General features: G+C 67.1%; 57 protein-coding genes. 32 read left to right on the forward strand and 25 right to left on the reverse strand.

All coding sequences use genetic code 11. From position 1 onward, the window contains the following. The 3 genes from EP28_RS14525 to EP28_RS14710 all read left to right on the forward strand — a co-directional run. The coding region (locus EP28_RS14525) for a hypothetical protein (protein WP_230455259.1) at positions 1-353 on the forward strand (353 nt) is incomplete at its 5' end. Positions 354-833: 480 nt separating this feature from the next. After that, a complete protein-coding gene (locus tag EP28_RS04490; protein ID WP_049982831.1) occupies positions 834-1,658 on the forward strand; it encodes a DUF7117 family protein in 825 nt (274 codons plus the stop codon). A gap of 81 nt (positions 1,659-1,739) precedes the next feature. Then, a complete protein-coding gene (locus EP28_RS14710) occupies positions 1,740-1,967 on the forward strand; it encodes a DUF7385 family protein (RefSeq protein WP_049982832.1) in 228 nt (75 codons plus the stop codon). 108 nt (positions 1,968-2,075) lie between these two features. On the opposite strand, the gene EP28_RS04500 is transcribed toward EP28_RS14710, so the two are convergent. Together EP28_RS04500 and EP28_RS04505 are read right to left on the reverse strand one after the other, a co-directional pair. Beyond that, a complete protein-coding gene (locus tag EP28_RS04500) occupies positions 2,076-3,761 on the reverse strand; it encodes an MATE family efflux transporter (RefSeq protein ID WP_080506093.1) in 1,686 nt (561 codons plus the stop codon). Positions 3,762-4,062: 301 nt separating this feature from the next. Further along, positions 4,063-5,202 carry a mechanosensitive ion channel family protein gene (locus tag EP28_RS04505; protein WP_080506061.1) on the reverse strand — a complete coding sequence of 380 codons (1,140 nt, stop codon included), beginning with the start codon at positions 5,200-5,202 and terminating at the stop codon, positions 4,063-4,065. Positions 5,203-5,500: 298 nt separating this feature from the next. On the opposite strand from EP28_RS04505, the gene trmB reads away from it, so the two are divergent. Then, positions 5,501-6,607 (forward strand): HTH-type sugar sensing transcriptional regulator TrmB, encoded by a 1,107-nt coding sequence (gene trmB, locus EP28_RS04510; protein WP_049982834.1) that lies wholly within the window; start codon positions 5,501-5,503, stop codon positions 6,605-6,607. A gap of 30 nt (positions 6,608-6,637) precedes the next feature. On the opposite strand, the gene ddh is transcribed toward trmB, so the two are convergent. Beyond that, positions 6,638-7,597, reverse strand: coding sequence for a D-2-hydroxyacid dehydrogenase (gene ddh, locus EP28_RS04515; RefSeq protein ID WP_049982835.1), 960 nt, complete (start codon positions 7,595-7,597; stop codon positions 6,638-6,640). Positions 7,598-7,818: 221 nt separating this feature from the next. Between ddh and EP28_RS04520 the strand changes: the two genes are divergently transcribed. Further along, the gene (locus tag EP28_RS04520) at positions 7,819-9,909 is read left to right on the forward strand and encodes a helicase HerA domain-containing protein (RefSeq protein WP_049982836.1); all 2,091 of its coding nucleotides are present in this window, start codon (positions 7,819-7,821) and stop codon (positions 9,907-9,909) included. 8 nt (positions 9,910-9,917) lie between these two features. Beyond that, entirely contained in the window at positions 9,918-11,084 is a 1,167-nt protein-coding gene (locus tag EP28_RS04525; RefSeq protein WP_049983596.1) for a phosphotransferase family protein, read from the forward strand. Positions 11,085-11,265: 181 nt separating this feature from the next. On the opposite strand, the gene lwrS is transcribed toward EP28_RS04525, so the two are convergent. Continuing rightward, the gene (gene lwrS, locus EP28_RS04530) at positions 11,266-11,652 is read right to left on the reverse strand and encodes an LWR-salt protein (protein ID WP_049982837.1); all 387 of its coding nucleotides are present in this window, start codon (positions 11,650-11,652) and stop codon (positions 11,266-11,268) included. Between the two features lie 64 nt (positions 11,653-11,716). Here lwrS and uppS point away from each other — a divergent pair, with 64 nt between their 5' ends. Next, positions 11,717-12,775: a polyprenyl diphosphate synthase gene (uppS, locus tag EP28_RS04535; RefSeq protein ID WP_080506062.1), complete on the forward strand. Its 1,059-nt coding sequence runs from the start codon at positions 11,717-11,719 to the stop codon at positions 12,773-12,775. 60 nt (positions 12,776-12,835) lie between these two features. On the opposite strand, the gene EP28_RS04540 is transcribed toward uppS, so the two are convergent. Together EP28_RS04540 and EP28_RS04545 are read right to left on the reverse strand one after the other, a co-directional pair. Further along, positions 12,836-13,294 (reverse strand): NOB1 family endonuclease, encoded by a 459-nt coding sequence (locus EP28_RS04540; protein WP_049982838.1) that lies wholly within the window; start codon positions 13,292-13,294, stop codon positions 12,836-12,838. Then, positions 13,294-13,539, reverse strand: coding sequence for a PRC-barrel domain-containing protein (locus EP28_RS04545; RefSeq protein ID WP_049982839.1), 246 nt, complete (start codon positions 13,537-13,539; stop codon positions 13,294-13,296). The genes EP28_RS04540 and EP28_RS04545 overlap by 1 nt, the downstream gene beginning before the upstream one ends. Before the next feature lie 129 nt (positions 13,540-13,668). On the opposite strand from EP28_RS04545, the gene infB reads away from it, so the two are divergent. Beyond that, a complete protein-coding gene (infB, locus tag EP28_RS04550) occupies positions 13,669-15,462 on the forward strand; it encodes a translation initiation factor IF-2 (RefSeq protein ID WP_049982840.1) in 1,794 nt (597 codons plus the stop codon). Positions 15,463-15,591: 129 nt separating this feature from the next. Then, positions 15,592-16,590 carry a phosphomevalonate decarboxylase MvaD gene (gene mvaD, locus EP28_RS04555; RefSeq protein ID WP_049982841.1) on the forward strand — a complete coding sequence of 333 codons (999 nt, stop codon included), beginning with the start codon at positions 15,592-15,594 and terminating at the stop codon, positions 16,588-16,590. A 345-nt stretch (positions 16,591-16,935) separates the two neighbouring features. On the opposite strand, the gene EP28_RS04560 is transcribed toward mvaD, so the two are convergent. The 4 genes from EP28_RS04560 to EP28_RS04575 form a co-directional block, all read right to left on the reverse strand. Beyond that, a complete protein-coding gene (locus tag EP28_RS04560) occupies positions 16,936-18,564 on the reverse strand; it encodes a cryptochrome/photolyase family protein (protein WP_049982842.1) in 1,629 nt (542 codons plus the stop codon). A 148-nt stretch (positions 18,565-18,712) separates the two neighbouring features. Beyond that, positions 18,713-19,159 (reverse strand): phosphate-starvation-inducible PsiE family protein, encoded by a 447-nt coding sequence (locus EP28_RS04565; protein WP_049982843.1) that lies wholly within the window; start codon positions 19,157-19,159, stop codon positions 18,713-18,715. 81 nt (positions 19,160-19,240) lie between these two features. Continuing rightward, positions 19,241-21,694 carry a DEAD/DEAH box helicase gene (locus EP28_RS04570; protein WP_049982844.1) on the reverse strand — a complete coding sequence of 818 codons (2,454 nt, stop codon included), beginning with the start codon at positions 21,692-21,694 and terminating at the stop codon, positions 19,241-19,243. Between the two features lie 72 nt (positions 21,695-21,766). After that, positions 21,767-22,384 (reverse strand): GNAT family N-acetyltransferase, encoded by a 618-nt coding sequence (locus EP28_RS04575; RefSeq protein ID WP_049982845.1) that lies wholly within the window; start codon positions 22,382-22,384, stop codon positions 21,767-21,769. A 175-nt stretch (positions 22,385-22,559) separates the two neighbouring features. Here EP28_RS04575 and EP28_RS04580 point away from each other — a divergent pair, with 175 nt between their 5' ends. Continuing rightward, the gene (locus EP28_RS04580; RefSeq protein WP_049982846.1) at positions 22,560-23,429 is read left to right on the forward strand and encodes a 5-formyltetrahydrofolate cyclo-ligase; all 870 of its coding nucleotides are present in this window, start codon (positions 22,560-22,562) and stop codon (positions 23,427-23,429) included. Positions 23,430-23,456: 27 nt separating this feature from the next. Here the strand turns inward: EP28_RS04580 and EP28_RS04585 are convergent, their stop codons facing one another. Together EP28_RS04585 and EP28_RS04590 are read right to left on the reverse strand one after the other, a co-directional pair. Further along, positions 23,457-23,660 carry a DUF8106 domain-containing protein gene (locus EP28_RS04585; RefSeq protein WP_049982847.1) on the reverse strand — a complete coding sequence of 68 codons (204 nt, stop codon included), beginning with the start codon at positions 23,658-23,660 and terminating at the stop codon, positions 23,457-23,459. 177 nt (positions 23,661-23,837) lie between these two features. After that, positions 23,838-24,932: an archaeosine biosynthesis radical SAM protein RaSEA gene (locus EP28_RS04590; RefSeq protein ID WP_049982848.1), complete on the reverse strand. Its 1,095-nt coding sequence runs from the start codon at positions 24,930-24,932 to the stop codon at positions 23,838-23,840. A 218-nt stretch (positions 24,933-25,150) separates the two neighbouring features. On the opposite strand from EP28_RS04590, the gene EP28_RS04595 reads away from it, so the two are divergent. Next, positions 25,151-26,644 (forward strand): methyl-accepting chemotaxis protein, encoded by a 1,494-nt coding sequence (locus tag EP28_RS04595; RefSeq protein ID WP_049982849.1) that lies wholly within the window; start codon positions 25,151-25,153, stop codon positions 26,642-26,644. Here the strand turns inward: EP28_RS04595 and EP28_RS14530 are convergent. After that, a complete protein-coding gene (locus tag EP28_RS14530) occupies positions 26,605-27,213 on the reverse strand; it encodes a VanZ family protein (RefSeq protein ID WP_049982850.1) in 609 nt (202 codons plus the stop codon). The two genes, EP28_RS04595 and EP28_RS14530, sit on opposite strands and share 40 nt — an antisense overlap. A 159-nt stretch (positions 27,214-27,372) precedes the next feature. Between EP28_RS14530 and EP28_RS04605 the strand changes: the two genes are divergently transcribed. From EP28_RS04605 to EP28_RS04615, 3 genes are all read left to right on the forward strand, one after another. Continuing rightward, positions 27,373-29,304 carry an aldehyde ferredoxin oxidoreductase family protein gene (locus EP28_RS04605; protein ID WP_049982851.1) on the forward strand — a complete coding sequence of 644 codons (1,932 nt, stop codon included), beginning with the start codon at positions 27,373-27,375 and terminating at the stop codon, positions 29,302-29,304. A 65-nt stretch (positions 29,305-29,369) separates the two neighbouring features. Beyond that, entirely contained in the window at positions 29,370-29,702 is a 333-nt protein-coding gene (locus EP28_RS04610; RefSeq protein WP_049982852.1) for a DUF8066 domain-containing protein, read from the forward strand. An 85-nt stretch (positions 29,703-29,787) separates the two neighbouring features. Continuing rightward, positions 29,788-30,156 carry a DUF8147 domain-containing protein gene (locus EP28_RS04615; RefSeq protein ID WP_049982853.1) on the forward strand — a complete coding sequence of 123 codons (369 nt, stop codon included), beginning with the start codon at positions 29,788-29,790 and terminating at the stop codon, positions 30,154-30,156. 28 nt (positions 30,157-30,184) lie between these two features. Here EP28_RS04615 and EP28_RS04620 read toward each other — a convergent pair whose 3' ends face one another. The 4 genes from EP28_RS04620 to EP28_RS04635 all read right to left on the reverse strand — a co-directional run bounded on the left by EP28_RS04620 (position 30,185) and on the right by EP28_RS04635 (position 32,731). Then, complete coding sequence (locus EP28_RS04620; RefSeq protein WP_049983597.1) at positions 30,185-30,523, reverse strand: AzlD domain-containing protein; 339 nt, start codon at positions 30,521-30,523, stop codon at positions 30,185-30,187. Between the two features lie 65 nt (positions 30,524-30,588). Continuing rightward, positions 30,589-31,272, reverse strand: coding sequence for an AzlC family ABC transporter permease (locus tag EP28_RS04625; protein WP_049982854.1), 684 nt, complete (start codon positions 31,270-31,272; stop codon positions 30,589-30,591). A 5-nt stretch (positions 31,273-31,277) separates the two neighbouring features. Further along, positions 31,278-32,147: an RNA methyltransferase gene (locus EP28_RS04630; RefSeq protein ID WP_394297592.1), complete on the reverse strand. Its 870-nt coding sequence runs from the start codon at positions 32,145-32,147 to the stop codon at positions 31,278-31,280. Further along, positions 32,144-32,731, reverse strand: coding sequence for a DUF8114 family protein (locus EP28_RS04635; protein ID WP_049982855.1), 588 nt, complete (start codon positions 32,729-32,731; stop codon positions 32,144-32,146). The genes EP28_RS04630 and EP28_RS04635 overlap by 4 nt, the downstream gene beginning before the upstream one ends. 137 nt (positions 32,732-32,868) lie before the next feature. Between EP28_RS04635 and EP28_RS04640 the strand changes: the two genes are divergently transcribed. From EP28_RS04640 to EP28_RS04650, 3 genes are all read left to right on the forward strand, one after another. Further along, positions 32,869-33,393 carry a DUF192 domain-containing protein gene (locus EP28_RS04640; protein WP_049982856.1) on the forward strand — a complete coding sequence of 175 codons (525 nt, stop codon included), beginning with the start codon at positions 32,869-32,871 and terminating at the stop codon, positions 33,391-33,393. 326 nt (positions 33,394-33,719) lie between these two features. Then, the gene (folP, locus tag EP28_RS04645; protein ID WP_049982857.1) at positions 33,720-35,102 is read left to right on the forward strand and encodes a dihydropteroate synthase; all 1,383 of its coding nucleotides are present in this window, start codon (positions 33,720-33,722) and stop codon (positions 35,100-35,102) included. 159 nt (positions 35,103-35,261) lie between these two features. Further along, complete coding sequence (locus EP28_RS04650) at positions 35,262-35,966, forward strand: 6-hydroxymethylpterin diphosphokinase MptE-like protein (RefSeq protein WP_049982858.1); 705 nt, start codon at positions 35,262-35,264, stop codon at positions 35,964-35,966. A 14-nt stretch (positions 35,967-35,980) separates the two neighbouring features. On the opposite strand, the gene EP28_RS04655 is transcribed toward EP28_RS04650, so the two are convergent. Then, entirely contained in the window at positions 35,981-36,754 is a 774-nt protein-coding gene (locus EP28_RS04655; RefSeq protein ID WP_049982859.1) for a creatininase family protein, read from the reverse strand. Positions 36,755-36,929: 175 nt separating this feature from the next. Between EP28_RS04655 and EP28_RS04660 the strand changes: the two genes are divergently transcribed. From EP28_RS04660 to EP28_RS04680, 5 genes are all read left to right on the forward strand, one after another. Beyond that, on the forward strand, positions 36,930-37,349 hold the full coding sequence (locus tag EP28_RS04660; RefSeq protein ID WP_049982860.1) for a nascent polypeptide-associated complex protein: 420 nt from the start codon (positions 36,930-36,932) through the stop codon (positions 37,347-37,349). Positions 37,350-37,359: 10 nt separating this feature from the next. Continuing rightward, complete coding sequence (locus tag EP28_RS04665) at positions 37,360-38,100, forward strand: tRNA (adenine-N1)-methyltransferase (protein ID WP_049982861.1); 741 nt, start codon at positions 37,360-37,362, stop codon at positions 38,098-38,100. A gap of 181 nt (positions 38,101-38,281) precedes the next feature. Next, entirely contained in the window at positions 38,282-39,403 is a 1,122-nt protein-coding gene (locus EP28_RS04670; protein WP_049982862.1) for a pyridoxal phosphate-dependent aminotransferase, read from the forward strand. Positions 39,404-39,493: 90 nt separating this feature from the next. Next, positions 39,494-40,696 (forward strand): methionine adenosyltransferase, encoded by a 1,203-nt coding sequence (locus tag EP28_RS04675; RefSeq protein WP_049982863.1) that lies wholly within the window; start codon positions 39,494-39,496, stop codon positions 40,694-40,696. Positions 40,697-40,824: 128 nt separating this feature from the next. Next, the gene (locus tag EP28_RS04680; protein WP_049982864.1) at positions 40,825-41,277 is read left to right on the forward strand and encodes a DUF5804 family protein; all 453 of its coding nucleotides are present in this window, start codon (positions 40,825-40,827) and stop codon (positions 41,275-41,277) included. Between the two features lie 61 nt (positions 41,278-41,338). Here the strand turns inward: EP28_RS04680 and EP28_RS04685 are convergent, their stop codons facing one another. Continuing rightward, positions 41,339-41,821: an Lrp/AsnC family transcriptional regulator gene (locus EP28_RS04685; RefSeq protein WP_049982865.1), complete on the reverse strand. Its 483-nt coding sequence runs from the start codon at positions 41,819-41,821 to the stop codon at positions 41,339-41,341. 182 nt (positions 41,822-42,003) lie between these two features. Between EP28_RS04685 and EP28_RS04690 the strand changes: the two genes are divergently transcribed. Continuing rightward, positions 42,004-42,951 (forward strand): DMT family transporter, encoded by a 948-nt coding sequence (locus EP28_RS04690; protein ID WP_049982866.1) that lies wholly within the window; start codon positions 42,004-42,006, stop codon positions 42,949-42,951. Between the two features lie 28 nt (positions 42,952-42,979). Here the strand turns inward: EP28_RS04690 and EP28_RS04695 are convergent, their stop codons facing one another. Both EP28_RS04695 and EP28_RS04700 read right to left on the reverse strand, forming a co-directional pair. After that, a complete protein-coding gene (locus tag EP28_RS04695) occupies positions 42,980-43,555 on the reverse strand; it encodes a hypothetical protein (protein WP_049982867.1) in 576 nt (191 codons plus the stop codon). Positions 43,556-43,722: 167 nt separating this feature from the next. After that, complete coding sequence (locus EP28_RS04700; RefSeq protein WP_080506063.1) at positions 43,723-44,145, reverse strand: 2Fe-2S iron-sulfur cluster-binding protein; 423 nt, start codon at positions 44,143-44,145, stop codon at positions 43,723-43,725. A 92-nt stretch (positions 44,146-44,237) separates the two neighbouring features. On the opposite strand from EP28_RS04700, the gene EP28_RS04705 reads away from it, so the two are divergent. Next, complete coding sequence (locus EP28_RS04705; protein ID WP_049982868.1) at positions 44,238-45,218, forward strand: biotin--[acetyl-CoA-carboxylase] ligase; 981 nt, start codon at positions 44,238-44,240, stop codon at positions 45,216-45,218. Here the strand turns inward: EP28_RS04705 and EP28_RS04710 are convergent. After that, a complete protein-coding gene (locus EP28_RS04710) occupies positions 45,215-45,763 on the reverse strand; it encodes a universal stress protein (protein WP_049982869.1) in 549 nt (182 codons plus the stop codon). The genes EP28_RS04705 and EP28_RS04710 overlap by 4 nt on opposite strands. Positions 45,764-45,902: 139 nt before the next feature. On the opposite strand from EP28_RS04710, the gene EP28_RS04715 reads away from it, so the two are divergent. Beyond that, positions 45,903-46,160, forward strand: a complete 258-nt coding sequence (locus EP28_RS04715) for a DUF5789 family protein (protein WP_049982870.1) — start codon at positions 45,903-45,905, stop codon at positions 46,158-46,160. A gap of 101 nt (positions 46,161-46,261) precedes the next feature. Then, the gene (locus tag EP28_RS04720; protein ID WP_049982871.1) at positions 46,262-47,464 is read left to right on the forward strand and encodes a redox-regulated ATPase YchF; all 1,203 of its coding nucleotides are present in this window, start codon (positions 46,262-46,264) and stop codon (positions 47,462-47,464) included. A gap of 84 nt (positions 47,465-47,548) precedes the next feature. Here EP28_RS04720 and EP28_RS04725 read toward each other — a convergent pair whose 3' ends face one another. Next, positions 47,549-48,094: an MGMT family protein gene (locus EP28_RS04725; RefSeq protein WP_049982872.1), complete on the reverse strand. Its 546-nt coding sequence runs from the start codon at positions 48,092-48,094 to the stop codon at positions 47,549-47,551. A gap of 138 nt (positions 48,095-48,232) precedes the next feature. Here EP28_RS04725 and trpC point away from each other — a divergent pair, with 138 nt between their 5' ends. The 4 genes from trpC to EP28_RS04745 all read left to right on the forward strand — a co-directional run bounded on the left by trpC (position 48,233) and on the right by EP28_RS04745 (position 52,228). Continuing rightward, positions 48,233-49,069, forward strand: coding sequence for an indole-3-glycerol phosphate synthase (trpC, locus tag EP28_RS04730; RefSeq protein WP_049982873.1), 837 nt, complete (start codon positions 48,233-48,235; stop codon positions 49,067-49,069). Then, a complete protein-coding gene (trpB, locus tag EP28_RS04735) occupies positions 49,066-50,379 on the forward strand; it encodes a tryptophan synthase subunit beta (RefSeq protein ID WP_049982874.1) in 1,314 nt (437 codons plus the stop codon). Before trpC ends, trpB begins: the two co-directional genes overlap by 4 nt. After that, a complete protein-coding gene (gene trpA / locus EP28_RS04740; protein ID WP_049982875.1) occupies positions 50,380-51,312 on the forward strand; it encodes a tryptophan synthase subunit alpha in 933 nt (310 codons plus the stop codon). It begins immediately after the preceding gene. A gap of 124 nt (positions 51,313-51,436) precedes the next feature. Continuing rightward, positions 51,437-52,228 carry a 2-amino-3,7-dideoxy-D-threo-hept-6-ulosonate synthase gene (locus EP28_RS04745; RefSeq protein WP_049982876.1) on the forward strand — a complete coding sequence of 264 codons (792 nt, stop codon included), beginning with the start codon at positions 51,437-51,439 and terminating at the stop codon, positions 52,226-52,228. Between the two features lie 12 nt (positions 52,229-52,240). Here the strand turns inward: EP28_RS04745 and EP28_RS04750 are convergent, their stop codons facing one another. Beyond that, entirely contained in the window at positions 52,241-53,059 is an 819-nt protein-coding gene (locus tag EP28_RS04750) for a hypothetical protein (protein ID WP_049982877.1), read from the reverse strand. 145 nt (positions 53,060-53,204) lie between these two features. Here EP28_RS04750 and EP28_RS04755 point away from each other — a divergent pair, with 145 nt between their 5' ends. Both EP28_RS04755 and EP28_RS04760 read left to right on the forward strand, forming a co-directional pair. Beyond that, positions 53,205-54,377 carry a 3-dehydroquinate synthase II gene (locus tag EP28_RS04755; protein WP_049982878.1) on the forward strand — a complete coding sequence of 391 codons (1,173 nt, stop codon included), beginning with the start codon at positions 53,205-53,207 and terminating at the stop codon, positions 54,375-54,377. Between the two features lie 156 nt (positions 54,378-54,533). Then, entirely contained in the window at positions 54,534-55,148 is a 615-nt protein-coding gene (locus tag EP28_RS04760; protein ID WP_049982879.1) for a hypothetical protein, read from the forward strand. Positions 55,149-55,191: 43 nt separating this feature from the next. On the opposite strand, the gene EP28_RS04765 is transcribed toward EP28_RS04760, so the two are convergent. Beyond that, positions 55,192-55,737: a hypothetical protein gene (locus EP28_RS04765; RefSeq protein WP_049982880.1), complete on the reverse strand. Its 546-nt coding sequence runs from the start codon at positions 55,735-55,737 to the stop codon at positions 55,192-55,194. Between the last annotated feature and the right edge of the window lie 61 nt (positions 55,738-55,798).

The raw sequence follows: 55,798 nt of genomic DNA on the forward strand, positions 1-55,798 counted from the left end.
ACAGGAGGAGAGAAGAGAGTGACAGGAGGAGAGAAGAGAGTGACAGGAGGAGAGAAGAGAGTGACAGGAGGAGAGAAGAGAGTGACAGGAGGAGACGTGTTTTATCGGATGCAGAGCCGAATTCATCGGACGCAGAGCCGAATTCATCGGAAACGAGGTGTCATTTCAAAGCCGTTGGATACGGATTCGGACATTCGATACGGATTCAGACCGGATCACACCTGTGTTCCGTTCACTACCTCGTTATCGGATATCAAGTGTGGAGTCAACGTAGACGATCGATGTCAACACAATACAAGATCGGTAGGGTGACATCGTTTCCGGTGAAAACTCACGTCGCTACTCACGACTAGTCACGTCGCGTGAGCTAATGGACTTTACGTGAAAACAGTATATAATAGATTTGATCGCGGAATAAAACGATCACAGTTCAGTGTGAGATAAACGGAGTAGATCCACAGCCGGCCCCAATATCCGACCCACACCCTCCCCCAACACCCACCGATTTCACCGGAAACACGGTGTGTCACTCCACTCAACCCACGACGATCTGACGATAGTACCGATACGGCGGAGATCACTGACACTGAACAGGAATCAGCGATCCTCAATGAGGAGATCTCGGTCAATGAGAAGATCGCCCAACTGAGAAGATCGCCCAACTGAGAAAATCACGCAACCGAGACAGCTCAACCGAGACAGCTCAACCGAGACAGCTCAACCGAGGATTATTCTGAGCGAATATTTGAGGTAGTTCACGACGAGATGACCGTACACGCGACCGTACTGCACCAACACACAGGCGTTTACTCCATTGAGAGCGATGTCGACGTATGAAAGTCCGAGGTGAACGAGAGTGTCGCGAGTGCGGTACATCCTGGTCGTACTACGAGACGGGATCGATCGAGTGTCCCGCGTGCGGGAGCGTACGCAGCGTCGGCTTGGACGAACGAACGGCACACACCGACACGCCCGTCGAGCTCGACTTGAGTGACCACCGTTCTCGCTTCGGTGAGGCACGGGAGACGCTACCAGACGATAGGGTGGAGAAACTAAAAAACGACCTCCGCGAGTACACGCGCAAGCGGGGATTCATTCGAGCCGGCGAGTTGCTCCCGCTTGATCCCGTATATCTCGCCGCGCGCGAACTGCTTGAAGCAGTGGACGTTTACGATCGGTTGCGCGATCCAACTGACATCGAGCATGAATATTTTCTCCGTCTCTTAGGCGGTGTAACAGACGGTGTTCGTCCGCCGGCAGCCGACGTGCCCGAGTCCGTCCGCGAAGCGCGTGGGATGGCGGCGGTACACTCAGTTGAGGCGTATCGGGGCGATCTCATGGTGTTTCTCGACGAACGGGAGGCCGACGAGATGTCCAGCGACAGCCCACATGCCAGTAGCGAGACGGAAAACGACGAACTCAAACAGGTCACGGAGGGTGACAGCGGTACCGACGCGCCCCGACCGGAACTCGCCAGGAACGCGATCGAGCAGCTCCGGGACCGTACAAAGCTCGTCGAAGCACTCGGAGGCGACGTGTCTCCGGCAGAGGCCGATGCCCTCGTCGAAGCGGCAGACGCCATCGGTGAATTCGCCAGAGACGGCGAGCACGCGGCCCTCACTCGGGCACGCGATGAACTCACAAAAGTGTCTAACTGAGCGACATAGAATCCAACACACAGAATTCAATATTGATACCTGTAGCGATATATTGAGTGTCTGCCGAACGGACACTGATCTATGACACAGTTCGACGTTCACGATCACCGCCACGCGCTCAAACAACTGAAGGACACTGGCTCAACGAGTCTGTGGGAAAACCGAAACCAGATACCTTGCCCAGTGTGTGACGCGCCATTCAACCGTTTGTTTTCCACGAGCGAGGCCGAGACGAGATTTCCCGAGAACGACGGAGCGCGGTTTTGTCTGCTCCGTGATGACGACGCTATCCACCTCTTTCGACACTAATCTCGCACTCTGTCTCGTCCTTGGACCCTGTCCCGCTTTTGCACTCTGTCTCGCTCCCGCATCCTGTCTCGCTCTCGTACCCTGTCCCGCTCCCGCATCCTGTCCCGCTCAGCCGTCGCCGAACGGAGCGTCGCGGGTGGGTTCATCAATATACCGTTCGGTCCACGTCCCACGCGCGAACCACGCGACACCGACAACAGCACCGAGAACATTTCCGATCGCCATACCGACCCAGACACCGGTTTCGCCCCATCCAGCGACGAAGACGAGATAGGCGACACTCGCGACTCGACCGACCCAGAGCGTGAGAATCGAGATGACCATCGCGATCTTAGTGTTTCCGGCACCGCGAAACGCACCGAGAATGACCTGTGAGACACCGATAAACGCGAACTCGACCGATCGAATTCGAACGTATTCGACGGCGTACGCGATCGTCGCCGCCGCGTCGGGAACCTCGCCGAGGAACGCGCCGACGATCGGTTCGGTGAACACGACCGCGACGACCGCGACGAGAAACATTACGCCCGCCCCGGTTCCGGCAGCGAGCGTGACGGCCCGTCCTGCCCGGTCGGCTCGCCCGGCACCGAGGTTCTGGCCGACCATCGTATCGATCGCCCGCCCCAGTCCCATCGCGGGAAGGAACACGAGGGAGATGAGCCGGTTTCCGAGCCCGTATGCGGCGACCACCGGCGGCGAGAACGTCACGATCATCGCAGTGAGAGTGATCATCGCCAGCGCGCTCGTCGTCTGTTCGACGCTCGAAGGGAGGCCGAGACGGAAGATGTCTCCGATGAAGCTTAGATTTGGCCGAAGGTGTGTGAGATCGACCGCCGGTCCAACGTCGGTCGCGAACAGCAGCCAAATGCCGATTGCGGTGGCGACGCCACGGGAGAAGATCGTCGCTATCGCGGCACCCTCGATACCGTACCCGGTGAATCCGGTCGCGGCGAGCCCCGACGATTGCACCACCATCGGATCGAGAACTGACACGACCGGGACGTCGGCGAGCCACTGAAACAGGGGATTACCGGCGAATCCGAATATCAAAAACGGATCGAGAAGCACGTTCAGGAAGACGGAGAGGACCATCACGGCCATCGGTGTCCGGGCGTCACCGTAGCCGCGCATCAGTGCAGAGAAGACGAAGAACCCGAACATCAGTGGGATTCCCGCGAAGATGACTTCCATGTAGTCTGCCGCGAGTGGAATGACCGCTGCCGCGGTTTCGGGATCGCTCGGAAGGATCTCCAGTGCTGGGCGGGTGTAGAGGAACCCGCCGATCCCGATGAACACCGACAGAACTGCCACGGTAACGATCGTCTGTCCGGCGACGAGTCCTGCGGACCGGTCACCGTCTGCACCGGTATACTGCGCAACAAGAATCGCTCCCGCGGTCGTGAATCCGCCGGCGACTGCGATAAGCAAGAATATCAGCGGGAATGCGAGACTGACGGCACCAACCGCGTCGGCCGATAACCGGCCCAAGTACAGGGTGTCGGCGACGTTGTACATCACCTGTAACAGCTGGATCATCACGATCGGCCATGCGAGGTGGAACAGCGGCCCGACGAGACCCCCTTCCGTGATCGACTCCGTCGGAATTCGCTGGTCTCTCGTCCCGTCATCTGCCGTGTCGCTACGTGCCGACTCGTCACCGGTTTGTGCCGTCTCGTCATCGGTTCGTGCCGACTCGTCACCGGTTTGTGCCGACTCGTCACCGGTTTGTGCCGTCTCGTCATCGGTTCGTGCCGACTCGTCATCGGTTCGTACCGATTCGTCACCGGCTGTCATCGTATCGCTGTCCGCGCTCTCTGTACCGGGAGGCGTCTCGGATGGATGCGAGTCTGACGACTCCGTGGAGGGCTCGTCGCTCACTGATACGCACTCGGGTATCTCGGTCCATCACCCTTCCGATCCACGCGCCTCATGGTGTCGAGCTACCGGCGGGCAGTGTGGCCTCGACGCGACAGTGACACGCGAATCTCTCCAGGTGGCGTCGATCCGGTGACACCGAATCCCCCGGGCAATGTAGAGCCAGTCACACTCGAATTCTCCCCGAGTGATGTCGGGTCGGGTGCTCCTGTTCTCGGAGTCAACTGCCGTCGCCAGTCGTGCTGTCGTTCCGATCGCGGTCACCTCGATCGCGGTCGCCTCGATCGCGGTCGCTCCGACCATCGTCGGTCGTCGCAGATCTGTCAGCGGTGCCTCCGTCGGCAGTATCAACCGCCGTCTCGGACTCGACGGACGCGTCGCCGCTGACCGATTCAGGCGGACCGCCGACGCGGGCCACGCCGGACGTGTCGTCGAAGATCAGATGGCGGTGTGGGTACGCCATCTCCACATCGGCGTCCGCGAGTCGCTCGCGGATCAGCGTGTTCACATCCGATTGCACTTTCGCGAGCTTGTACGGCTTTTTCACCCAGTAGCGAAGTCGAAGCAGCACGCCGTCGTCGCCGAATTCGTGCAGACGGCAGTCGGGACTGGCAGTGTATCGAGCGACGCCGACTCGAATGTCCGGCCCGCCGTCGATCACCGCGTCGCAGTCGCGCGCGCCCAGTTCGATGAGCCGACGCGCTTCGGCGATGTCGCTCTCGTAGGTGACGAGCACGTCGATCGTCCGGCGTGTCCGTTCGTCCTCGGCCGAGTAGTTCGTCACGTCACGTTCGCGCATTGTCCCGTTCGGGACGACGATGAACGTGTTATCGAGGGTGAATATTTTCGTGTATCGGATGGTGATGTCCTCGACGAATCCGGTAGTCCCGTTTTCCAGTTGGATCATGTCGCCGATCTCGAACGGCTGGTCCGCAAGGACGAAGATCCCGTTGATGAAGTTTCCGACGATTGGCGCGAGGATGATCCCGATCACGGCGGAGAAGACCGCGGTTCCGAGGAGCAGGTCGGCGAACTGAAACCCGGCAGTCCCCAATCCGATAAGCGTCGCAAGCAGTACCGTCCCAACCCTGACGCCCCGAACGATGGTCTGTGCGACGCTCTGCCGAGACACGCGGCGCGCGACGGGTCGTCCAATGAGTCGAACGAGGAACTTCGATGCGAGTACGCCGATCGCGACAGATACGAGAACGATTACCAGCCCTGATCCCGGGATCGACGTCAGCGCTGCTCTCGGGATTGACGGCAGCCCCGCGGCCCAGTCCGCGAGCGGAAGCGAACCGACGTTCGCGACGAGACCGACCGGGTCGGGGCGTGCCATGGCAAACCCGCCGTCGGCCATCGGAAAAAGCGTTTCTGCCTCGTGATACGCCGGACGGCGTTTTCGTGAGTGACGTACCGGCTTGATAATAAGATGTCAGTCTGGATGCGAGGTGTCACTCCAAGACGCAAATGCCCTCCGGAAAACGAACGCTCCGCTCGGGAAACGAGTGACATCTCGACCGTCGAATTTCGGGCACGTCGCACCCACCGCTCTCCGCTCGATCACGCACTTTGAGGTGTGAAGAATCGCGCTCTGAAAACGCGTGCAACTCGACTCATAGTAAAAACCTATACCAGAGGGGAACGTCCGTGCGCCTATGACAGACGATCTCCGCGGCACGCTCGATCACGTTGGAGACCGATTCAACCTCGGCGAGTACGAGATCGACGCGTACCTCGCAGTGTTAGAACACGGGGAACTGACCGCCAGTGACATCGCGGACAGGACCGACATTCCGCAGCCGCGAGTGTACGATACCGTCAGGAGCCTCTCCGACCGCGGGCTCGTCGAACTTCGTGAGTCACGCCCGATGAAGATCGTCGCCGTCGATCCTGAAGACGCCTTCGGCGACCTGCGGTCGTCGTTCACGGAGATGGTCGACGAGCTCGAGGCGCGGTACACCGCACCGACGCGCGAGACCGAGGCGGTATCGCTCGTGAAGTCTCGATCGACGATCCTTCGATACGTCGAAGAGGTGATCGAGAGCGCCGAATTTGAGCTAGCCGTGTCGCTCACGCCCGGGCTCCTCCGCCGGTTCCGCGACGATCTTGCGGCCAAGGTGGCCGACGGGGTCAGCGTCGAACTGCTCGTCACCCCGGCGTCGAGAGCACCCGATCCGGACGAGTTCGACTACCTTGAGGTCGCAACGATCGCCCGCGCGAGACGCGGGATCACCACGCCGATCCTCGCCGTCGCCGACGGTGAGTACTCCGTATACGCGACACAGGACGCCCTCCGTGACGACCGCGAGCGATACGGGGTCATCTTCAACCGCTCCGCGCTCGGGTTCCTCGTCTCCGGCTTCTTCGGTACCGTCCTCTGGACGACCGCCGAGACGCTCGCTGCGGACGGCATGGAGCGTCCGTTCCCGCGGCGGTACGCCTCGATTCGGCGGGCGGTCAAAGACATCCGCGAGTTCAGCGATGCGGCCGCCGACGATGGCGATTCAGTGACTGCGGACGATGGCGATTCAGCGGCCGCCGAGTTTTACGCGAGCGTCGAGGGGCGCGACATCGAGACGGGCGAGTCCGTAACGGTCAGCGGTCGGGTCGTCGACCTCGCGTTCGAAGACACGGAAGAGGTGGCCTCTCTCGTCGTCGAAACCGAGGCGGGTCGCGTCGAGATCGGCGGACGCGTGGCCGCGCTCGAAGACGTCGAAGGGCAGGAGATCGTGATCGGTCGCCACGGACCGCCGGCGCTGTAGTCCGAGCCGAGCGGAGGTTGTATCCAGCCCTCACAAAACGCGGTTCGTCAGCGTCTCGCCGTCGTGAGCCCGTCGGACGTTCTCCCGGACGATCGCGCCCACATTCTCCCCGTATCGATGCGTGAACGCCGCACAGTGGGGCGTCACGATGACTTCGTCCATCTCCCACAGCGGCGACGACTCCGGAAGCGGCTCGTCCTCGAAGACGTCCAGCGCCGCGCCGGCGATTGCGTCCCGTTCCAGCGCGTCGACGAGCGCGGACTGGTCGACGACGCCGCCGCGGGCCACATTTATCAGATAGGCGTCGTCTCGCATCGCGTCCAACACGCCTCGATCGATCATGCCCTCGGTCTCTTCGGTCAGCGGGACGGTCAACACGACGAACCGCGCGTCGGACACGGCGCTCTCTAGTTCGGCGGGCGTGTGGACGCAGTCGACGCCCGGCTCTGGAACCGGTGTCCGCCGGACGCCGTCGACGGCGAGGCCGAGCGCAGAAAGTCGGTCGACGACACCCCTGCCGAGACTGCCGAGACCGACCACGCACGCGCTCTCACCGGCTATCGTCCACGCCTCGTCCCACTCCGGCTGACCCCACTCGCGCCGCTCCTGATTTCCGATGTGCGTGTGGAGCCGTCGCGAGAACGCGAGAAGGTAGCCGGCGACGGTCTCGCCGATCGCGTCGCCGTGGATTCCGGTGCTGTTGGTCAGTGCGACGCCGGCGTCTTTGAGCGTGTCTTCGGGGAACCGGTCGATGCCCGCTTGAATCGAGTGGATCCAGTCGAGATCGAGGAACGCTTCCCGGTGTTCGAAGGTGACGATCGCGTCGCACGCCGTGAGCGCTTCCTGCGGGCTGTCGGCGTCGGCAGCGATGCCCTCAGGTTCGTCGACGATCACGATGTCGACCGGGCTGGCTGACAGTTGCTCCGCGAGGAATTCCGGCGGAAACAACACCGATACCGAGGCGTCGATCCCGAGTGTGTCGAGTCGCATACCCGAACCTCGACGAGGACGCTCTTAGTCGTTTGTCCGTTCGTGCTGAGTCGGTCGGTGCCGGCCGGTGGATGTGGTTCGTGAGTGTTTCGGTCGACCAGTGCCGGCCGGCGAACGCTGGCGGCGAGTGTTGCGACCGACCGCGGGCGGCTCAGAGACCCAATCTGAGAACGGAACTACAGCCGGCGGGGTTTATTTGGCGGGCGGTCTCTGTAACGGATATGACTGAGCAGGAGACGATCCACGTCGCGGACGTCAGCGAGGGGATCGGTGGCGACGCGACAACCGAGCCGGGATCGCCGGTAGCGCTTCCGGTCGTCGACGTGCTCACCGGCCGCTCGTTTATCACCGGCAAGTCCGGCTCCGGCAAGAGCAACACGGCCTCTGTCGTGATCGAGAATCTCCTCGACAACGGGTTCCCCGTCATGATCGTCGACACGGACGGCGAATACTATGGCTTAAAAGAGGAGTACGAGATTCTCCACGCCGGCGCGGACGACGAGTGCGACATCGTCGTCTCGCCGGAACACGCCGAAAAGCTCGCCAACCTCGCCTTAGAGGAGAACGTCCCGATCATCTTAGATGTCTCCGGCTATCTCGAAGAGGACACCGCGAACGAACTGCTCTTGGAGGTCGTCAAACAGCTGTTCGCGAAGGAGAAACGGCTGAAAAAACCGTTCCTGCTCGTCGTCGAGGAGTGCCACGAGTACATCCCTGAGGGCGGCGGGATGGACGAGACGGGGAAGATGCTGATCAAAGTCGGTAAGCGCGGCCGGAAACACGGCCTCGGAATCGTGGGGATCAGCCAGCGTCCCGCCGACGTCAAAAAGGACTTTATCACCCAGTGTGACTGGCTTTGCTGGCACCGCCTCACCTGGGACAACGACACGAAGGTCGTCGGCCGAATCTTGGGCTCGAAGTACGCGAGCGCCGTGGAAGATCTGGGCGACGGCGAGGCCTTCTTGATGACCGACTGGGACGAGTCGATCCGGCGGATCCAGTTCCACCGCAAGCAGACGTTCGACGCCGGCGCGACCCCGGGGCTCGACGATTTCGAGCGCCCGGAACTCAAGTCCGTCTCCAGCGATCTGGTCGGCGAACTCCAGTCTATCTCGGACGAGCAGGCGCGCCGCGAGTCCGAGCTTGCGGACCTCCGGCAGGAGCTCGACAAGAAGCGCCAGCGGATCCACGAACTCGAACGCGAGTTGGAGGAGGCTCGCGACCTGAGCAACATGGCCGACCAGTTCGCGCAGGCGCTGCTCGGCAAGGCACAAGCCCCGTACCGCGGCGGCGACGGACGCTCTGTCGCCTCCGCGGCAGCCGCCGACCGCTCGCAGACCGATCTCGACGGCTACGACGCGGCGGACACGGAATCGGACTCCGCCACCGGCGACGAGCAGGAAGCGGAAGACGCCCCCACCGCCCCAGACGTTCCCACCGCCCCAGACGCCCCCACCGTCCCAGACGTCCCCACCGCCCCAGACGCCCCCACCGTCCCAGACGTTCCCACCGCCCCAGACGTTCCCGATACCACTGACGGCGACGCGTCTCCCACTCCCGAGGACGTCAGTGGGGATCCGCAGTCGGCAGAGGCGTCTTCGTCTCCCTCGTCCGCGGACGGCGGTGAGGGGAATAGTCGCGCTGACGTCGATCCGGTCACCCGCGGCGACGTGGCCGAGAGCGCGCTCCGGTTCGACGACGCCGTCGAACTCGGCACGCGCGAGGCGGTCATCGAGGAGCTTCGCGGCCGCATCGACGATCTCACGGACATCTCTCGGGGGATGCTCCGACACTACCGGCGGGAAGGCGTAAGCGACCCCGTCGCGGCGCATATCGACGCCGGCGGCGACGGCGATACCGAACACGCCTACAGCCGACACCGACCCATTCGCCGAGCGGGTCTGATCCGCCACGCCGGCCAGGGACACTACGCGTACGCCGTTCCCGACCTGATCCGGGAGGCGTACGCGAACCGGCTCGACGACGAGAGCGTCAACGAGATCGTGCGGGCCGTCGAGACCGCGTTCGTTCCGCCCGCCGAGCGAAGCTATCCACCGGACGCCGAGCCGACCGACATCACCGGGGATGACGCACGATCCGACGACACTCGAACCGACGACACTCGAACCTGCGACACTCGAACCGGCGACCGCGCTCACGTCTCGAACGGAGGAGAAGCGGGGCGAGCCGACGAGACGGAACCCGAGACAGCAGGAACGGCAGAGGCGGCCGACGATCAGTCGCCGTCGAAGTCGGGGCTCAGTGCCGCCGCGCGCGAGTTCATCGATCGCGACCGGTCGACCGACGAGTGACTCCGGTCGTGAACGAGGTCGTCTCGGCCGCTCTCAGCGACGCCTTCCCCGACCGGACCGTCGCCGAGGTGTCCGAAGCCGGTCCGTCGTGGAACGGGGCAAACGAGACGTTCGGTGTCGAGTTCAGAGACGGTGGCCGAGCGTTCTGTAAGGTGGCCACCGATGGGAACGGGACCCGAATAGCCCGGGAACAGGCGGTGTTGCGGTACGTCTCGGCCGAGCGGCAGATTCGGGTTCCGACGGTGCTCGCGGCCGACCGGAACGGATCGCCGCCGTACCTCGTGACTGAACCCGTTTCCGGCCGCGAACTCTCGGTCGTGTGGAACGACACGGAGAGCCGATCGGGGCGAACGGGTGCGGACGGCGACGTCGGGATCGGGAACGCCGGAGACGGGAACGCCGGAGACGGGAACGCCGGAGACGGGAACGCCGGAGACGGGAACGCCGGTGGCGACGCCGCCCCCGCCGATGTCCGGGCCTCGTGCGTGAGGGAAGATCCGGTCCGCGAATCGCTCCTCCGCCGCGTCGGACGGATGCTCGCGGCTCTCCACGCGGAGCGGTTCGACGGTCACGGCGAGATCGTGGGAGCCGCCGGCGGCGGCGGAGCGGAGAGCCCCGACGACTCGACGCTCCCACCCGACACCGCGGGCCACGCCCTCGCGATCGAGCCGGCTCCATGGCCCGACGTGCTCCGGTCGACGGTCGAGCGCACCCGCGGGATCGGGACGACGGAGCGGCTCGCCGGCCACTACGAGGCCGTCATCGACTGCGTCGAGTCGAACCGTGACCGCTTGACCGACGCACCGGCGGCGTTACTCCACGGAGACGTCGCGATGCAGAACCTGTTCGTCGTCGACGGGATCGCCGCGATCGATTGGGAGCTTGCTCATGTGGGCGATCCGGCGCGCGACCTCGTGCGAGCAGAAGACCAACTGCTCAACGGGTTCGACAGCACCGGTCCAGAGCGGTACGCAGCCGCTCTCCACGGCGGATATCGCGAGCGCGCCGGCGGGCTCCCCGAGGGATTCGCGGAGCGTCGCCCGATATACGAGGTCGTTCGGATGCTCGGACGCTCCGGATTCCTCGACCAGTGGGCCACCCATCTCAACGAGCCGATAGACGCGCTCGCAGATCGAGCGGAGGCGGAACTACGAACCCGACTGGCGGTCGTGTGAGTGGCTACCGGAACGCACTGCCTGAACGAGACAAAATGCCGCGGCGGGAGAGTCCGAAGGTGTCGAGTCCCAGCGGAAGACGGAGTGGCGGCATACGCGCGTATTCCCGCCGAGCCGCAAACGGCTGTGCGACCGATCGGGCTGCAGATCACAGAACGGCGCGACCGGTTCCGACTGCGGACTACGGATCACGGACGTGTATCGACGATCCGAGGTACTTGTGAACGACTTCGTCGACGTCGGCGGCGTTGAATCGGCTGAGGTCGGCCAGGATCGCGGCTCGCAGTGCCTCCCGATACGCCTCGTCGACGCGTAGCTCTCGGAACTCAACGGCGACGACTTCGATCCTCTCGCTGTCTGCGATCCCGAGCCGGTCGGCCGCGACTTCTCGGAACGACGACTCGTCGCCGACCTCGCCGCGCCAGAGCCGGTCGCGGAAGAACAGCCAGCCGTCGTCGCCCGGTGCGTGTGCTGGGAACTCCATCGTCGTCTCGAACCGATCGGGATCGATCGCGGCGTCGCACGGCTCGATCCGAAACGCGACGCGGAACACGTAGGCGGCGTCCATCGAGCGGTACGTCTCCCCGCAAAGCAAAAAAGTACATACCGTTCCGTCGTGTCGGTCGAGACGTATGTTGGATCGGCTTCGCGGCGTCGTCAAGCGCGCGTATCGGCGACACCTCCGTCGCGAGATCGAAGACGTGCCGGCGCACGTCGCGATCATTCAAGACGGAAACCGTCGGTACGCACGCGAGCGCGGCGCTGACGCGCCCGACGGTCACCGAGCCGGGGCCGACACCACAGAGCGGGTGCTCGACTGGTGTGCTGATCTGGGCGTCGCGGAGCTGACCCTGTACGCCTTTTCGACCGAGAACTTCGAGCGCCCGGACGAGGAGCTGGAACCGCTCTTCGATCTGCTCGAAGCCAAACTGCGCGAGTTCGCCGACGCCGACCGCGTCCACGACCAAGGCGTTCGCGTCCGCGCGATCGGCGACGTGGCCCGGCTCCCCGAGCGCGTGCGCGAGGCGGTCGAGTACGCCGAGCGACGCACCGCGGGCAACGACCGCTTCACGCTGAACGTGGCGCTCGCGTACGGCGGCCGGACGGAACTGCTCGACGCCGCCCGTGCCATCTCGAAAGACGTCGCCGACGGCGATCTCGACCCCGAAGACGTCGACGCGCAGGTCGTCGAAGACCGCCTCTACGACCGGCCGGTCCGCGACGTGGACCTCATCGTGCGCACCGGCGGGGACGAGCGCACCTCGAACTTCCTGCCGTGGCACGCCAACGGAAACGAGGCCGCGGTCTACTTCTGTGCGCCGTACTGGCCGGAATTCTCACAGGTCGAGTTCCTGCGAGCCATCCGAACGTATCAATCGAGAGAAGAGTCGTGGCAGCGCGCCCGCGCCGAACGGGCGGCCGCGCTCGTCACGGCGGTCGCCGAGGCCGAACTCGCGGAGGTACACGCCGTCTCGCAGCGTCTCAGAGACCGAATCCCGCGACTCGACGCGGACACGCTCACCGGATCGCTCGCAGGCGGCGACGACGGCGGTGGTGCGGGGACCGACTCCACAGCCGAGACGGCCGAATCCGAGGATGAGACGATCGGTCCCGACGAGACGACGGATCACTCTCGCGGCGAGGCCGTGACCGCCGACGCTATCGAGACAGACCCGGAAGTAGCAGACTGACGGCCTGAGTTTCTCTCCGGGGTGGATTTCTCTTCGGGCCGGGTTCTCCTCTGCGGAGTATCAGGCCGGATTTTTTCGCGTCAGGTCGCTGCCGCAGATCGGACACCGCTCTCTGTTCTCGTCGAACGTGCGGTTACAGCCGACACACTGGAACCGCCACTCGCGCTCCTCCGTGATCCCGTCGCGGGCGATCGCCTCGATCGAGATGTCGAGCCGCTCCGCGACGTTCTGCATCGCGTAGTCGTCGGTGACGAGCGTCGCGCTCAGTTCGAGCGCGGTCGCGATCAGTCGTGTGTCGGTCTCCGAGAGTTCGGCGGCGTCACCGGAGCCCTTCGCCGCGCGGCGCACGTTGTCCATCACTTCCGGTGCCGGGACGTGGATCGTCATCCCGGAGCCCTCCATCGCGTCGAAGCGGAGCGCGCCCTCGCCGGTGAGCTCGTCATGGACTTCGGGCACCGAGACGACGTCGTCGTCGGTGGTGTACTCGTGGATGAACGCCGAGGTGTCGAGGACTTCCATCAGCGGGCGACGACGATGTAGTCTTTCACCGCCTGCACGTTCGCAACCGGTACTCTGAGACGCCCCATCTCGTCGACGTCGAAGCTCAGGCGATCCGTGCTGAGCTGTTCGTGCGGGCTCACCAGCAGGTCGTTGAGTTCGCCCGACTTGAGGTCCATCGTGATGTTGTACAGGTCGCCGAGTTCCGTTCCGTCCGAACTCATCACCGCCTTCCCGGAGAGGTTCTCCGCGAGGATGTCTACCATGTGCGCTACGTCCCGGCCGACGGTCTTAAACGCCACGGGGGCGTCCGACGAGCGACGGACGCGTTTTGAAAGGCTTAACTGACGCCCGGGCGGAACGACTGGTAACCGACCTTTTCGGGGCGATCACTGATGACCGACCACACAAACGCGGACACCCTTCGGACGCCGATCGTCGCCGTGCTGGGCCACGTCGATCACGGCAAGACGAGCTTGCTCGACACGATCCGCGGCTCCGCCGTCAGCGAGGGCGAAGCCGGCGCGATCACCCAACACATCGGGGCGACGGATATCCCGCTCGACACCATCTCGGGGATGGCGGGCGAACTCATCGACCCGTCCGACTTCGACCTCCCGGGCCTGCTTTTCATCGACACACCCGGCCACCACTCCTTCTCGACGCTGCGCGCCCGCGGCGGCGCGCTCGCCGACATCGCGGTGCTCGTCGTCGACGTCAACGACGGCTTCCAGCCGCAGACCGAGGAGGCGATAGACATCCTCCGCCGCACCGGGACTCCCTTCGTCGTCGCCGCCAACAAGGCCGACACGACGCCGGGGTGGAATCCGCAGGACGGAGAGCCGATCCAACGGAGTTTGGAGGCGCAGTCAGAGCGTGCCGAGTCGATGCTCAACGAGAACCTCTATGAGATCATCGGGCAGCTCTCAGACGCCGGCTTCTCCGCCGATCTCTACTGGCGCGTGCAGGACTTCCAGAAGAACATCGGCGTCGTCCCGCTGTCGGCGCTCACAGGGGAGGGCGTCCCGGATCTGCTCACCGTCCTCATGGGCCTTTCACAGCGGTTCATGAAAGAGGAGATGGCGATAGACGTGCAGGGGCCCGGCGAGGGGACCGTCCTGGAAGTCAAAGACGAGCGAGGGTTCGGCGCTACCATCGACACGGTCGTGTACGACGGGGTGATACGCAACGGCGACACGATCGTCGTCGGCGGGCAAAACGAGCCGATCGTCACCGAGATCCGAGCGCTGTTGCGTCCGCGTCCCCTCGAAGAGATCCGGACGGAGAAGAAATTCGAGAAAGTCGCGGAGGTCGGGGCCGCGGCCGGCGTGAAGATCGCCGCGCCCGACCTCGATCAGGCGATGGCTGGCGCGCCAGTCCGCGTCGTCCGCGACCGTCCGCTCGAAGACGTGGTCGAGGAGGTGAAAGCCGAACTCGCCGAGATCGAAGTCGAGACCGCGGAAGACGGCGTCGTCGTCAAGGCGGACACCCTCGGATCGCTCGAGGCGATGGCGAACGCCCTCCGCGAGGCGGAAGTCCCGATCTTGCGCGCCGAGGTCGGCGACATCGCGCCGCGCGACATCGCCGTCGCCGAAACGGCGAATCAGGAGGAGCATAAGGCGATCTTGGGCTTTAACGTCGACCTGCTCGCGAACGCGGAGACGGAGCTCGAAAACGCCGACATGAAGCTGTTCACCGACGAGGTCATCTACCAGCTCATCGAGGACTACGAGACGTACGTCGAAGAGCGCGAGCGCGCCCAACAGGAAACCGTGCTCGACAAGGTCGTTCGCCCCTCGCGATTCCGTATCCTCCCGGACCACACCTTCCGACAGAACGACCCCGCGGTCGTCGGCGTCGAGATCATTTCCGGCACCCTCCAGAACAACCGCAACGTCGGGCTGTTCGAGGGTAACGAGTTCGAGCGCGTCGGACAGCTTTCGGGGATTCAAAAACAGGGCGACGACGTGGACGAGGCACGCGCCGGCGAGCGCGTCAGCATCGCCATCGACGGACCCACGGTGGGCCGCGGTATCGAGGAGGGCGACACGCTCTGGACCGAGGTCCCGGAGAAACACGCGAAGATCTTAGAACAGGAGCTGAAAGAGGAGATCACGGCCGACGAGCGCGAGGCGCTGGCGGCGTACCTCGAAACCAAGCGGAAACGGGACCCCTTCTGGGGGAAGTAGCAGGCCGCGTCCGGATCCAGTTTCGCCAGTCTCGTCCGATCCGCGCGAACCGGTGTGGGAGTCACACCAGCAGCGTTCACCCTCTCGCCCATCGCAACGACTAATCCCCCGCCGGACGCTTCCCGAGGTATGACAGAGAAGGCCACCGCGCGAGCCCACCCGATCCAGGGGCTCGTCAAGTACCACGGGATGCGCGACGCCGAGCTTCGACTTCCGTACCACGACAGCATCAGCCTCTGTACCGCGCCGACCGCGACCACGACGACCGTCGAGTGGCAGCCCGACGCGGGCGAGGACGTCTACGTCATCGGCGGCGAGGAAGTGACGGGACGGGCCGCGGAACGCATCGACATGGTCGTCGAGCACGTCCGCGAGCTGGCCGGCGTCGACGCCGCGGTCAGACTGGAAAGTGAGAACTCCTTCCCGTCGAACATCGGCTTCGGCTCCTCGTCGTCGGGCTTCGCGGCTGCGGCGCTCGCGCTCGTCGAAGCCGCCGGGCTCGACCTCACGTTACCGGAGGTCTCCACCGTCGCGCGCCGGGGGTCCTCCTCTGCGGCGCGCGCGGTCACGGGCGCGTACTCGCGGCTCGACGCCGGACTCAACGACGCCGACTGCCGGTCACACCGGCTCGACGTTGGCGTGAGCGAGGACGGTTTCGACCCCGAAGAAGACCTCCGGATCGTCGCCGCGCACGTTCCGGCGTACAAAGAGACGGAGGAGGCGCACCGCGAGGCGGCCGAGAGCCACATGATGCAGGCCCGGACCGCGCATGTGCAAGACCAGCTCGTCGAGATGACGGACGCGCTCCGCGCGGGCGAGTTCGACCGGATCTTCAAGACGGCCGAACACGACTCGCTCTCTCTCACGGCCACCACGATGACCGGTCCCGCGGGGTGGGTGTACTGGCAGCCCGAGACGATCGCCGTGTTCAACGCGGTCCGCGAGCTTCGCGAGGAGGGCGTTCCCGTCTACTTCTCGACGGACACCGGAGCCTCGGTGTACGTGAACACGCTGGCCGATCACGTCGACGAGGTCGAAAGCCGGATCGCGGAGATCGGGATCGACACCGACGTCTGGGAGGTCGGCGGTCCGGCTCACCTACTCGACGAGAGCGAGGCGCTGTTTTAAATAGAAACCGCGGTGCGGTCGGCGCGTGCCGGTGAGCGGCCGCTAGGCCGCGAACCGCACGCGCGAGGTTGCCGACGCTACGCGCCGGCTGCCAGAGAATCTTTGATTCTCGCTGGACGCGGCGACCGAAGAGAGCCGCGAGGTTGGGGAGGCGTGAGGTGCGGTGCTGTGCGGGGCGGGGCGGGACTCAAAGGGGCAGTCGCGAGGGCGAAGCACGCCGCAGCACGCACCGTAGCGAAGGAGCGACAGGACTGAGCGAGGCGCGCAGCAAGGCGCGAGAGCCGTCGCGGCTGGGGCTTTGGAGGTAGTCACAGTCGAAGAGATGAGTTCACCAACACCGTCCAATTATTCTTCCGGGTCTTCGCCCCGCGCCCGCTTGTACATCGCCAGCGCCTTCTCTCGGCGTTCGGAGTGGTCGATGATCGGCTTCGGGTACTCGGGCGCGGCGTTCGCGCGCTGGGTGGGCGACAGCTCGTGCCACCCGTGGATCAGGTCGGCGTCGAGTCCCCGCAACTCGGGCACGTACTTTTTGACATACTCCGCGTCGGGATCGTAGCGCTCGCCCTGCGTCATCGGATTGAAGATGCGGAAGTACGGCTGCGCATCAGTGCCCGTAGAGGCCGCCCACTGCCAGCCGCCGTTGTCGTTTGCGGTGTCGTGGTCGGCGAGCCGCTCGCGGAAGTGGTCGTAACCGTGCCGCCAGTCCGCGAGCAGGTCCTTCGTGAGGAAGGAGGCGACGATCATCCGCACGCGGTTGTGCATGAACGCCTCCGCGCGCAGTTGGCGCATCCCGGCGTCGACGATGGGATACCCCGTCTCGCCGCGCTTCCACGCCGCAATCTCCTCGGGGTCGTCGCGCCAGTCGATCCCCTCTTCGTACGTCTTGTAGTTTGTCGTCACCACCTCGGGATTGTGAAAGAGCACCTGCGTATAGAACTCCCGCCACGCGAGCTGCTGCTGGTACTCTTCGACCGCGGTGACCGGACCCTCGCCGCCGTCGGCGTCTCCCCCACTCGCTGTACCGTCTCCATCACCCTCGTCCCCCGCGCCGTCTCTGACCCGCTCTTCGGCCCTGCCCATCGCCGCCTCCGTCGCCGCGTACACCTCTCGTACTCCGATCTCGCCGTACTTGAGGAACGTCGACAGCCGCGAGGTCGCCTCCCGAGCGGGATAGTCGCGCTCCGCGTCGTAGGCGAACACCGCCTCATCAAGGAAGTCGTCGAGACGGTCGCGCGCGGCCGCGGTCCCGGCAGGACCGATGTCGGCGTCGGGCGCAGAGAAACCGAGGGCCGTGAGAGACGGCAGGTCGCCGACGGCGACGTGGTCGGCCCCGACGCCTCCGTCCGTTACCGCCTCCTCCTCCTCGACCCGCTCGACGGCCGCCCGCAACGGCTCCGGATCGGTGAGAGCCGCCCCGCCCGGGGTCGACGCCGGGTCGTCGACCTCGCGGTCGGTCCACTTCTTCCAGTAGTAGGTGTACACGGAGTACGGGTCGCCGGCGTTGGTCCGGATCGAGTCCGGCGTGTGCAACACCGCGTCGTGGTGCGCTTCGCGGTCGATATCGGCGTCGGCGAGGGACCTGCGGACCGCAGTGTCTCGCCTCCGCGCGAGTCCGGAGTAGTCGCGGTTCCAGACGACGCGCTCGGCGTCGAGGGCGTCGGCGACCGCCGGTAAGACGGCGGTCGGGTCGCCGTGAGCGACGAGGAGGTCGCTGCCGCGGTCGCGGTAGTCTGCCCGCAACGCCGCGAGTCCGTCTAGGAGCCGCCGCACGCGGACGTCGCTCGCGTGGGCGAGCACGTCGTCGTCGAAGACGAACATCCCCGCGACCGCGTCGGTCTCGGTGACATCGCCGTCCGTGCCGGTCTCGATCACATCATCGTTCGCGTCTCCCCCGGCTCCACACCGGTCGGCCGCGGCCGCGAGTCCGACGTTGTCGGCGAGCCGCAGATCCCGTCGGTGCCAAAACAGCTCCATGCGATCTACAGCGGCGCGTCCACCGTGAAACCACCGGGACCGCAGCGCGGAGCCGACGGGCCGGCGGCGCGGTCGCCGACGACGATCGCGACCCGACCGACAGAGAGCCGGCCGACTGCGATCCGACTGTTCGTGTCCGTCCCGGGGATCAGAGTTCGACCCGGCCAGGAACGTTCACCCGATCGAGCAGGAAGTAACCGATCGAGAGAGCGAGGACGAGCACCGCGATGGCTGCCGCCGCGAGAAGCGCGTCTTGGCCGGTGCCGTAGTCCTCCAGCCGGAAGCTGATCACGCGCCGCGAGATGGCGATGATCGCCGCGCTGACGACGATCCGGAGGACGGGCTGCCCGCGGGCATACGCCACGAGCGTCCGGTGGACCTCAACGATGATGAGAAGCAGAAGGACGCTGTCGAGAAGCGCCACGACCTCCGCCGGGTCCGTGAACGTCCCCGCGACGAGCAGTCGGTAGAGCGAGACGAACAGGTCGAACACGCCGATGAGAAACAGGGTGAGCAGGAAGTACGCCGCGCCGAGTACCAGCCACTCCATCGCTCGGGCGGCCGGGTCCGCGGCGTCGTCGAGTTCGAGTCCCATCACCGGGTGCTACACGGCGGAGACTGGTGGCTCTTGGGTGTCACTACCCGCGAACTGACTGCGCCGCCGGCGACGTCGGAACTACGCCGGGCCATCGGTCCCCGTCAGCGACTCCAGCAGGCGCACGGCGGGCCTCTTCGATAGTGGTTCGTTGGCGTTTCCGCAGTGCGGTGACTGCACGCAGGCGGGACAGCCGCCCTCGCAGTCACAGCCGGCGATGAGTCGTGCGGTCCGTTCCATCAGTTCCTCGATCCGCTCGTGTCCCCGGCGCGTGAGCCCGACGCCGCCGGGATACCCGTCGTAGACGAACACCGCTGGTCCGTCAGTGTGGGTGTGGTACGGCGTCGAGATCCCGCCCACGTCGGCGCGGTCACACAGCAGGTGGAACGGAAAAAGCGAGATGAGCCCGTGTTCGGCGGCGTGGATCCCCCCGTTGAAGGCGTGTTCACCGCCCGACGCGGCGTCGCGATCCGTCGAGGAGGCGTCGCGATCCGTCGAGGAGGCGTCGCAGTCCGTCGAGGCGTCCACCTCGTTCCCGCCGCCGGCCGCCGCGGTTCGCCCGCCCATCGCACGCATTCCGGCCTCGACGTCTTCGGGAATCGGGAAGTAGAGGGCCTTCGTCCGGAGCGTCGTCTCCGGGAGGTCGAGCACCGATTCGCCGAGCGAGTCACCGGTCGCGGCGTCTTTCCGAACGAACCCCGTGATCTGCTCCGTGACGGTGACGTCCGCGAACCGGACTGGAACGTCGGGGCGGGCAGAGAGGTCTCTTTCCGTGAGATCCGCGTTCACGACGACGTCCTTCTCCGAGAGCACTCGCGTGTAGTAGTCCGCCCACGACTGCTGTAGCTCGGCGACGTCGCGGTTCAGATCGAGGTCGACCACCTCGTAGGTGCGCCCCTGCTGATGATATATCGCGCCGGGGTGTGCGTCCCGCAGGGCGTCGGCGAACCCGAGCGTCGCGATCGTCTCGCCGCTCGACTTGTCGAGAAGCGATATCTCTCGCTCCGTTGCGGTCCGCAGACTGACCGACTGCTGCGGGCTCGACGAGCCGGCGTGGACCCAGCGGAGCCCCTGTGCCGTCTCCCGTCGATCGAGCGTCCCGTCGTCGGTCAGCGCGCCGACCACGCCGGGGAACGACCCGCCGAACAGGCGTTCGTCGGCCGGCGAGAGCCAGTGTTCGTCGGCCGCACAGGCGACGTGTCTCGGGAGCAGTTGGTCGTTCTCCGGGTCGCAGATCGCGTCTTCCGGCGGGGCCTCAAAGAAGTCGGCCGGGTGGGTCATGAGGTACTGGTCGAGCTGGTCTTCGCCGCCAATCATCACAACGAGGGCGGGATCGTCACCGCGACCTGCCCGCCCCGCGCGCTGGTGTGCCGACATCCGCGTCCCGGGGTAGCCGTCCATGAGCACGGCGTCGAGCCCGCCCACGTCGACGCCGAGCTCCAGCGCGCTCGTCGACCAGACGCCACGGAGGTCGCCAGCGTGGAGGTCCGATTCGATCTCGCGGCGGCGGTCGTCCGGCAGGGCGGCCTGATACGCCCCCACGCGATCGGCGAGGTCGCGTTCGCCTCGCTCGCGGAGGTCGCTCGCGCTGTCGGTCGCGTACTGCTCCGCCGTCTGTCGCGCCCGGGTGAACGCCAGCGTCTGTGCGCCCGCGGTCACGAGGTCACAGAAGAGGCGCTTGGTCTCGGTGTGACTCGACTTCCGCCGACCGCTCCCCCGCTCCGTCCAGTCGTCGTCGTACTCCGGCGGGTTCCACAAGACCCAGTCGCGCGGTCCCCGCCCCGAGGCGTCCTCGTCGATGAGCGTGATCCCGTCGGGGTCACGGCCCGTCACTGTCGCGACGTGTTCGACGGGGTTGTTGATCGTCGCCGAACAGCAGACGAACTGCGGGGCGGATCCGAACCGATCGCAGGTCCGCGCCAGTCGGCGCAGCGTCAGTGCTACCTGCGACCCGAACACACCCCGGTAGCCGTGGACCTCGTCGATCACGACGTACTCAAGCGAGCGGAAAAACCACTCCCAGAGCCGCCCCGCGTGCGGCAACAGCGCGTAGTGGAGCATGTCGGGATTCGACAGCAGCACGGTCGGCTCGCGGTCGCGCACCCCGCGCTTCTCCGCCCGCGAGAGCCGTCCGGTGTAGGAGTCGACCGACACCCGGCTGCCGAAGCCGAGCCCCCGAGCCAGTTCAGAGAGCGACTCCGCTTGGTCCGCGATAAGCGCGTTCTGCGGGCCGAGGTAGAGGGTGCGACCGCCGTGATCCATCGCGGCCTCGAAGGCGGGGACGGTGTACGCGAGCGACTTCCCGCTCGCCGTCTCGGTCGCGAGTACCACGTCGTCGCCGTCGCGGACGGCCTCGATCGCGTCGGCCTGATGGCGGTAGAGTCGGTCGATCCCGTCTTTCGCGAGCGCGTCGGCCATCCGCGGCGCGAGGTCGACGTCGCGGTAAGCGGGCTCGCGCGCTGGCAGCCTGCGGTGCTCGGCGATCTGTCCCTCGTAGAACGGGCGGTCGCGCAGCCACTCGACGGCGTCGTCCACGGTTACGTGAGCCACGCGGCGGTCGCGCCTAACGGTTGCGGTCAGCGAGGGGGTCGTGCCCAGCGGTTGCGGTCAGCGAGACGGCTCGGAAGGTCCCTGGCGCGCGAGCGGCGGCAGTCGGACCCGCGTCGCCACCGGGTCACAGAGCGAGAGTTCCATCCGCAGATCGCCGCGCCGCTCGGCGATCTGAAACCCGACGGACCGGTAGACGCTGCGGGCGATCCGGTTTCCGGCCTCGACGTGGAGTTCGAGTGCCTCGCGGTCGGCCGCCGCGGCGTTCGCGATCACATGCCGACACAGCTCCGTTCCGATCCCGCGGTCTTGGGTGGTGGGGTGGACGAAGACGGCGAGTTCGGGCACATCCGCGTCGGTCGGCGTGTACATCGCGTGGCCGAGCACTTCGCCGCCGCGCTCGGCGACGACGTTGTTCCCCTCCGCGAGCATCGACTCGATCCACTCCGCGCGACGGCGGCGGACGACCGGCGGCAGCCCCTGCGCGCGGTCCTCGCGGCCGAACCCCTCGTACATTTCGGCGAGCGGTGCGAGGTCATCGGGCACGGCCGGGCGGATCGTCCAGCGCGCGCCGCGTTTGTCCACGAACCGCGGACAGCGCGGCGGACAGTGGACCGTCCCCTCGCACTCGCTCCCGTCCCAGCCCGCACAGACGGCATCGGTGGATTCGGCGGTCATGGCTGTGTGTTCACGCCGCAGGGGGGTATAGGGCCGAACCGACTTTCACGTCGTGAGAATACACGCGGGCAGGGGTGAGATGCGGTGCGGGCGGTGCGACGGGACGCGAATCGGCAGCCGCAAGAGCGAAGCTCGACAGCGCCGCGTATATGTCGCTCCCGGCACACCTCCAGACATGGGCAAACAGGCCGTCCGCGAGGCCGTCTGGGACGCGTTCGACGAGGGCGATCAGGCCCGATTTCCGTTTCCGCCCCACGATCGGATTCCGAACTTCGCGGGCGCGGATGCGGCGTGCGAGCGGCTGACTGCGACGCCGGAGTGGGCGGCCGCTCGCACGTTGAAGTGCAACCCCGACGCGCCGCAACTCCCGGTTCGGCGGGCCGCGCTCCGGGCCGGAAAGACGCTCTACGTCGCACAGCCGCGGCTGCGTGACCCGGATCCGTTCCTCCGGATCGACCCCGACGACCTCGCCGTCGCGGACGCCGCCAGCGACGGGGGCGGCGGCGAGTCGGCCGCCGAGAGCGACGACGCCGTCGACGCCCCCACCGTCGACGACGCCACGACCGTCTCCGGGATCTCGACGCACGGGACGCCGGTCGCCCCCAAGGCGGTCCCCCACGTCGACCTCGTGGTCTCGGGGTCGGTCGGGGTCACGACTGCGGGCGCACGGATCGGAAAGGGCGAGGGGTACAGCGACCTCGAGTGGGGCCTCCTCCGCGAACTGGATGCGGTCGACGACGACACGACGGTCGCGACGACGGTTCACGAGCTGTCGGTTCTCGACGGACCCGAGTCGGCGGTCGCTGCGGGTGGCGGTGCAGGAGACGGCGGTACGAGGATTGTCGACGACACGGGCCCAGACGCCGAGGCGCTCCCGGAGCCGGACGCACACGACGTACCGCTCGACTTGATCGCGACGCCGAAGCGAACGATCCGGACGGAGACGCCGTACGCGCGACCGCTCGGGATCGACTGGGAGGCACTGGACGACGAGCGGCTCGACGCGATACCGGCGCTCGCGGCGCGTTCACCGGCGAACGATTGAAAACCGATTGCGGGCGTGGCGTCCGGTTCAGTCCGCGCACTGCGACGCCGGCGCGGACGGCTCGGGCCGGTGGTCGGCGACGTGACCGCACTCCGGACAGACGACCGTCCGCTCGTCGCCGTCGCTGACGACGAGCCACCCCTCGCTCAGGGCGCTCTCGAAGCTGCACTCCGCACAGAAGAGGACCGACTTCCGGCGGGCCGACCGGTGACCGCTAGCGACTGCATTCATGGTTAAACCAAGTATCCCGACGTATAAGGGTCTTGTCCGACCCGATCGATCCGTATATATCGGTATATATAGATCACATACGATTCGAACGCGAATATCGTTGATCATCTATGAAACGACACGGCGGCCTGACGGCGTGGACGGGTCCGCCCGGTTCGGGGGCGTCCTGTGGGCGTCTCAGCGCGCAAGTGGCATGTTGTATGCGGTCTCCTCGTCCATCACCAGCTCCCACGTCGTCTCGCACTCACAGGAGACCTGTCCGAAGACGCTCGGGTCCTGCCGGCGGTCGAAGTCCTTGATCGCGGTCTGGACGCGGTCGTCGCACTCACCGCAGTTGTGTGCCCCGCGGTCGGAGCCGTGGCCGACGGGGTCTGAGACGACGATAGCGTCGACGTCGGCGGTCGCTTTGAGGATGTGCGCGACCGACCAGAGCCACGGCGGGCGGTAGCCCCCCTCGAAGAACAGCTCGTCGACCATCGTGTACCGCTGGACGTTGGTCGGGTTCATCGAGACGGTGTGACACCCCTCGACGGCCGCACACCGGCGGATCGAGTCGATCATGTCCGCGGCGGCCTCGGGCTCCGCGAGGAACGGCGGCTTCAACAGGAGGTACGCCTTGACCCCCACGTCGGCGGAAAAGTCCGCGTCGGCCGCGGCCGCCTCGCCGCAGGCGTCCTCGAAATCGGCGAAGTCGAAGTACTTGTTCACGCAGTCGCGGCGCACGCGGTCGGTCGCGGTCTCCAGTCCGATCGCCACGTCGGTGGCGATGCCGCGGTCGGCGAAGTCACCGATCTTCTCCCGGCTCACGAAGTCCGGCAGCGACTCGACGACGATACGGTCGCGGTCGGCGAACGTCTCCGCGATCGCTCGCCGGGTCTCCGCCGGCACCTCCCGCTCGTCGAGGAAGGAGCCGGAGGTGTAGATCTTGATCAGATCAGCGGGATCGTCCGCCTCGGCGGCCTCGTGATCGAGACAGGTCTCGATCTGGCTCATGAGGTCCTCGTGGGCGACGCTGCCTCCCTCGACCGACTCCGCGACGTAGCCGCACATCGTGCAGCCGCCGGCGCGGGCCCACCGGCAGCCGCCGGTGTTCAAGATGATCGTCAGGGAGTTCACGACCCCGTCGGGCGTGTTGTCCTCGTCGATCCACACGCGGGTGGGATCCGTCGGGTCGTACGTCTCCGAGCGCTCGGCGCGGATGTCGCGCATCACGGCGTTGTGCGCGTCCATCCCGCGCCCCTGCTCGTACGCGTCGGGGCTCGGCTTGCTCATTATCGGGGAAAGCGGCCGAGCGCGTAAAGCCGTGTCGTCATCGAGGTTCGACAGCCGCTGCCAGGTCTCGACCAGTCGTCCCAAGCGCAGGCAGACATACATAAGTGGTATTTACTCGCAGGATCCGCTACGAAAACGGTAGTTTCTCCGATAGTATATTATGATTGTTTATATTACCCAACTCTTTTGTTGGTTGTCGGCATTTGTCACGGCAGACGATGGCGACAGAGCAGTCGAACGCGACAGGGCGTACTGATGAGGAGCTCGACGACGGACTCGTCGCGAACGCACAGGGTGCAGTCGGGGTCGTACACGCCACCTCGGAGTCGGTCGACCACCGGCTGTCAGCGATCGGCGAAGCCGCGGGGGCGCAGGTCGACGACATGGAGACGGTCGCCTCGGACGTCACGGATCTGAGCGCCACGATCCAAGAGGTCGCCGCGAGCGCTGACGAGGTGAGTCGAACGACCGACCGGGCGGCGAAAGCGGCCGCAGACGGTCGGGAGGCGACCGAGGAGGCGGCAACCGCGATGACCGACGCCTCCGCGGCGACGGCAGACGTCGCAGAACAGGTCGAGACGCTCGAATCGCACGTCTCACGGATCGACGAGATAGTCGATGTCATCGATCAAATCGCCGACGAGACAAACCTCCTTGCGCTCAACGCGAGCATCGAGGCCGCCCGTGCCGGCGACGACGGAGCCGGATTTGGCGTCGTCGCCGACGAGATCAAGGGGCTCGCAGCCGAGTCGCGGTCGCGGACGGAAGAGATCGAGACGGCGGTGGACGAGATCCGGTCCGTCACCGACGCCGTGTCCGACTCGCTCGATACCGCGGTCGACGCGGTCGACACCGGTGCGACGGAGGTGCGGACGGCTGAAGCGGAGCTAGACACCGTCGACGAGGCGGTGCAGTCGGCCGCGAGCGGCGTGGGAGAGGTTTCGGACGCCGTCTCGGAGGGAGCGTCGGCGAGCGCGCGGGTCGCAGATCTCACGCGGAACACGGCGGACGCCGCCCGAGACATCGAGCGATCGGTCGAGGAGATAGGCTCCGAGCGCGCACAGACGACCGATCTGCTCGAAGAGATAGACGACGCGCTCGCGGCGGCGCGGCGCGGACGGGACCGGCGGCTCGCCGGAGCCGCGAACGTGCCGACCGGGATCGATGCGTTCGACGCCGACGGCGGACTGCCAGCGGGATCGAGAAGCGTTCTTACGGTCGATCCCGACGCAGCGGCGGAGACCGTCGACGACGCCGTGTCCGGGCTGTGTGCGGCGGCGATCGACGCCGGGCGTGCCGTGTCGCTCTCGCCGACACCAACACTCGACAAAACGGCGCTGGATCGGGCGCTGCGACGCGACGCCGGCGTCGCGCTGTCGGACGCGTTGGCGACCGACCGGCTGTTCGTTCTCGATCTGTTCGGCACCTGGGCGGACGACGAGAACGTCATCGACGTGACGACCACGGGGCTCGGCCGCGCGAACGACCGGGTCGATGCATCACGCGACCGGCCGTGCGTCGTGATCGGTAACATCGCGGGCGAACTGGATCTGATGGGCGAACAGGCGGTCCGCGAGAACACCTACGCGAACGACGGCGAGACGCTCGACGGCTCGGACCTCGTCGTCAACGTCGTCGACGCGGCGGCCGTCCCGGAGCAGTTGCAGTCGTTCTACCGTGGCGCGGCAGACACGGTCCACCGGATCGCGTAGCCGCCCGCACCGGTGACCGCACCGACGACGTTGACGCCGACGTCGATCCACGCAAAGGACCGCCACGGTATTGTCGTCTGAGCGAGTTCCACGCCGAACCCGACCGCAGCGGCGAAGAAAACGCCGGCCACGGCGGCGACGGTGATCGATGTCGCCTCCGCGGTCGTTCTCTCTGCGGTGCCATCGACTAGTTCGGTCGCGTCGTCGACTGGCTCGGTCGCTCCACGGCCCATCTCGTCGTCGTTACGGTATTCCCAACGTTGCTTCTGATCGACCAACGACGCGCATGCCGCTCGCGTCGCGAGCGCTCCGATGACCACGTACCCCGCGACGTGGAACGGCGTGGTGAGACTCACCCACGGCGGAAGCGAACCGATCGCGGTGACTTCGCCCGGCACACCGACACCGCCGGCCGCGAGGTCCGGAACCGGGACAAGGGACGCGACGAGGACGCCGGCCGCGGCCGCGGCGGCGCAGGTCCACGGAGCGCGACGGTGATGTCGGCGACTGAGGCCGTGTCTCGACACGGTCTCCTGTTCGGTCCGGATCGGGTTAACTTCCGGTGTCACCCGGGAGGCGGATGTCTCCGCGTCGAAATCGCTGGACGCAGTTGCCCAGCGGGCAGGATTCCCGGCTCGCCGGTCGACCGGGTCGCGTAATAGGTTCCGGTTACTTTTGCGAATCAACACCTAACACGCTACGGCCCCAATATAATGGTAGAACATTACATGACCGAAATGGGCGGCTACCGAGACCGGGTGGCACAGGTCGACCTCAGTGCGGACGAGGTCAATTACCAAGAGATAGACGACGAAGACGCGCAAAAGTACATCGGCGCGCGCGGGCTCGGCGTGAAGTACGTCTTCGACGCGGGCCCGGACGTCGACCCGCTGGGTCCCGACAACCGTCTCGCGTTCATGACGGGTCCGCTGACGGGGACCCAGACCGTGATGAGCGGCCGCATCGCCTTGGTGACGAAGTCACCGCTGACGGGGACCGTCACCGACTCCCATCACGGCGGCTGGTCGGGGGCGCGGCTCAAGTGGGCCGGCCTCGACGGGATCCTGCTGGACGGCGCGAGCGACGATCCCGTCTACCTTCTCGTCGAGGACGGTGAGGTCGAGGTACGCGACGCCTCCCACATCTGGGGACAGGGCGTCCACGACACGATCGACGCGCTCGGTGAGGAAGTCGACGGCTCCGTCGGCAAGAACCTCTCCGTGATGGCGATCGGACAGGGCGGCGAGAACGGCGTTCGGTACGCCTGCGTGCTCAACGAGGACGACCGTGCCTCGGGCCGGGGCGGCACGGGTGCGGTCATGGGTTCGAAGAACGTGAAGGCGGTCGTCGTGAAAGGCGGTACCGACATGCCGAAGCCCGCCGATCCGGAGACGTTCCAAGAGGGCTACCAGCAGGCGATGGAGGTCATCCGCGAGTCGGACGTGACCGCGCCCAATGAGGGCGGCCTCTCGATGTACGGGACGAACGTCCTGATGAACGCGACCGACGAGATGGACGGTCTCCCGACGAAGAACGCGCGGTACACCTCGACCGGCGAGTACCACGACGCCGAGGGGGCCGACATCGACGCCGAGCGCGTCTCCGGCGAGAACGTCCGCGAGAACATCCTCGTCGACGAGCCGACGTGTCACTCCTGTCCGGTCGCGTGTAAGAAGGAAGTCGAAGTCGACGTCACGCACAAAGGCGAGGACATGAACGTCCGCACGGAGTCGTACGAGTACGAGTCCGCGTGGGCGCTCGGTCCGAACTCCGGACACTCCGACCGCGACGAGATCGCACTGATGCTCCAGCGCTGTAACGACCTGGGTATCGACACGATCGAGTCGGGTAACATGATGGCGATGGCGATGGAGATGAGCGAGGAGGGCAAACTCGACGGCGTCGGTCACATCGACTGGGGCGACTCCGAGGCGATGATCGACCTACTCGACGAGATCGGTAACCGCTCGTCGGATCTGGGCGACCTCCTCGCGGAGGGCCCAGAGCGCGTCGCCGACGCGAAAGACGCACACGGGAACAAGCTCTCGGTCAAGGGACAGACGATCGCCGCCTACGACCCGCGCTGCATGAAAGGAATGGGGATCGCGTACGCAACCTCCAACCGCGGCGCGTGTCACCTGCGCGGCTACACGCCGGCGGCCGAGATCCTCGGCATTCCGGAGAAGGTCGATCCGTACGAGTGGGAGGGCAAAGGCGAACTCACCGCCACCTTCCAGAATCTGCACGCCGTCTCCGACTCCTTCGACATCTGCAAGTTCAGCGCGTTCGCGGAGGGGATCGAAGAGTACGTGCTCCAGTACAACGGCATGACCGGCCGTGACATCAGCGAGGACGAACTGTTCGAGGCCGGAGAACGCGTCTACAACCTCGAACGGTACTTCAACAACCTCGCCGGCTTCGACGGCGACGACGACACGCTGCCGAACCGCTTCATCGAGGGACACCCGGACGCCATCCCCGGCACGGGTGCGAGCGAAGGCGAACTCGTCGAACTCGACCAGATGAAGGCGGAATACTACGAGACCCGCGGCTGGGTCGACGGCGTCGTCCCCGACGAGAAGCTTGCGGACCTCGACATCGACGTCGGGCCGGGTACGGGCGTCTCCGCCGGCGACTCCGCGGCCCCCGCCGACGACTGATCCGTCCCGTCGCGCCGGACCATCCGTCCACCATTTTTAGGTACGTTCCGTCGATAGCGCCGCGTATGCCACACGACCCGCTGTCTCCCTCCGAAGCCCTCTCCACGCCTGTCGGCGCGACGCTTGGCGCGGTGAGCCTGCTTGCGCTCGCGTACTCGGTCGTGATCGCCGCACAGATCCTGCTCGGACTCATCGCGGTGACACTGCTGTCGGTCGGCCCGTACCTCGGCTATCGGCTCCTCGCTGCGCTCGACTCGGTCGCCGACGCCGCCCAACGGATCGCCGCAGCTCGGGAGCGCGAGGCCGACGAAGCGTCCCGGTTCGACCGCCACGCTGATCCGCAGGCTCCCCGATCATCGGAGCGGTCGTCGAACCGCACGACCGAATCGGACCAGTAGCGGGTACGGCCGTCAACCGACACAGGCCCCGCGTCGTCGCCGATCCGGTTCGGTTGTTAAGTCGCTGCTCGACGACGGGTCGCACATGAACGCTCGCCCCGTCGCCGCGATCGGAACCGGACTGACGACGACTCTCCTCGTGAGCGCCGTCCTCACGAGCGCGCTCGCGTCACGAATCGAGTTCTCCGTACTCGTCGGCCTCCCCGCCGGCGTCGCCGTCGGCGTCGCTGCCGGCGTCATCGCGTGGGTCGTTCTCTGGAACACGCCGTCAGTTCGACCTGCGCTGCTCGGATACTCGACCGTCGGCTACGCGGTCCTCGGTGTGGCCGCGGTGTCGTACGCGGTGCCACCGGCCCGGGGATTCGTCTCGGTCGAGCGTGGACTCGCTCTCGCCGGAGTCTGTGGCCTCGTCGTGTTCGTCATCGCCTCGCGGAACGTGGATCGGATCGACTGAGCGACCTCCGATCCGTCCGCGGCCGCGCCTACGCGAACACCACGAAGCGGAACAGCCACAACGCGATCATCCCGACCGTGATCGTCGCGAACACGTTCTCGGTGCGCCACGCGACCGCGCCGGCGACCGCGCCGGCGATCAGCCGCTCGTCGGCGAGCGTCGCGACCATCGACGACTCAAGCGTCACGAAGTCAGGAAACACGAGCGCGGCGAGCACCGCTGGCGGGACGTAGCGGAGCGTGCGCGTCACCGACTGAGGAACCTCGTCGATCCGACCGAACAGGTGGATAAAGGAGAGTCGGAAGCCGTACGTCGCGACGCCGATGACGACGATCGCTGCCCACACGCTCGGAGACCCCTCGAACATCCCCTGCCACTGTCCGGGGACGCCTCGTATGAGAGCGCCGTCAACGAGCGCGAAGTCGCCTCCAGTCATCGCGCTCGCGCCTCCGTCAGCAGTCCGACGACGATGCCGGTGACGGCCCCGGCGAGCAGTCCGAGGTTAAGCGGGAGGCCCGCCGCGGCGACGGCGACCGCGCCGCCGCTCACGCCCGCGGCGGTGGTCGGTCTGTCCTTCATCGCCGGGACGAGCAGCGCGAGGAACACCAGCGGGACCGCGAAGGTGAGTCCCCACGCGTCAGGGACGCCCGCACCGACCACGACGCCGACGACCGTGCCGATCTGCCAGACGATCCACAGCGAGACCGCCGCGCCGAGGTAGTACAGCGCGCGGCTCCGGTCCTCGTTCGCGTCGAACTCCGCGACCGACAGCGCGTACGCCTGATCGGTGAGGAAGTACGCGAGGGCGGCTCGAACTCCCTGCGCGTATCGGGCGAAGTGCGGGGCGATGGACGCCGAGTACATCACCATCCGGAGGTTGATCACGACCGCAGTCCCGACGACGACCGCCAGCGGCGCGCCCGATCCGATGAGATCGAGGGCGGCGAGCTGCGACGCGCCGGCGAACACGATCACCGACAGCCCCACGGCCTCCCCGAGCCCGAGGCCCGCGTCGACGGTGGCGATCCCGGCCACGAGCGCGAACGGAACGATCCCGAGCATGAGCGGCGAGACGTCGCGCACGCCGGCAAGGAGGTCGTCGTGAAGCGGGTCCATCCGTCTCACTCCCTCGGATACACTGGTTCGTCGTACTTCGCGGCGAGGTGGTCCGCGTGCTCCAATTTGGTGTTCGCCTTGCGGAACGTGCCCAGAAGCGAGTGGATCTCTCGTTCCGTGGGATGCGCCCGACCGAGCAGTCGGCGCATCAAGAGCGCGTTCTTCTCGCGTACGTGCTCGCGCTGGCCGGTCGACGCGAGAAACTCCTCGAAGAAGCCGTGAAAGCGCTCTACGTCCGCCTCCGGTGCGCGCGTCACTGCCGTGTCCGGCAACTGCGTCTCCCCGACGGTCAGGTCGCGAAGTTCGTACAACAGCACCGTCGCGGCCTGTCCGAGGTTGAGGACGGGATAGTCGTCGTCCGCCGGGATCGAACACACCTCGTCGAGTTGCGACAGTTCCTCGTTGTTGAGTCCGCGACCCTCCCGGCCGAATACGATCGCGGTGGGCGCGTCGACGGTCGCGAGCGACTCCTTGAGTTCGACGGGCGTCTTGAACGGGAACCGCTCGTGGCTCTGGTCGTCTTCGCCGGTGATCGCCGTGGTGCCGACGGTGTGGTAGTTCGCGACGACCTCATCGAAGGTCACCTCGTCCGCGTTCGGGAGCACGTCCTCGCGGGCGTGGCCAGCGAATCCGTATGCCTCGCCGTCTTCCGGCAGTTCGGGCGGGTTCACGAGCTTGAGGTCGTCGAGTCCGAAGTTCTTCATCGCCCGAGCGATCGTCCCGACGTTGCCCGGCGTCTCGGGTTCGACGACGACCACGACGGGCTTTCGGCGTGCGGGCGCCCCCTCACGACTGCTGTCCACCGCGTCGTCGCGACCCGGCGAACCCTCGCCGTCCGTCGGGGTCATCGTCTCGTCTGCGTCCGCCTCGCTCATCGGTTCGACGGGTAGTCGGTCGAGAGGTCGACGTCCGAGTCGGCGAGGTCGTCTTCGCTCAGTTCCGCCTCGTCGTCGCTCTCGCCGGCCAGTTCGAGGATGTCGATCCGCTCGCCCTCGAACCCCTGCTCGACGCGCTCTTGGATATCCTGTTGGTCGGGGAGATCCGGGAGGCCCTCGGGGTCTTCCTCGACGTGCTCGACGGAGCCGTACCCCTCCGGTGCCTCGTTGCCCGCTGCGATCCACTCGTGGAACCGGTCGCCGAACTCCAGCTCGCCGGCGTAGTCGCTGCCGCCCTCCTCGCGGAACCAGTAAATGAAGTCCGGCTCGTGTTCGGGACAGAGCAGCACCTCGCCGTTCGGCTCGCCGTATACGATCTCGGCCTGAGTACACCGGTGGACCTCCGCTTCGCCGTGTTCGAGGTAGCAGACGTCACACGGCTCCTCCACGAGCCCGACGAGTCTGAGGAGCCGCTCGCGCGGCTCTTCCGGGATCTCGTCGAGGGGCTTCAGCTCCTCGTCGTCGGAGAGTATCTCATCTTCATCGAACCGCCATCCGCGGAGGCCGATGCTCACTTTCGCCATGCGCGAGCGTACGCGAGGCGGCGATAAAAGCGCGTCCTTCCCGGGACGCCCGGCCAGATTCGCGGTGCGAGCGGCAACCGGAGCGCGTTTGAGACCCCTCGTGAGACATTTACGCACGCGTCGCGTCAGTCACGCCAATGCGACGCCGGGGATACCTGACTGCGACCGGTGCCGCCGCGCTCTGCGGACTCGCAGGCTGTGTCGGCGGCGGCTCGGAGGGGTCCGCCGAAAGCGACGAGACGCCCGACTGGCCCGTCGGTCCGTACGCCGACTACGAGACGACGCGCGTGGCGGTGGAGGGGCCGGACGGCGAGGCCCGAGGGTCTGTGACCGCCGCGGTCGCGAACACGAGCGAGGAGCGGTACCTCGGTCTCAGCGACGCCGAAGCTCTGCCCGAGAACGCGGGGATGCTGTTCGTCTACGACGCGCCCCGCGAGAGCCTGACGTACGTGATGCGCGAGATGGACTTCGGGATCGACATCGTCTACGCCGACGGCGATCGGGAGATCACCCGGATGCACAACGCGCCCGCTCCGGGACCGAACGAGGACGGGAACGACCAGCGGTACCCCGGGTCGGGCCAGTACGTGCTGGAGGTGCCTTACGAGTGGACCGATCGCAACGGGGTGGGAGTCGGCGACTCGGTGGCGTTTGAGTTATAAGCAGCGGCGTGTCGAGAGCGGGCTGAACGCTCGGGCTGTTTATACGCGGTTGTCAGCGTAGCGAGTTCCTCCAAAGCCCCACCGCTCCGCACAGCACCTCACGCCTCCCCAGCCTCGTCGGCCGCCCGCCGCGTCGCTCCGGGCGGCCGACTCCCTCGCGCGGTGCTGGCTGGCGACCGCCACCGGCGGCCGCTCGCAGGCACGCGCCGACCGCAGACATGCGCCGATCGCACCGCCGGCTGGGTATAAATAATCGCTGTCGCCGATCCCCGGCGAGCGCGTCGGGTACTCACCCCGTTTATGTCACTCGCGCCCGTGGCTGTGGTATGCGAAACGTGGACGCCGCGGGGCTGGGGATCGGCGACGACCACCCGCCGCGGATCATGGGCGTGCTCAACGTCTCCGAGGAGTCGCCGTACGACCCGAGCGTGTACGACGACCCGGGCGAGGCGGCCGCGTACGTCGACGAGGAGCTGATCGGCGAGGGGGCGGACATCGTCGACGTGGGGCTCGAATCGGCGAACAAGGACCTTGAGGTGCTCTCCGCCGAACAGGAGTTAGAGCGGCTCGACACCGCCGTCGAGACTCTGGAGTCGACGTCGGGCGACGCCGTCTGGTCGATCGAGACGCGCTATCACGAGGTCGCGGACGAGGCGCTCTCGCGCGGCTTCGACATGGTCAACGACATCTGCGGGTTCGCCGACCCGGAGATGCCACGGGTGTGTCGCGAGCACGACGCCGCAGTCTCGAAGATGGCCTCGCCGCCCGATCTGGAGCGACCGGGCGCGATCGAGGATGTCGACTGGGCGGCGCGAAGCGCCGCCAGCCCAGAGCGTAGCCGTAGCTACCCGGACGATATCTACGAGGCGCTCTCGCAGAACGGGTTCACCGACAAGACGATCCTCGACCCCGCGTTCGGCGGCTGGTCCGAGGCGAAGACGCACGCAGACGACCGCGAGACGCTCCACCGGCTGCGGGAGTTCCGCGGCTACGGCCGTCCCCTGCTCGTCTCTATCAACCGCAAGAGCTTCCTCAAGACGATAGCCGGGCGGACGACCGAGGAGGCCCTGCCCGTCTCGCTCGCGGCTACCTCGATGGCGGTGGAGCGCGGCGCACACGTGATCCGCACCCACGACGTGGCCGAGACGCGCGACGCGGCGCTCGTCGGCGCGGAGTTCACCCGGGACCGCGCGCGGACCGGCCGAGCCGGGACGGGAGGAGACGACGCGGTCACCGTCGAGGAACTCGACGTGACGACCGTCCGCGAGGCCGAACGCCACCTCGACCGACTCGCCGCCGATCGGTCCGTCGCCGGCGACGCCGTCGTCCACACCTACGAACTCGGCGGGCTGACGGACGAGGCGGTTGGGGCGCTCAGGGCCGCGACGACCGCCCCCGGCCCGGGGTCTGAGACGGGCTATCGCTCCGACGCCGACACCCGGTCTGGTTCGGACGTCGGCGCGACCCGCGCCGCGTTCGCGCTCGCTGGAGCCGAGCGTGAGGCCGCCGTGCCCCCGTCCGCAGCCGACGGCGGAAGCCCGAGCGACCGCCGTTCGATCGGCCGATCAGCCGGCGGTGACGGGGGTAGCTCGAGGGCCGGCGTTCTCGTCGGAACTCCGACGGCGATCGGTGCGGTTCAAACGGTCGTATCCGGCGTCTCTGCCTCGCTCGACACCGCACTCGAATCGATAGACGCGGGCTCAAGGTAAGAGAAAGTTTATGCCGTCGTGCAGACAACCCATCCACTGGACGCCGGAGGGGCACGCGGGTAGGGGTACTCTGTGCTACTCCGGTCCATACCATATTCGATCCCGCGAGCGGCCGCGCTGTGCGCCGCCGCAGACTCGCGCGTGTGGAGGGGACAACCGATGAATTTCGAGACGTTCGAACCGGCCTACGAGGCGATCCTCGCAGACTTCGGCTTCGGGCGCGAGGCCGACGAGCGCGCACGCGACGTCGCCGCCGCGCGCTCGACGCCGTTCCCGCTCGATCGGCTCGGCGACTGGCGAGGCGAGACCGTTGCCGTCGCCGGCGCGGCCCCGTGTCTCACCGACGAGGTCGAGGCGGCACGCGACGCCGACGTCGTCGTCGCCGCCTCGACCGCCGCCGACACCCTCCTCGCTCGCGGCGTCGACGTCGACTGTATGGTGACCGACCTCGATAAGAATCCGGAGACTGCGGCGAGGCTGACCCGCGAGGGGGTCCCCGTCGTGGCACACGCGCACGGCGACAACGTCCCCGCGGTTCGCGAGTGGCTTCCGCGGTTCGAGTCGGCGTGGACGCTGTCGACGACGCAGGCCGCCCCGGTCGGTCCCGTCCGGAATCTCGGCGGGTTCACCGACGGCGACCGCGCGGCGTTCCTCGCGGACCACGTCGGGGCCGGCCGGCTCGTCTTCCCCGGCTGGGACTTTGACGACCCGAGCGTCGGCCCGATCAAGGCGAAAAAGCTCGTGTGGGCCGCGCGCCTGTTACGGTGGCTCGAACGACGCCGGGAAGCGCGGTTCGCGGTCCTCGACGACCGGGACCGCGACGAACTGGACGCGGCGCTCGACGCGGTTCTGAGCGGTGTCTGAGAGAGGCGGTGCGCCTACGCGACCCGGTCTTTCGGAAGCAGTTCGTCGCGGTCGCGAGCCCGGAGCCACTCGGTAAGCTGAACGAGTTGGTCGGTCGCGGCCTCGAACAGTCGCTCCGCCTTCTGGGGTGTCACGTCGGTCGGGTCGCCGAAGGCTCCGTTCGCCGAGTTGTCGATTGAGTCGTAGAACGTCCGTGCGCCGTGGACTCGCGCGTCCGATCCCTCGAGGTCGACGAGCCCGTCGTCGCGGGCGTTCTCGAACTGGTCGTCGCGGACGAGATCCGGCGCGATGTGCGTGATCATCGCCGTCTCCTTCGGGCCGGCGTGGGGACCGTTGTGTTCGAACAGGTCGTCGACGAGCTCCGGGATCGACTCGTCCCACATCCACTCGATCGCGTAGGCCTCGCCGTCCTCGTGGAGCCGGCGACCGACTTCACGGAGGTGCTGGACGTTCCCGCCGTGGGCGTTCACGTACACCACGCGGTCGATCCCGTGATAGGTGAGATGGCGGGTGAAGCTCTCGACGTAGTCGCGGAACTCCGGCGCGTCGACCCACATCGTCCCGGGAAACTGGCGATGGTGGGGGCTGACGCCGACGGTGATCGTCGGCGTGCGGACTGCCCCGGTCTCCTCCGCGGCGGCGCTGGCGAGCGCCTCGGCTATCAGGTGGTCGGTCGCGAGCGGCAGGTGCGGGCCGTGCTGTTCTGTCGACCCGAGCGGGACGAGGGCGACGGACTCCTCGGAGAGCGACTCGCGCAGCTCAGGCCACGTCTGGTCGGCGATGTACATACCGACGCGTCGCGGTCGGGACGTATCAACCCGCCGCCTTCGGCGGAAGGAGCCGGAACTGACGGCCACCGTCCTCGCGGCGGCATGACGGACGCGCCCGGATCGGGGCATACGAGCCTGCGGTCCTCGTCCCGTGTCGTCACCCTTTTTGTGTCGTCCAACCGAATCCGTGTCCATGTTCGGAGGAGGCGGTATGAATCCGCGGAAGATGAAACAGATGATGAAACAGATGGGGATCGACGTCGAGGAGCTCGACGCCGAGCGCGTCGTCATCGAGACGGCCGACGGTGACCTCGTCTTCGACGGTGCCCAAGTCACCAAGATGGACGCGCAGGGTCAAGAGACCTACCAGATCGTGGGATCGCCCAAGGAGGTCGCGGACGCCGGCGCGGGCGGAAGCGCAGGCGGGGAGACGCCCGCGGTCGAGGGCGACGATCCGGACGCGACGGCGGACGGCGCGGACGTGGTCGACGCCATTCCGGAGGAGGACGTGGCGCTCGTCGCCGAGCGCGCCGGCGTTCCGAAGTCGACGGCCAGAGAGGCCCTAGAGAACGCCGACGGCGACCTCGCGACCGCCATCGCGGAGCTGGAGTGACCGGTTTGGCGTGACCGACGCCGCGTACCTGCTGGTCCACGACGACCGGGAGTATCTCTTGGAGCCGGGCGAGGAGTTCGGCACCGACCTCGGCGTGATCGAGGTCCCCGAAGACGTCGCCGGCGGTGACACCGTCGAGACGCATCTCGGGACCGTCTTCAACGTCCGCGAACTCCGCGGTCCGGATCTCTTCAACCACCTCGAACGGACGGGCGCGCCGATGATGCCCCGCGACGTTGGGCTGGTGATGGGACACACGGGGATATCGGACGGCGACCGCGTGCTCGACGCCGGCACGGGAACCGGGATCCTCGCCGCTTACCTCGGCCGCACCGGCGCGGACGTGACCACCTACGAGGTCGACCCCGACTTCGCCGAGGTCGCCCGCGCGAACATGGAGACCGCGGGCGTCTCCGACCGCGTCGAGGTGCGTACCGGCGACCTCACCGAAGCGCTCGGCGACCTCGCAGACGGGGAGCCGTTCGACGCGCTCACGCTCGACACCGGCGACGCGCCGGCGGTCGTGGAACGGGCGACCGACCTGCTCGTCTCGGGCGGCCACCTCGCCGTCTACTCGCCGTTCGTCGAGGGAACCCGCGAGGCCGCGCTCGCCGCCCGCGAGGCCGGATTCGAGAGCGTCGAGACGCTGGAGACGATCCAGCGGGAGATGGACTTCTCCGACCGCGGCTCCCGCCCGTCGACCGCGGGCGTGGGCCACACCGGCTACCTGGTGTTCGGCCGCGCGCCCTGATCGCCGCGTCCCGATCGTCGCGTCCCGATCGCCGCGTCCCGATCGCCGCGTCCCGATCGTCGCGTCCCTGACCGGATACGCGGCGAGCCGCGGACCAGTCGCCGATCGTCGATCGCTCGTGGAACGGGCAGTCGACGTCGACGTGACAAGACCTAACTGCCGGCGGCGCTCCCGAACGCGTATGACGACGTTCTCCGATCGAGTCGAGCGGATCTCCATCAGCGGGATCCGCGAGGTGTTCGAGGCGGCCGGCGACGACGCGATAAACCTCGGGCTCGGACAGCCCGACTTCCCGACGCCGGAACACGCGCGGCGGGCCGCCGTCGACGCCATCGAGGCCGGGAAGGCCGACGCCTACACCGAAAACAAGGGAACCCGATCGCTGCGTGAGGCCATCGCCGAGAAGCACCGAGCGGATCAGGGGATCGACCTCGATCCGGACGACGTGATCGCCACCGCGGGCGGCAGCGAGGCGCTTCATGTGGCCTTGGAGGCGCACGTCGGCGACGGCGACGAGGTGTTGATCCCGGACCCCGGCTTCGTCTCCTACGACGCGCTGACGAAGCTCGCGGGCGGCGACCCCGTTCCCGTCCCGCTCCGCGACGACCTCACGATCGACCCGGCGGCGATCGAGGCGGCGATCACGGACGACACCGCCGCGTTCGTCGTGAACTCTCCCGGCAACCCCACCGGCGCGGTCTCCTCCGAGGCCGACGTCCGGGAGTTCGCGCGGATCGCCGACGAGCACGACGTGCTCTGCGTCTCCGACGAGGTGTACGAGTACACGGTGTTCGACGGCGAGCACCGCTCGCCGATCGAGTTCGCCGAGAGCGACAACGTCGTCGTCGTCAACTCCGCCTCGAAGCTGTTCTCGATGACGGGCTGGCGACTCGGCTGGGTGTACGGGTCGGAAGAGCGCGTCGAGCGCATGCTGCGCGTCCACCAGTACGCACAGGCGTGCGCGTCGGCTCCCGCTCAGTACGCCGCAGAGGCCGCACTGCGTGGGGACCGCGCGATGGTCGACGAGATGACCGACTCCTTCGAGCGTCGGCGCGACCTCGTGTTGGAGGGGTTCGCGGAGATCGGTCTCGACTGTCCGACGCCACAGGGGGCGTTCTACGCGATGCCCCGCGTCCCCGAGGGGTTCGTCGACGAGTGCCTCGACCGCGGGGTGGTTGTGGTGCCCGGCGAGGCGTTCGGCGAGCACGGAGCCGGCCACGCGCGGATCTCGTACGCGACCGACGAGGCCGAACTGCGCGAGGCGCTCGATCTGATGGCCGACGCCTACGCGGCCGTGAACTGAGCTAGCGCCGGAATATATTCGCCACGCGCATTTACAAGCGCTCGGAGGTTTCCGCAAGTTATACTGTCGCCGGCGGAGTACGACTCCCTAATGGACCGGAACATTCAGGTCAGCCGCCTCGACCGGCAGGCGGTCGAGGACCAGGAGGTCGAGATCGTCGAGCGAAAGGGGATCGGTCATCCCGACTCGATCTGCGACGGCGTCGCGGAGTCGGTCTCGCGGGCGCTCTCACAGCTCTACTTGGACCGGGTCGGCAAGGTGCTCCACTACAACACGGACGAGACGCAGCTGGTCGCCGGCCGCGCCGCCCCCGCCTACGGCGGCGGCGAGGTCGTCGAGCCGATCTACCTGCTCATCGTCGGACGCGCCACGAAGCAGTACGACGGTCAACAGCTCCCGGTCGACTCGACCGCGCTGGCGGCCGCCCGCGAGTACCTCGCCGAGGCGATCCCAGAACTGGAGTACGGCACGGACGTCGTCGTGGACGTGAAACTCGGCGAGGGGTCGGGTGACCTCCAAGACGTGTTCGGCGAGGAGACCCAACAGGTTCCGATGGCCAACGACACGTCGTTCGGCGTCGGCCACGCACCCCTCACCGAGACGGAGACGATAGTTTACGAGGCGGAGCGCGAACTCAACACGACGTACCACGACGAGCATCCCGAACTCGGCCCCGACGTGAAGATCATGGGCAAGCGGGAAGGCGACCGGATAGACATCACGGTCGCGGCCGCGATGGTCGATCAGTACGTCGACGGGCTCGACGACTACGACGACGCGGTGAGCGACGTTCGGGAGTTCGTCACAGAGTTGGCGGAAACGCACACGGACCGCGAGGTCAGCGTCGACGTCAACACCGCCGACGACTACGACGAGGGCTCCGTCTATCTCACCGTCACCGGCACCTCCGCGGAACAGGGCGACGACGGCTCCGTCGGCCGCGGCAACCGCGCCAACGGGCTCATCACGCCGAACCGACCGATGTCGATGGAGGCGACCTCCGGGAAGAACCCGGTCAACCACATCGGGAAGATCTACAACCTGCTGTCGACGCGGATCGCGGAGTCCGTCACCGCCGAGGTCGACGGCATCCGCGACCTGCAGGTCCGCCTCCTCTCGCAGATCGGCCGGCCGATCGACGAGCCGCACGTCGCCGACGCGCAGATCGTCACCACCGACGGGGTCAACCTCGCGGACATCGAAGACGACGTCGTCGCCATCGTCGACAGGGAACTCGCCGACGTCACGGACGTCACGCGGAGCGTCATCGACGGCGACGCCTCCACGTTCTAAACCGATCCGCGATCGGCCGACCGCACCCGACCGACCGCACCCGACCGACCGCACCCGACCGACCGCACCCGACCGACCGCACCCGACCGACCGCAACCGATTTGGCGAGCGAGCGAGTCGGACGACGTGTGACGCGGGTGTGTCTCCTCGGCGATCCGGCGGTCGATCTCACCTACGAGCTGCTGTCTCGCGAGACGGCGCGGAACGCGCTCGCGACCTACGACATCGAGGAGCCGTTCGCGAACAGCCTCGCGGTCGACACGGTGAGCCTCGGCGCGGCCGTCTCGCTTCTGAACGACCTCAACTGGTACCTCGTGCGCTTCGCCGACGAGGCGATCGTCCGCGAGCCGTCGATATCGACCGACGAGTGGCTCTCTCGCGACCTCGCGCGGGCGGTACGCGACGGCGCGGTGCCGCCGGAGGAGACCGACCAACGACTGAGGGTGTTCGATCTCGTCGACGGCGCGCCCGTCGACCCGCGGTACGTGCGCCGGACGCAGGGCGAGACGCCGACGCACGACCGCGATGACGCCGACGGAACCCTCGTCGTTCGCGTGAGCGAGTCGGAGTTCGACGGATAAGCGGGAGCTGCGGGACGCTGACTCCGGGCGATCGATCGAGGCGTCGCGCTCGGCCGGAGCGTCAGTCGGTGAGTTCCTCCACGAGCGTCTCTAGCTCGTAGGTCGCCGGCGCGCGCGGCTCGTCGCGCAGCGTCGCGATCGTGAACGTCGAGTTCGTGCGCTCGACCTCGGGGATCGCCTCGAAGTCGCTTATCAGCCGTTCGACTGTGTCCGACGAGGAGAGCCGGGCGAGCACGACGAAGTCCGTCTCGCCCATCGTGAAGAACGCCTCCGTGACGCCCTCCACCCCGAGCAGTTCGTCGGCGAACTCGTCGTACGGCCCCTCGTAGTCCGCGAGCACCTCGACGATGACGGTCACCCCGAGCCCCAGCGCCTCGTGATCGAGGTCGTACAGATCGTTCTCTATCACTCCATCCTCCCGGAGGTTGTTCAGCCGGTAGTGGATCGTCGACACCGGGATTCCCGTCTCATCGTGGAGCCGCTCCGGACTCCCCGTGCCCAGATCGGAGATGGCCTTCACCAACCGCACGTCGCGCTCGTCCATACGCCCGGTTCGCGTGACGATCCCGTATATATTTCGGCCGACATAGTTGGAGTCATGTTCGAATACACCGCCGTATTTCGAGTTTCATTGTACTGTATCCAAATGCGTGATTGTTCATCCTAATATCAGCAGCGTTCGGGAGTATAGTTTAATTATCCTCGTATATTTCGAACTGACAACCAATGAATCTGCGATCGCCGATTTCTTCGTCCGAATCGATCGTGGGGGCGTTCCTCCTCCTCGCGACGCTGTGGGGCACCTCGTTCGTCGCCATCGAGGCCGGCCTCCACTACTTCCCGCCGCTGTTGTTCGCGGGTGTCCGGTACGCCGTCGCCGGCGCTGTCGTGTTGACGTTCGCGGTCCTCGTCTCCGACCGCTTCGTGCCTCGCGGCCGCGACGAGTGGCTCGGCGTGGCCGTGGCCGGCACGTTCGTGATCGCGGCGTACCACGGGCTGTTGTACGTCGGCGAACTGTACGTCTCCGGTGCGGTCGCGGCCGTCATCGTGAGCCTCTCACCCGTGTTAACCGCGACGTTCGCCGCCGCGCTCCTCCCGGAAGAGCGGCTCGGACCGGTCGAGATCGGCGGATTTGTCCTCGGTATCGTCGGCGTCGTCGTGATCGCCGACCCGGTCGCGTCCGGTCTCGGCAGTTCGGCCCTCCTCGGCGTCGCGCTCGCGTTCGCCGGCGCGGTCGCGTTCTCGCTCGGTGCGGTGCTGCTCCGGCCGCTTCGCACCGATCTCCCGGTCGCCGCACTGCAGGGGTGGGCGATGGTGGTCGGAGCCGGACAGCTGTTCGTCGGCGCGGGCCTGCTCGGCGAGTCGCCGGGAGCGATCGTCTGGAATGCCACCGCCGTTGCGTCGCTGACGTACCTCACGCTTCTGTCCGGGGTCGTCGCGTTTCTGATCTACTTCGCGCTGCTCGACACGGTGGGGCCGGCGCAGTTGCACCTCGTCGGCTACGCGGAGCCGGTCGTCGCGGCGGTCGGAAGCTGGGCGCTCCTCGGACAGCTGATCGAGGCCGAAGCCGTACTGGGATTCGTCGCGATACTCGCGGGCTTCCTCGCGCTCGAACGCCACGAGATCGCCGCGTACGTCGGATTCGGCGGAGACGCGGATCGTCTGCTCAGGTAGTCGATCCGCGATCTGCCGCTCCAGTCGATCACTCGTCGAGGTCGGCGGTGAGCCCTGCGCGCAGGTCGCGTCCGAGGTAGTGACCGAGCAGCGCGACCGCGAACCCGAGTCCGCCGCCGATCGCGAGCAGCGATGGCCCCCACTGCCCGAGGTAATCGATTCCGATAGGGAGGAACCCGACGCCGAGGACGCTCGTCACGGCGGTTCCGGCACCCGCCAGCGCGCCCGCCAGCCCGGTCTCGACGTAGCGTCGCGACGAGGAGATCGCCCCGAACACGAAGGCCGCGAGGAAGACGCCGCCGACGGATCCGATCGCGCCACCGACGAGCGGAATCGCGCCGACGAGAAACGTCGCGACGGCGACGACGGCGAGCGCGAGCACGAACCCCTTCGCCGAGAACCACCGGCCGCTCACGCCGATCCGACCCTCACCGCTCGCCGCGTCTCCGGCAGTGGCCGGGGCGCTGTCGGTCGCGCCGTCGCCGACCGCGACGCCGCCGGATGACGTTCCCGAGTTCCCCTCCGCGAGGTCGTCGTCGAGGAGGTCGTCGAGGTCGTCCATCGGGTCCTCGTCCGACGACTCGGACTCCTTGGAGGGTTGCATACCCGAGCGTTCGGGCGTGAGCCCTTGGCTCTTGTGCCGACGCCTTGCGTCGACGGCGTTCTATTCGGAGAGCGTCGGATCGGAATCGCTGTCCCCGTCAAGCGCGGTGTCCGTGTGTATCGCTACCGCCCGCCATTTCACCGGAAACCCGGTGTCTACGGTTCGGTTCACCCTTCGGTCGGTTCCCGCCCGCCCCACACCCGCTTGTCGACCAGTTCGACGGTCATCGGGTCGTCGACGCGCACCTGACAGGAGAGTCGCGGATAGCCGAACCGGTCGGCGAGGCGGTCGTGCCAGTGTTCGGGATCGGGGCCAGTCCGGATCCGGACGCCGCAGGTCGCACAGAGCCCGCGTCCGCCGCAGTTGAGCCGGCTCGTGGCTTCGGCGTACGGCGACAGCCCAGCCTCCAGCAGGACACGCCGCAGGTTCCGGCCGCGCTCGACGGACAGTTCCGTGCGACCCTCGTCGTCGAACACCACGAGAGCGACGGTGTCTGCGCCGGCCGTGGTGTCTGCGCCGGCCGTGGTGTCGGGATCGCTCGCAGTGTCGGAATCGCTCGGGTCTTGGCCGCTCGCGTCTGGGTTTCTCATCGATCTCGCTGATGGATCGGTAGCGGCCCGGAGGGATAGCCCTGTGCCCGTCAGCCGGAACGGCTTTCGGTCCCGGCGGCGACCCCAACGGCATGGACACGCGCCGCGCGCTCCTCGACGCCCTCGCGGACGGACCCGTCTCGGGGCCGGCGCTCGCCGACGACCTCGGCGTCTCGCGAGCGGCGATATGGAAGGCGGTGGAGGGGCTCCGAGACTCGGGATTCGCCGTCGAGTCGACCGCCGCCGGATACGTCGCACCCGACGACCCAGGCTACTGCGGTCCGGGGATCGAGTTCGGCCTCGACGCGCCGTACACCGTCGAGTACCACGACAGCCTCCCGTCGACGAACGATCGCGCGCGGGACCTGGCGGCCGACGGAGCTGACGGCGTCGCGGTCGCGGCGGACGAACAGACTGGCGGGCGAGGACGGCTCGACCGCGAGTGGGTCGCGCCGAGCGGGGGCGTCTGGCTCTCGCTCGTGACCCGTCCCGACGTGCCCGCGGCGCGAGCGCCGCTTTTTACGCTCGCGGCCGCCGTCGCGACGGTGGACGCCTGCCGCGCCGTCGGCGTCGCGGCCAACATCAAGTGGCCGAACGACGTGCTCGTCGGGAGCCGCGACGAAAACGCAGAGACGGCCGCGGCGACGGACCGCGGCGGACGCAAACTGGCCGGGATACTCACCGAGATGGAGGGCGAGGCCGACCGGGTGTCGTGGCTCGTCGTCGGGGTCGGCGTCAACGCCAACATCGACACGGAGGCGCTGCCGCCGGACGCGACCTCACTTGCCGCCGAGGCGGGGAGAAGCGTCAGCAGACAGCGAGTCGCCACGGTCCTCCTCGATCGGTTCCACGCGCTCGCGGGAACGTCCGATCGGATGGACCGCGTCCTCCCGGCGTGGCGCGAGCGCGCGAGCACGCTCGGTCGGCGCGTGCGCGTCGACACCGCCGACGGCCCGGTGGTCGGCACCGCGGTCGACGTGGAGCCGCCGGGCGCGCTCGTGATCGAGACGGGAGAGGGGACTCGTCGCGTCCACGCCGGCGACTGCGACCACCTCCGGAACGCGGACCGTTAGCCGGTCGGTCCGCCCTCGACGGCGACGTCGCCGTCGGCGTCCGTGTCGGACTCCGTCCTCTCGGCGGTTCCCGCGACCGTTCCCGGACCGTCCGGTACCGTCCCGTCGAGTCGCACCGTCAACACCGGGACCGACGAGCCGCGGACGACCTTCTCCGCGACGCTTCCGAGCAGCAGCCGGTCGATCCCGCCCCGTCCGTGGGTTCCCATCACGACGAGGTCGCAGTCGGCCTCCTCCGCGTGCCGGATTATCTCGCGGCTCGGCGACCCCTCGACGATCGCGGTCACGACGTCGACGTCGGCGTCGGCGTCTGCTGCGAACTCTTCGACCGCGTCGACCGCCGCGGTTGCGTCGTCTCGGAGCAGGTCGCCGACCCCCTCCCACGAGTGTTCCAAAGGCATGCCGGCGTAGCTCGCGGTATCGACCACGTACAGTGCGTGAACCGCTGCCCCGTGAACTGCCGCGAGATCCAGTGCGTGCGCGACCGCGCGCTCTCCCTCGGCGGAGCCGTCGGTGGGCACGAGGATCCGATCGTATAACGACATGTGATCACACACCACATGGAACCGACGACAGATAACTCTTCACCAATGTTGCCGGTTCTTCGCTCACTCATCGCAGACCCGGCCGCGCCACGATCACTCCGAAACGCGCAGTTAAGCCGTCTGGCGACCTGTATCAGGTATGTCAACCGAGATATCACTCTCGCGCGTCGAACCGGAGCTTCGAGACTGCGCTTACCCCGCGACTCACGCGGACCTCGTCGAATCGTGCGCGGGAACGACCGTGCTGTTCGCCGACGGAGACGCCGATCTCGGCGACCTCGTTGCCGACATCGATCAAAAAGAGTTCGAGAGCGCCGAGGACGCGTTCGCCGCGCTTCAGAACGTTCTGCCCATCGAGGCGGTGGGCGAACCCGGCCAGTCCGACGGAGACGCCTGATCCGGACGGATCCGTCGCTCGCGACCGCTACCCTCGTCACCCGTACACACGTCACGGAGCGTCTCGCATCGCTTTTTACCGTGGCTCGCGCAGTGCGTCCAATGAGTTACCGCATCGGCCTCGTCGGCAAGCCCTCCGTGGGGAAGTCGACCTTTTTCAACGCCGCGACGATGAACGACGTGCCCGAGGGCGCGTACCCGTTCACCACGATCGATCCGACCGTCGGCGAGGCGTACGTCCGCGTCGACTGCGCCGCCCCCGAGTTCGACGAAACCTGCACGCCGAGCGTCGGCGTCTGCCGCGAGGGGACCCGTTTCGTCCCGGTCAAGCTCGTCGACGTTGCCGGGCTCGTCCCGGGCGCACACGAGGGGCGCGGACTCGGCAACCAGTTCCTCACCGACCTCAACGAGACCGACGTGTTGATCCACGTCGTCGACTTTTCCGGGAAGACGGATATCGAAGGCGAGACGACCGAGGGCCACGACCCGCGCGAAGACATCGACTTCCTCGAAGAGGAACTCGACGAGTGGTATCTCGACGTGTTAGAGAAGGGCTTGGAGAAGTTCGAGACGCGATATCACGGCGCAGAGGCCGCGATCGAAGCGGAGCTGGCCGAGCAGATGTCGGCGTTCGGCATCGACAAGGACCGGATGAAACAGGTGATCTTAGCGCAGGGGCTCGATCTCGACCCCGAGACGTGGGACGACGAGGCCAAGGCCGAACTCGCGCGCGAGATCCGCAAGCGCACGAAGCCGATGGTCGTCGCCGCGAACAAGATGGACACGCCGGCGGCACAGGCGAACTGGGAGGAGATCACGAGCGACCCCGACTACGGGCACCTCTCTTTCGTCCCCGCGAGCGCCCACGCAGAGAAGGCGCTCAAGAACGCGGACGAGGCGGGCGTCGTCGACTACACGCCCGGCGACACCGGCTTCGACGTGACCGGTGATGTCTCCGGCGAGCAGGCGGCCGGACTCGACCAGATCGCCGAGTTCGTCGACGAGTATGACGGGACCGGCGTGCAGGGCGCGCTCGAAGCCGCGGTCTTCGACGTGCTCGGCTGTATCGCGGTCTTTCCCGGCTCCGCGAACGGGTCGAAAGACGAGAAGGGCGTCTTCCGCGACTGCTTTCTCCTCCCCGAGGACTCGACGACGGAGGACTTCGCGTTCCACATCCACTCGGACATCGGCGAGGGGCTCCTCCACGGCACCGACTGCCGGAGCGGCCGACAGGTCGGGACCGACCACGAGCTCTCTCACCGCGACGTGATCGAGTTGATCTCGACGAAGCAGGCAGCCCCCTGACGCACGCAGCCCGCTCTCAGGCCGTTGTTTCCGCGGTGTCTCGCTCTCTCCCGTCTCGCTCTCTCCCGTCGCGCGAGCGACGACTTAGATCGCTTCGACCCGCCGCAGCACGTCGCGGACCTCGCCCGGCGTGGCGTACGGCCCGCCCTGCACGCGGTGGTCGGGAAGCAGTAACGGGATCGGGTTCTCACGGAGTGCGCGGGTCACGGTGTCGAGGTCGTCGGCGTCGTTGTCGTCGTAGCCGGCCGACCGCGTGAGCCGGCTGACCGAGACCGACTCGCCGGTAGGGACCGATCGGAGCGCGTCGAGGACGCGTCGCCTGTCGGTCGGAACCGTGAGCCCGATCTGCACGTCGGAGAACGGGGCGGCCCCGCGGGTGGTGGGCTCTGCTCCGCCGCCGGCCGTGTCGGTGCCGCCGACGGAGTTCCCGGCCGAGCCGCCGTCTGCCGGCTCGTCCCGCAGGTACGCGCCGATCCGGTCGAGCAGCGCGTGGTCTGTCTCGGCGTCCGCCGGCGTCTCGGCCGGAAACGAGACCGCGATCACGCGGCCGCCGGCGAAGCCGACCTCGACCGCGCGGCCGATCTCCTCGAACTGTCGGGCGAACACCCCCGACGTGTCCGTCGATTGCATGGCTCCGGGTCCGCGGTCCCGACGGTTAAATCGCGGGGTCACCCGCCGTCTCCGCATCCGCGACACGCTCCGCCGGTGCCGAGTATTCCGCTGCCGCCCGCAAGCCTTATGCACAGATGAGTGCATTAGTGTACACTAATGGAGGATGAATCCGCGCTGGCCCCAGCGGTCGAGTCGATACTGGCGGCCGCAAGGGAGCGAGCGGCCGAGGGACGGACCGACCGCGTGGACGTTGACCCCCGCGACCTGCGAGCCGCGTTCGACCGTGCCGAGACCGACGGTCGCGTGCCCGTGATCGCCGAGGTGAAGCCGACGAGTCCGACGACCGAGGGAACCCGCACGGACGACCCCGTCGCGCTCGCGGAGGGGATGGTCGCGGGCGGGGCCGCGGCGCTGTCGGTGCTCACGGAACCGGCGCACTTCGGCGGGAGTACTGAGACGCTCGAACGCGTCCGCGCGGCCGTCGACGTGCCGGTGCTCCGAAAGGACTTCGTCGTCGCCGAGTCGCAGCTCGACGCGGTCGAGAGCGACGTCGTCCTGCTCATCGCGCGGTTCGTCGGCGACGACCTCCCGGACCTGCTCGCTGCCGCCCGCGACCGCGGGTTTCAGGTGCTCGTCGAGGTCCACGACGCGGCGGAGCTTTCCGCCGCCGTCGACGCGGGCGCGACGTTCGTCGGCGTGAACAATCGCGACCTCGCGAGACTGGAGGTCGACCTCGAAACCTTCGAGTCGGTCGCGCCCGACGCTCCCGACGACGTGACACTCGTCGCCGAAAGCGGGATCGGTTCATCCGTCGACGCACGCCGGATGCGAGCGGCCGGAGCCGACGCGCTGCTCGTCGGCAGCGCGATCATGGACGGCGACGTGACGGCGAACACCCGCGAACTGGTGCGGGCCGAGCGCGACGCGGACGCCGAACCGACGGACGACCGCGACGAGACGGTCGCGAGCGACACCACGGAGACACCTACATGAGCGAATCCGACACGCGGACGGCTGAGGAACCGGACACGGCGGTGCCATCGCGACGCCCCGGCCGCGAGCGCGGCCGCGACGACGGGAAGTTCGGTCGCTACGGCGGCCAGTACGTTCCCGAGGCGCTGATGCCGGCGATAGAGGAACTGACCGACGCCTACGAGCGCTACGTCCTGCACAACGAGGACGGGTTCATGGACGAGTTCCGCGAGCGACTCGCGGACTTCGGCGGGCGACCGATACCGCTCCAGCGGGCCGACCGGCTCTCGGAGCGGTACGACCGCGACATCTACCTCAAGCGCGAGGACCTGCTCCACGGCGGCGCACACAAGCTGAACAACGCCCTCGGACAGGTGCTTTTGGCGAAGTACATGGGCAAAGAGCGGATCATCGCGGAGACCGGCGCGGGCCAGCACGGCACCGCGACCGCGATGGCCGCCGCCCACCTCGATATGCCCTGTGAGATCTACATGGGCGAGCGCGACATCAACCGCCAGCGCCCCAACGTCTTTCGGATGAAGCTCAACGGGAGCGAGGTGACCCCGGTCACGGCCGGTCGGGGCACGCTGAAAGAGGCGATCTCGGAGACGATGCGCGACTGGGCGACGACCGTCGAGACGACCCACTACGTGATCGGCTCCGTGGTGGGTCCGCACCCGTTCCCGGTGATGGTCCGCGACTTCCAAGCGGTCATCTCCGAGGAGGCCCGCGAGCAGTCGATAGAGAAGACCGGCGGCCTCCCGACCGACGTGGTCGCCTGCGCGGGCGGCGGCTCGAACACGATGGGCGCGTTCGCCGCGTTCGTCGACGACGCGGACGTGGCGCTCCACGCCGTCGAGGCCGGCGGCTCCACGCTGGAGGTCGACGAGGAGGCCGGCGTCGCGCCGAACTCCGCATCGCTGTACGCCGGCGAAGAGGGCGTTCTCCACGGCGCGCGCACGAAACTCTTGCAGGATTCCGACGGCCAGATCATGGAGAGTCACTCCATTTCCTCCGGGCTCGACTACGCCGGCGTCGGCCCCGAACTCGCGTACCTCGTCGACGAGGGGCGCGTGAACCCCGTCGCCGTCGACGACGACGACGCGCTGGAGGGGTTCCATCGCCTCTCGCGTACCGAGGGGATCATCCCCGCCTTGGAGACGGCACACGCCTTCGGCTTCTTGGAGGAACACCACGAGGAGTTGGGCGAGCGCGTCGTCGTCAACGTCTCCGGGCGCGGCGACAAGGACCTCGACGCCGCCATCGAAGAGACGGACAAACGCGATATCGCGGAGGCACCCGACATGTCGATGTTCACGGGGGGGATCTGAATGGCGGGAGAGCACGCGGAGCCGGACGCCGAAACGAGGACCGAAACCGGCAACTCCACGGCCATCGCCGCCGCGTTCGCCGACGGCCCCGCCTACGTCCCGTATCTCGCGGTCGGCGACCCGGACTACGAGGCCTCGAAGGCATACGTCGAGGCGCTCGACCGCGGCGGCGCGGACGTGATCGAACTCGGTCTCCCCTTCTCGGAACCGATCGCCGAGGGACCGACGATTCAGGGCGCGCTCGTGCGCGCGCTCGACGCCGGGATGACGCCGGATTGGTTCTTCGAGTTCGCGGAGGACCTCGACGTCGACGCCCCGCTCGTCTGCATGACGTACTACAACCTGATATACCAGTATGGGGGAAGCGAGGCGGGAACCGCCTCGAACGCGAGCGGTGAAGCCGCGAGCGCCGGCCCCCGACCCTTCGTCGAGCGCGCGGCCGCCGCGGGGATCGAGGGACTCGTCGTCCCGGACCTCCCGGCCGAGGAGGCGGACCCGCTTCGCGAGGCGTGCGACGAGTTCGGACTGGATCTGGTGTTCATCGTTGCACCGACTACCGTCGATGAGCGGCTCGACCGGATCATGCGTCAGGTGTCGGGGTACGTCTACGTGCAGGCGCGGCTCGGAACGACTGGCGCACGCGAGGACGTCTCCGACCAGACCACGGAGAGCCTCGACCGCCTCGCGGACTACGACGTGCCCAAAGCCGTCGGCTTCGGCATCTCGACCGGCGAGCACGCGGAGCGCATCGTCGCCGGCGGTGCAGACGGGATCATCGTCGGCTCGGCGCTCGTGGATATCGTCGCCGAGGGCGTCGAAAACGATCTGTCGACCGACGCGGTCGCAGAGCGGCTGGAGTCGCTCTCGCGGGAGCTGAAAGACGGTGCTGAGCGCGGCTACGCCGACCGGGTCGGGGCCTCGGACGCGAGCTGAGGCGGTCCCCGAGCGCCGCGCCGACCGATCGCTCCGGCCCGCGGACCGGTTCGAGCCAATACGTCCCCGAACGAAACCGACTTACCTTCGATTGCCACACGTTCACACAACGACTGACTCCACAATGACAGCAGGACTCACAGCACGACTCAAGCGTATCTCCACGAACGACCGATTCCTCATCGTCCCGATGGACCACGGGATCACGATGGGCGCAGTCGAGGGGCTCGTCGACATCGAGTCGACCATCGACGGCGTGACAGCGGGCGGCGCGGACGCGGTGTTGACCCAGCGCGGCATCGCGGAGCGCGTCCACCCCAACAAGAACGACGCGGGCTATATCGTCCACCTCAACGGCTCGACGACGATCGGCCCAGACGAGAACGACAAGCGCGTCACGGGCACGGTAGAAGACGCCGTCAGAGCCGGTGCTGACGCCGTCTCCTTCCACATCAACGTCGGATCCGACTACGAGCCGTCTCAGATCGAGGGGCTCGCACAACTCACCAGCGAGGCCGAGCGGCTCGGGCTGCCCGTGCTCGCGATGGCGTATGCCCGCGGCCCCGGCGTCGACGAGAGCGATCCCGAGTCGCTCGGTCACGCCGTCCGGCTCGCCGAGGAACTCGGCGCGGACGTCGTGAAGACCGGCTACTCGGGCGACGGCGATTCCTTCGAGCGCGTCACGGAGTCGACTCGACTGCCGGTCGTCATCGCCGGCGGATCGAAGGGGACGGACCGCGAGACGGTCGAGATGGTCCGCGGCGCGATGGACGGCGACGCCGCCGGCGTCTCGATGGGCCGGTCGATCTTCCAGCACGACGATCCGGAGGGGATAGCGCGGGCGGTCTCGGCGATCGTCCACGACGACGCGACCGTCGACGAGGCGCTCGCCGCGGGCGGGTTCATCGAGGTATAGTATCGCGGGCGGCTACAGATTCTCTTTGATCACCGTTTCGATCGCTTCGACGCGGTCGCGGTCGAACGTCCACTCGCCGAGCCACTCGTTCGTTCCCACCTCGATCGCGACGAGCGCGGCCGCCTCCGCCTCCGACCGATGAACGACGAACCATGTGCGCTCGTAGTCGACTTCGTACCCGCCGTGGAGTTTCAGCCCCGCCTCGCGGGGAGGAACCCAGTCCGGGACGCCGTAGACGTGGATGTCGGCCGTCGACTCCCCAAGTTTTCGATACACGTTCGCGGTCCCGCGCTCGTCGTGGATCCGGGAGAGCCGCTGGAACGACGCGCGGTGCGTTCCGCCGTACTCGTGTGAGAGCCGCTCGACGTATCGCGAGATGAGAATGAGCGGGAGCTTCTCCGAGTTCGACTCGGGAAAGCCCCTGACGTGAAACGTCGTGTCCGCGAGCCGGCGAATGACGTCCGGCAGTTCGATCTGATCTATGTCGACGGCCCCGGTGATGTACAGGTCGGAGTTGACGTGTAAGATCGTGGACTCAAGCCTGGACAACGGCGATTCGGCGACGATCTCACCGTCCTTGAAGAGTACGACGCGGTCGCACTCGGGAGATTCTTGGGAGCCGAACAGGTCGGCGTCGTCGCCGGTGAGTTCGCCTCCGTCGTCTGTCTGGACCGGGTCGGTGACGACCGTGACCGGCTGCCGCTCGAACAGGGACCGAACCATCCGCTCCGTCGGTTTCGGTCGCGTGTTCCCGATGACGGCCAGCGAGAACGATTTCGTCGGGTCGGTGTTGACGAAGTCGACGAAATGTGAGTCCGCTGGGAGCGACATGTTTGCCTACCGGTACGTCGTCCATGCCCTTGAGGCTGACCCGCCGTCGTCGCTCCGCGTTCGTCCCGGTGGCCGCCGACACGTTCGTTGCGGCCGCGTCGCGGCTTCCGCAGTTTTCAAGCCCGCGCGCCGTGAGGTTTCGACAATGACACGCACAGTCTGGGTAAAAGCCGACGGGAGCGTCGGCGACTGGGAGGCGCGGAAGCGACGAATCACGGCCGCTATCGAGGCCGGCGCGGACTGGGTCCTCGTCGACGAGGGCGACGTGGGACGCGTCCGCGAACTCGGAGACGTGAACGTCGCCGCGTTCCGCTCCGAGGCGGACGTCATCGACGACGCCGAGAGCGACGCGGAGGCGGACGCCTACTTCGTCGGCAAGGGCGGCGAGGGCGACGGGACGATCGACCTTCCCGACGACTTCGCCGGCTCCGCCGACCTCTCCACCATCCGCCGCCGTGACGACCGCGCGCAGGGCGCGTACGTCCGGGTGCTCGGCACGGAGTACGAGGCGTTCGCCGAGGCGGCCGCCGAAGACGCGGAGTTCACCGTGATCGTCGGCGAGGACTGGTCTATCATCCCGCTCGAAAATCTGATCGCCCGCGTCGGCGAGGAAACGCACCTCGTCGCGGGCGCGACGACCGCAGCCGAGGCGAAGACCGCCTTCGAGACGCTTGAGATCGGTGCCGACGGCGTCCTCCTTGACGCCGACTCGCCCGACGAGATCCGCGGCGCGGTCGACGCCCGCGACGCCGCCGACCGCGAGACGCTCGACCTCCGACACGCGGAGGTGACGGCGATCGAGCAGACCGGGATGGCGGATCGCGTCTGCATCGACACCGGCTCGCTGATGGACGACGACGAAGGGATGTTGATCGGGTCGATGTCGCGCGGGCTCTTCTTCGTTCACGCCGAGACCGCGGAGTCGCCGTACGTCGAGTCGCGGCCGTTCCGCGTGAACGCCGGTGCTGTCCACGCGTACGTCCGCAACCCCGAGGGCGGGACGAACTACCTCGCCGAGCTGTCGAGCGGCGACGAGGTGCAAGTCGTCGACACCGACGGCCACACCCGCGAGGCGATCGTCGGCCGCGTAAAAATCGAGAAGCGGCCGATGTTCCGGCTCCAGGCCGAAGTCGAGACCGACGACGGCGTCGATCGCGTGGAGACGCTCATCCAGAACGCCGAGACGGTGAAAGTCGCGACCGCGGAGGGCAAGACGGCGGTCACCGACCTCGAAGCCGGTGACGAGGTGCTCGTCTACTACGAGGACGTGGCACGCCACTTCGGTGAGGCCGTCGAGGAGAGTATCATCGAGAAGTGACGTGCGCTGCGGCAGACACGTCGGGGTCGTCACTACCCGCATCGCCACTACCCGCATCGCCACCACTCGCATCGTCACTACCCGCATCGCGGCGAGCCGAGCGGAAACGACCGTGTCGACCATAACGAATTTTGTTCGCTCCCGTGATCTGCCGACATGGCAGTCGCGAACGAGCGTCATCGCGTCACGGAACAGGGGCTCGTCGACCGCATCTGCCACCTCGCCGACGCCGCGAACCCGGCGTTCGCGGCCGGATGTCTCCTCGTCCCGCTCGTCGTCCTCGCAGTGAGCGTGCTCGCGTCGAGCACCACGCTGCTGTTTTACACCCACGTCGCCGCGGGCGCGGTGTGGTTCGGGTTCGCGCTCATCTTCCCCGCGATCATCGGGCCGACCCTCGGCGGGCTGAGCGAGGAAGCCTCGGCCGCGGTGACGGGGACGCTCGTCCCCAAGGCGGTCTTCTTTCTAGTCGGCTTCTCCTTCACCACGGTGCTTTCGGGGACCGTACTGCTGACGGACGGTCTCGGGCTCGGCTACGGCTTCTCCGGGGCGTGGTCGTCGGCCGCGCTCGGCGTGGGGTGGGGGATTTTCGCCTTCGGGCTCGCGGTCCCGCACCGACTCCACCTCAGCGCGTACTACGAGACGCAGTCGCCGAACCCGGATCCCTCGCGGATCGAATCGGTCGAGAAGAAGACCCTCGTCGTCGGGCTGTTCGAGGCGGCCGTGATGCTCGCGCTCATCGCCCTGATGACGGGGTTCCGGCTGGGGATTTAATTGCCCGAGCGCGGACGGCAGATGAGATCGGCGAACCGCTTGATCACGCGATCTCGGACGCGAGCTTCGAGTTCTGATTCGTCGTCGGGATATTCGAATCGATCAGGTGTTCGCACGCGTGAACGAAGGCGGGATCGTCGATGGATCCACAGACGACGTGCGTCCCGTCGGCAGTGCAGATATACAGGTCGATGACGTCGTGGTTTCCGACTTCGAGGTAGTCGTAGGCCGTGAGCCACGCTCCGATAGCGAAGACGTAGACGAACCCGTGAATCAGCGCCTCAGTTCGAGTCGCGGGAAGCCCGTACCGATACATGTTGGCGGTAGGGGCGACCGTGAGAACGAGACCGAGGAGTACAGCGCACACGCCGAGGAATTTCATGTGGTGAAGCGTCGTGTTCCGTTCGAACCGGATCACGTCGACCTCCGTCAGCGGAACCGATGTCGGAGAGGCTTCGTCCGGGCGAGCGTACGTGAGACTCCCGTCGGACGCTGAGAACGTTCCCACGTCGTCCCTGTCGAGAACGTACTCGTCGATGTGGGCGTCCGTGCGGAATCCCTCGATCGACTTCCCGAGTTCTTCGCTCATTCGATCGCTCGCGTCCTCGTGTGCCGGCTGTCTTGGTGCGGTTCGATGTGAGTACACCCCG

This window comes from Halorubrum sp. BV1, from assembly GCF_000746205.1.
Classification (GTDB): Archaea; Halobacteriota; Halobacteria; order Halobacteriales; family Haloferacaceae; genus Halorubrum.

Excerpts from the sequence above, each read along its gene's own strand:
- EP28_RS04610 (WP_049982852.1), top strand. The coding sequence starts at position 29,370 with ATGCCACACGACCCGCTGTCTCCCTCCGAAGCCCTCTCCACGCCTGTC.
- EP28_RS04650 (WP_049982858.1), top strand. The coding sequence starts at position 35,262 with ATGAATTTCGAGACGTTCGAACCGGCCTACGAGGCGATCCTCGCAGAC.
- EP28_RS04700 (WP_080506063.1), bottom strand. The coding sequence starts at position 44,145 with ATGAGAAACCCAGACGCGAGCGGCCAAGACCCGAGCGATTCCGACACT.
- EP28_RS04615 (WP_049982853.1), top strand. The coding sequence starts at position 29,788 with ATGAACGCTCGCCCCGTCGCCGCGATCGGAACCGGACTGACGACGACT.
- infB (WP_049982840.1), top strand. The coding sequence starts at position 13,669 with ATGACCGACCACACAAACGCGGACACCCTTCGGACGCCGATCGTCGCC.
- EP28_RS04575 (WP_049982845.1), bottom strand. The coding sequence starts at position 22,384 with ATGACCGCCGAATCCACCGATGCCGTCTGTGCGGGCTGGGACGGGAGC.
- EP28_RS04545 (WP_049982839.1), bottom strand. The coding sequence starts at position 13,539 with ATGGTAGACATCCTCGCGGAGAACCTCTCCGGGAAGGCGGTGATGAGT.
- EP28_RS04565 (WP_049982843.1), bottom strand. The coding sequence starts at position 19,159 with ATGGGACTCGAACTCGACGACGCCGCGGACCCGGCCGCCCGAGCGATG.
- EP28_RS04585 (WP_049982847.1), bottom strand. The coding sequence starts at position 23,660 with ATGAATGCAGTCGCTAGCGGTCACCGGTCGGCCCGCCGGAAGTCGGTC.
- EP28_RS04580 (WP_049982846.1), top strand. The coding sequence starts at position 22,560 with ATGGGCAAACAGGCCGTCCGCGAGGCCGTCTGGGACGCGTTCGACGAG.
- EP28_RS04660 (WP_049982860.1), top strand. The coding sequence starts at position 36,930 with ATGTTCGGAGGAGGCGGTATGAATCCGCGGAAGATGAAACAGATGATG.
- EP28_RS04655 (WP_049982859.1), bottom strand. The coding sequence starts at position 36,754 with ATGTACATCGCCGACCAGACGTGGCCTGAGCTGCGCGAGTCGCTCTCC.
- EP28_RS04505 (WP_080506061.1), bottom strand. The coding sequence starts at position 5,202 with ATGGCCGACGGCGGGTTTGCCATGGCACGCCCCGACCCGGTCGGTCTC.
- EP28_RS04640 (WP_049982856.1), top strand. The coding sequence starts at position 32,869 with ATGCGACGCCGGGGATACCTGACTGCGACCGGTGCCGCCGCGCTCTGC.
- trpC (WP_049982873.1), top strand. The coding sequence starts at position 48,233 with ATGGAGGATGAATCCGCGCTGGCCCCAGCGGTCGAGTCGATACTGGCG.
- ddh (WP_049982835.1), bottom strand. The coding sequence starts at position 7,597 with ATGCGACTCGACACACTCGGGATCGACGCCTCGGTATCGGTGTTGTTT.
- EP28_RS04690 (WP_049982866.1), top strand. The coding sequence starts at position 42,004 with ATGAATCTGCGATCGCCGATTTCTTCGTCCGAATCGATCGTGGGGGCG.
- EP28_RS04590 (WP_049982848.1), bottom strand. The coding sequence starts at position 24,932 with ATGAGCAAGCCGAGCCCCGACGCGTACGAGCAGGGGCGCGGGATGGAC.
- trpB (WP_049982874.1), top strand. The coding sequence starts at position 49,066 with ATGAGCGAATCCGACACGCGGACGGCTGAGGAACCGGACACGGCGGTG.
- EP28_RS04695 (WP_049982867.1), bottom strand. The coding sequence starts at position 43,555 with ATGCAACCCTCCAAGGAGTCCGAGTCGTCGGACGAGGACCCGATGGAC.
- EP28_RS04605 (WP_049982851.1), top strand. The coding sequence starts at position 27,373 with ATGACCGAAATGGGCGGCTACCGAGACCGGGTGGCACAGGTCGACCTC.
- uppS (WP_080506062.1), top strand. The coding sequence starts at position 11,717 with ATGTTGGATCGGCTTCGCGGCGTCGTCAAGCGCGCGTATCGGCGACAC.
- EP28_RS04670 (WP_049982862.1), top strand. The coding sequence starts at position 38,282 with ATGACGACGTTCTCCGATCGAGTCGAGCGGATCTCCATCAGCGGGATC.
- EP28_RS04750 (WP_049982877.1), bottom strand. The coding sequence starts at position 53,059 with ATGTCGCTCCCAGCGGACTCACATTTCGTCGACTTCGTCAACACCGAC.
- EP28_RS04490 (WP_049982831.1), top strand. The coding sequence starts at position 834 with ATGAAAGTCCGAGGTGAACGAGAGTGTCGCGAGTGCGGTACATCCTGG.
- EP28_RS04540 (WP_049982838.1), bottom strand. The coding sequence starts at position 13,294 with ATGGAAGTCCTCGACACCTCGGCGTTCATCCACGAGTACACCACCGAC.
- lwrS (WP_049982837.1), bottom strand. The coding sequence starts at position 11,652 with ATGGACGCCGCCTACGTGTTCCGCGTCGCGTTTCGGATCGAGCCGTGC.
- EP28_RS04720 (WP_049982871.1), top strand. The coding sequence starts at position 46,262 with ATGAGTTACCGCATCGGCCTCGTCGGCAAGCCCTCCGTGGGGAAGTCG.
- EP28_RS14710 (WP_049982832.1), top strand. The coding sequence starts at position 1,740 with ATGACACAGTTCGACGTTCACGATCACCGCCACGCGCTCAAACAACTG.
- trpA (WP_049982875.1), top strand. The coding sequence starts at position 50,380 with ATGGCGGGAGAGCACGCGGAGCCGGACGCCGAAACGAGGACCGAAACC.
- EP28_RS04630 (WP_394297592.1), bottom strand. The coding sequence starts at position 32,147 with ATGAGCGAGGCGGACGCAGACGAGACGATGACCCCGACGGACGGCGAG.
- EP28_RS04685 (WP_049982865.1), bottom strand. The coding sequence starts at position 41,821 with ATGGACGAGCGCGACGTGCGGTTGGTGAAGGCCATCTCCGATCTGGGC.
- EP28_RS04715 (WP_049982870.1), top strand. The coding sequence starts at position 45,903 with ATGTCAACCGAGATATCACTCTCGCGCGTCGAACCGGAGCTTCGAGAC.
- EP28_RS04710 (WP_049982869.1), bottom strand. The coding sequence starts at position 45,763 with ATGTCGTTATACGATCGGATCCTCGTGCCCACCGACGGCTCCGCCGAG.
- EP28_RS04560 (WP_049982842.1), bottom strand. The coding sequence starts at position 18,564 with ATGGAGCTGTTTTGGCACCGACGGGATCTGCGGCTCGCCGACAACGTC.
- EP28_RS04520 (WP_049982836.1), top strand. The coding sequence starts at position 7,819 with ATGACTGAGCAGGAGACGATCCACGTCGCGGACGTCAGCGAGGGGATC.
- EP28_RS04755 (WP_049982878.1), top strand. The coding sequence starts at position 53,205 with ATGACACGCACAGTCTGGGTAAAAGCCGACGGGAGCGTCGGCGACTGG.
- EP28_RS04620 (WP_049983597.1), bottom strand. The coding sequence starts at position 30,523 with ATGTTCGAGGGGTCTCCGAGCGTGTGGGCAGCGATCGTCGTCATCGGC.
- EP28_RS04500 (WP_080506093.1), bottom strand. The coding sequence starts at position 3,761 with ATGACAGCCGGTGACGAATCGGTACGAACCGATGACGAGTCGGCACGA.
- EP28_RS04725 (WP_049982872.1), bottom strand. The coding sequence starts at position 48,094 with ATGCAATCGACGGACACGTCGGGGGTGTTCGCCCGACAGTTCGAGGAG.
- EP28_RS04595 (WP_049982849.1), top strand. The coding sequence starts at position 25,151 with ATGGCGACAGAGCAGTCGAACGCGACAGGGCGTACTGATGAGGAGCTC.
- folP (WP_049982857.1), top strand. The coding sequence starts at position 33,720 with ATGCGAAACGTGGACGCCGCGGGGCTGGGGATCGGCGACGACCACCCG.
- EP28_RS04760 (WP_049982879.1), top strand. The coding sequence starts at position 54,534 with ATGGCAGTCGCGAACGAGCGTCATCGCGTCACGGAACAGGGGCTCGTC.
- EP28_RS04765 (WP_049982880.1), bottom strand. The coding sequence starts at position 55,737 with ATGAGCGAAGAACTCGGGAAGTCGATCGAGGGATTCCGCACGGACGCC.
- EP28_RS04625 (WP_049982854.1), bottom strand. The coding sequence starts at position 31,272 with ATGGACCCGCTTCACGACGACCTCCTTGCCGGCGTGCGCGACGTCTCG.
- EP28_RS04745 (WP_049982876.1), top strand. The coding sequence starts at position 51,437 with ATGACAGCAGGACTCACAGCACGACTCAAGCGTATCTCCACGAACGAC.
- trmB (WP_049982834.1), top strand. The coding sequence starts at position 5,501 with ATGACAGACGATCTCCGCGGCACGCTCGATCACGTTGGAGACCGATTC.
- EP28_RS04635 (WP_049982855.1), bottom strand. The coding sequence starts at position 32,731 with ATGGCGAAAGTGAGCATCGGCCTCCGCGGATGGCGGTTCGATGAAGAT.
- EP28_RS04705 (WP_049982868.1), top strand. The coding sequence starts at position 44,238 with ATGGACACGCGCCGCGCGCTCCTCGACGCCCTCGCGGACGGACCCGTC.
- mvaD (WP_049982841.1), top strand. The coding sequence starts at position 15,592 with ATGACAGAGAAGGCCACCGCGCGAGCCCACCCGATCCAGGGGCTCGTC.
- EP28_RS04675 (WP_049982863.1), top strand. The coding sequence starts at position 39,494 with ATGGACCGGAACATTCAGGTCAGCCGCCTCGACCGGCAGGCGGTCGAG.